The organism is Sphingomonas sp. ID1715, assembly GCF_013044515.1.
GTDB lineage: Bacteria > Pseudomonadota > Alphaproteobacteria > Sphingomonadales > Sphingomonadaceae > Sphingomonas_B.
On sequence record NZ_JABEPR010000003.1, the window covers coordinates 436,566 to 488,377 of the forward strand.

Genomic DNA, 51,812 nt, shown 5'->3' on the forward strand with positions numbered 1-51,812 from the left:
GGATGTCGGCGTGTTGGTCATGGTCTGCACCGTCACCGGCGCATCGCCGCCGACCGGCACGTTGCCGACCATGATCTGGCGCGAAGGACGGCGCGCGATATCGCGCCAGGGGCGAACGGACATGAAAACCTCGGCTCGGAGCTTTTGCCGCATATAGCCATTCCGTCACCGAACGGCGATAGGCGCCGCACGATTCCAGTGGAGGCCGATCGTGCCCAATGTCCTGATTACCGGTGCCGGTCGCGGCATCGGCCTCGAATTCGTCCGCCAATATGCCGCGGACGGCTGGGATGTGATCGCGTCCGCACGCCGGCCCCAGGAAGCGGATGCGCTGCTGGCGACCGGCGCGGAGGTCTTCGCGCTGGATGCGGCGGATCCCCAGAGCATTGCCGCGCTCGCCGAGCAGATCGGCTCGCGTGCCATCGATGTGCTGATCGCCAATGCGGGCATTTATCCGCAGGGGCTGGATGTGGAAGGCTGGCTGCAGGCCTTTGCCACCAACAGCATCGGACCCACGCTCCTGGCCAACGCGCTGCGGGCCAATGTGGCGGCGAGCAGCCAGCGCAAGATGGTGGCGATCAGCAGCCGCATGGGCAGCATCGCCGACAACAGCTCAGGGGGCGCGATCGCCTATCGTTCCTCCAAGGCCGCGCTGAACGCTGCCTGGCATTCGCTTGCGCTGGAGCTGCGGAAGGAAGGAATCTGCATGGCGGTGCTGCACCCCGGCTGGGTGCAGACCGATATGGGCGGCGCCGGTGCGATGATCGACGCGCAGACCAGCGTCAGCGGCCTGCGACAGGTGATCGCCGGCCTATCGATCGAGCAGACCGGCCGCTTCTTCAATTATGACGGGCAGGAGCTGCCCTGGTGAAGACCGTCGCGGACTGGACGCTGGTCGTGCATGGCGGCGCCGGCATCATCGAGCAGGGCAACCTCAACCCCGAAGAGGAGCGGAGCATCCGCGAAGCCCTCTCCCGGGCGCTCGAGGCGGGAGCGGCAATCCTGCGCGAAGGCGGCGCGGCGCTCGACGCGGCCGAAGCGGCGGTCCGGGTGCTGGAGGACGATCCGAACTTCAACGCCGGCCGCGGATCGGTGTTCACCTATGACGGCGCGATCGAGATGGATGCGGCGGTGATGGACGGCCGCACCCGCGATGCCGGCGCCGTGACTGGCGTGACGCGCACGCGCAATCCGGTGACGCTTGCCCGCCGCGTGATGGAGGACAGCCCGCATGTGCTGCTCAGCCGCGACGGTGCCGATACCTTTTCCCGCGAGCAAGGGCTGGAGCAGGCAGATGCCGACTGGTTCGCGATCGCCGAGCGGCGCCGGCAGCTCGACGAGCTGAAGGCACAAGGCGACGCCTATTTCGACGCCAGGATGAAATACGGCACGGTCGGTGCGGTGGCGCGCGACAGGTTCGGGCATCTCGCTGCCGCCACTTCGACCGGCGGCATCACCGGCAAGCGCTGGGGACGGATCGGCGACTCGCCGCTGATCGGCGCCGGCACCTATGCCGATGACCGCGCCGGCGCGGTGTCGGCGACCGGTTCCGGCGAATATTTCATCCGCGCCGTGGTCGCGCACGAAATCTGCGCGCGGGCGCGCATCGCTGACGAAGGCGTGCTCTCTGCCTCTCGCGCGGTGATGAAGGACGTCGGTGCGCTGGGCGGTACCGGCGGCGTCATCGTCGTCGGACCCGACGGGACCGGCGGCTGGGCATTCAACTCGGCCGGCATGTACCGGGGCAAGGTCAGCAGCGAATCCGATCCGGTGGTGGCCATATACGGCGACGAGTGATGCGATACGTGCTTGCGCTCATGCTCGCGCTTGCCCCGACGAGCGCTCGAGCCTGGTGGGACTATGGCCACAAGACCGTAGCCGCGATCGCCTGGGCCGAGGTGAAGCCCGCCACGCGGGCCAAGCTCCGCACCTTGCTCGCGCGGTCGGCGCTCTTGGAGACACCGATGTGCCCCGCCCGGACGCTGGAGGAGGCGAGCGTCTGGGCTGATTGCGTTAAACCAGGCGAGCGGTTCAGCTACGCCTTCCCGTGGCACTTCCAGAATATCGACATCTGCAGGCCGTTCGAGCTGAAAGCAGCCTGTCTTTATGGCAACTGCGTCTCGGCCCAAGTGTCGCGCAACGCCAAGCTGCTTGCCGACAAATCACTGCCGGTGCGGGAGCGGGTGCAGGCCATGGCCTTCCTCGTTCACTTTGTCGGCGACTTGCACCAGCCGCTGCACGCGGCGGATCGCGGGGATCAAGGCGGTAGTCGCACGGACGCCACCTATGGCATCGTGCCGATCAAGAACCTCCATTTGGTCTGGGACGGCTATCTCGCCGAACGCGCCATCTCCACGCCAGCGGCCGAGGCAAAGGGGCTGCTCAGTGAAGCGCGGCCCATGGACCGGGCACGACTGGCGTCGGGGACGGTGGAGGACTGGTCGCGAGAGAGCTGGGACGCGGCTCGCCGGATCGCCTATGGTGTCGGCGCGGGCGACCCCTGCGCCGAGCGCGGCGGCCGGGTCGTTCTGGACGACGATCAGATCCGTGCTGCCATTCCCGAGGTGCGCGCGATGATCCTCCGGGCCGGGCTGCGCCTCGCCCATATGCTGGACGTGGCGTTCAGCTAGAGCGTTTGCGCATCAGGCCTTCCTGCGTCACGCTGGCGACCAAGCGCCCGTCGCGCGTGTAGATGCTGCCGCGATTGAAGCCGCGCCCGCGTCCACTCCAAGGCGCGTCCATCGCGTAGAGCAGCCATTCATCGACGCGGACTTCGTCGTGAAGCCAGATGGCGTGATCCAGGCTCGCGGTCTGGATGCCGGGCTGATTCCAGCTGAGGCCGTGCGGGCGCATGGTGGTACCGAGCAGATACATGTCGCTGGCCCACGCCAGCATCGCACGATGCATCTCCGGCCCGCCGCTCACCGGCGCCACGGCCTTGAACCAGACATTCTGGACCGGCTCCTGCGGCTGGTCCTCCAGCGGCGACCAGGGCGAGGCGTGGCGCGTTTCGAAGGGGCGGGGCCGGACGAAGAACTCGCGCAGCCGCTCGGGCACGCGCTCCGCGACCTTCAGCCGCTCTTCGGCTTCGGAGGGAAGCTCTTCGGGCGGGGCCACATCGGGCATCGCGAACTGATGCGCCAGGCCGGGCTCCAGCTTCTGGAAGGACGCGGCCATGTTGAGGATCGGCTCACCCTTCTGAAATGCGACGATCCGCCGCGTCGAGAAGCTGCCGCCGTCGTGGTCGCGATTGACGCGGTAGATGATCGGCACCTCTTCATCGCCCGGACGCATGAAATAGGCGTGGAGCGAATGCGGCACGCGCTCGGCGTCGGTAGACCTTACTGCGGCCATCAACGCCTGCGCGATCACCTGACCGCCGAAGACACGACCCCGTCCCTCCGGCTGGCGCGCCCCGCGAAACAGGTCGCGGTCGAGCTCCTCAACCGTCAACAGCCGCTCGAGCTGTTCGATCATGCCGGCGGGCTCGGTTGCGCGCTGTTCGTCCATTGTGTTCCAATCTGGTTTGGGCTGAGCTTGTCCAAGCCCTCCCTTGCCCTTGCAGGGCCCTAGAAAGAAAGGGAGGCCTTCGACAAGCTCAGGCCAAACCGGCCTGTGGCTCAGTATCCGGAAAGTTTGGCGAGCTGATCCGCGGCCCAGTTGGTGTCGCCGAACATCTCGCCCAGGACGCGGCCGCGCTTCATGTAGAAGCCAATGTCGTATTCGTCGGTCATGCCGATGCCGCCATGCATCTGCACGCCTTCCTGTACGGCGACCGTGGTCGCAAGGCCGGTCATTGCCTTGGCGACGAGCGCGGCACGCTCGGCGTTGGCGTCGCCGGCATCGAGCGCTTGTTGCGCCTTGAGCACGGCCGCGCGCGCGACCTCCATCTCGGAATAGAGGTGCGCTGCGCGATGCTGCAGCGCCTGGAAGCTACCGATCGGTACGCCGAATTGCTTGCGCTCGCGGAGGTAGCCGAGCGTCATGTCCATCGCGCCGCCGCCGACGCCGAGCATCTCGGCCGAGGCCGCGGCCCGGGTGCCGGAGAGGATGCGCGAGAGGCCGGTCCAGCCCTCATCGACTTCGCCGATCACGGCATCGGCATCGACCTCCACGCCGTCGAACGACAATCGTGCGGCGATGCTCGCGTCGGCGAGGCGCTCGGGGCTGGCGGACAGGTTGGCCGCGCCCTTCTCGACCGCGAACAGGGTGATGCCCTTGTCCTCGCCGGCGCTGCCGGCGGTCCGCGCCGCGACGACGATCAGGTCCGCGACATGACCGTGAGCGACGAAGCTTTTCGTACCCGTCAGCTTGAAGCCGTTGCCGGAGCGCTCCGCCTTGAGCGCGATCTGTGAGGGCCGATGCTTGGCGCCTTCGTCGATCGCCAGCGCGACTACGGCTTCGCCTGACGCGATGCGCGGAAACCAGCTTCCCCGCAGAGCCTCGCCGCCGGTCGACAATGCGGAGACGCTCGCCACCGACGTCGAGAGGAAAGGCGAAGGCGTCAGGTTGCGCCCAATCTCTTCCAGCACCACGCCCGCTTCGACATGGCCAAGGCCCAGGCCGCCCTCGGTCTCGGGGATCAGGATGGAGGTGAAGCCCATCTCCGCGAACTGCTTCCACAGGCCGCGCGAGAAGCCGGTGGCGTCGTTGGCGTCGCGCAGCGAGCGCATGTGGGAAACGGGCGCGGTCTCGGACACGAACTGCCGCGCGCTGTCACGGAGCATCGCTTGTTCGTCGGTGAGGAAGAGAGGCATTCAAAAGTCCTTCGTGTTTGCCGGCGAAGGCCGGCATCCAGGAGTCGACGGTCAGGAGCTTGCGACTCCTGGGCCCCGGCCTTCGCCGGGGAACATTGGGCTATGCGCCGGGCAGATCCAGAATGCGCTTGGCGATGATGTTGAGCTGGATCTCGCTGGTGCCGCCCTCGATTGAGTTGGCCTTGGTGCGGAGCCAGGCCCGCGCCTTGGCGCCGCCGCCGGAAGGCGCGCTCTCCCACTCCAGGGCGTCCGAGCCGCCGGCCGCCATTACCAATTCGTACCGCGCCTTGTTCAGCTCGGTGCCGTAATATTTCATCATCGACGGCTGAGCGGGATGGGCACGGCCGTTCTTCAGTTCGTCCATGAACTTCTCGGACATGGCGCGGAACGCCCGCTCGCGCACCTCGAACAGGGCGATCTGCGCGCGGAGCAGCGGGTCGGCGAGGCGCCCCTCGGCATCGGTGCCGACCGCGCGCTTGGCGTCTTCGGCGAGCGCCGCGGGTCCACCCGAGCCGAGTCCGCCACCGCCCAGCCCCATGCCGGAGATCATCTCGCGCTCATGGCCCAGCAGATATTTGGCGACGTCCCAGCCCCGGTTCAGCTCGCCGACCAGCTGATCCTTCGGCACCTTCACATTATCGAAAAAGGTCTCGCAGAAGGGTGAATAGCCCGAGATCAGCAGGATCGGCTTGGTCGAGACGCCCTCGCTCTCCATGTCGAAGAGCAGGAAGCTGATGCCGTTGTGCTTCGATTCCCTGCTCGTCCGCACGAGGCAGAAAATCCAGTCGGCCTTGTCGGCATAGGAGGTCCAGACCTTCTGGCCGTTGACGAGGAAGTGATCGCCCTTGTCCTCGGCCGAGGTCTGCAACCCGGCAAGGTCCGAGCCCGCGTTCGGCTCCGAATAGCCCTGGCACCAGCGAATCTCGCCGCGGGCGATGGGGGGCAGGAAGCGCAGCTTCTGCTCCTCGGTGCCATATTTCAGCATGGCGGGCCCGAGCATCGAGATGCCGAAGCTATTGAGCGGATTGCGGCAGCCCAGACGCGCCATTTCCTGCTTCAGAACCTTCGTTTCTTCAGGCGAAAGCCCGCCGCCGCCATAGGCCTTCGGCCAGTCCGGCACCGTCCAGCCACGCGCCGCCATGGCGTCGAGCCACTTTTTCTGGTCGGGCGATAGCTGCGCCTTGCGGCCGCCCCAGACGATGTCCTGCTCGCCGCGCACCGGCTCGCGCATCGACGGCGGGCAGTTGGCCTCCAGCCATTCGCGCACATCGGCGCGGAAACTGTCCATCATGTCTTCAGCTCCTCATCAACTGATGCGCGGCCCGGGCGATCGCGATCGCCTGATGGTCGCGGTACAGATCGCAGGTCACCTGCAGCCCGATCGGCAGGCCGTCCGCTCCGATGCCGATCGGCACGCTCGTCGCCGGCAGGTTCGGGAAGGTGGCAAGCCCGGCATAGGCGAATTGCGGGGCGAAATCCGTCTCCACCCCGTCGACGATCAGCTTGCGCGTGCTTGTGGGCGTGTCGTCGTGCGGAAAGGCGGTGGTGCCGAACACGGGCGCGATCACCGCGTCATATTCGCGGAACAGCCGCTGCCACGCGCGGATGCACCGCGTCTGCTCGTCCTGCAAGTCGAACCAGCCGGTCAGCGACAAGGGCTCACCGCCGGGCGACGGCGCGCCGCGCGACAGGGCGGTCAGCAGCATCTTCATATAATGGCGATGCTGGGCGGCGAGATCGGGGAGCAAGTCGGGCGCGCGCTCCACTTCGGCGCCGGCGCGTTCGAACGCCTGTCCGACCGCTTCCACCGCGCGCTTCATTTCCGCCGAAGCAGGCGCGAGCGGATGTTCGGGAAGCAACAGGATGCTGAGATCGCCGACTTCGAACGCTTCCGAACGGGGCAGCGCGAAGTCGCTCAACACGTCCAGCAGCGCGGCAAGATCGTCGGGGTCGCGCGCCATCGGACCCATGACGCCAAGCGCCACGCGCGCGCTGTCGGTGCCGGGGAAACTATGGCCTTCGGGCGAGATCACGCCGTGCGTGCTCTTGTGCCCCCAGACGCCGCAGAAGGCCGCCGGCGTGCGGATCGAGCCGCCGATGTCGGAACCGATCTCCGCCGCGACGAAGCCAGCGGCGAGCGCTGCCGCCGCACCGCCGGACGAGCCGCCGCACACGCGCTCGGGGTCGAGCGGATTGCGGGTGCGGCCATAGACCGGATTGTTGCTCTGCAGGTCGGCGAGTGCGACCGGCACATTGGTCTTGCCCAGGATTACCGCCCCCGCCGCCTTCAGCCGCTGGACGGCGACGGCATCGGCGTGGGCGATGTGGTTCGCATGCTCGGCAAAGCCCCAGGTGGTGGGGAGCCCCGCGACGTCATAGCTTTCCTTGACCGTCATCGGCAGGCCGAGCAGCGGCGCCGGATCGCCATCCGCCAGCCGCTGGTCGGCAGCGCGCGCCTGTTCGCGCGCACGCTCGAAGTCGCGCACCACGACGGCGTTGATCGCAGCATCGCCGGCCTCGATGCGGTCAATCGCGGCTTCGGTCTCGGCCAGCGCAGTGGTGGCGCCGGAACGGATTGCGCTTACGGTCTGGAGGGCGGTCAGCATTTCGTTCCCCTGCGAAAGCAGGGGTCCACCCCTGGGCTCCTGCTTTCGCAGGAGAACTGGTGAGCAGTGCCCGTCACCGCCGGCTCTCGGTGATCGCGGAATAGATCATCGTCTTGAGCTCGCGCCGCACCGGGTAGGTGTTGCTTGGGCTCAGCTGGGTCATGAAGATGAAGATCAGCCGCTCGACCGGATCGATGTGGAAGGCGGTCGAGAACATGCCGCCCCAATAATATTCGCCGACCGATCCGTGGACGAGCGTCGGCGCCAGGTTGATCGTCACCGCGAAGCCGAGGCCGAAGCCCACGCCCGCATTGGTCGCTTCGCTGAACAGCGAACGCGACATGCTGGCAAGGTCGCTGCCGCCGGGCAGGTGGTTGATCGTCATCAATTCGATCGTCTTCGGGCTCAGCAGCCGCGTGCCGTGCAACTCGCCCTTGTTGAGCAACATCGCGCAGAAACGATGATAATCGGCGGCGGTCGAGACCAGCCCGCCGCCACCCGAGAATTGCGTCGGCTTGCGCGACCAGGCGCTCTCGGCGCCCTTGTCGTACATCACGGCGCCCTTTTCCGGGTGCATGGTGTAGCAGTCGGCGAGGCGGTGCACCTTGTCGGCGGGCACCTGGAAGAATGTGTCTTCCATGCCGAGCGGGGCAAAGATCCGATCGCGGAAAACCCGGTCGAGCGGCTTGCCTTCGATCCGCTGGATGATCAGGCCGAGAATGTCGGTCGCGACCGAATAATTCCACGCCTCGCCGGGCGAGAATTCGAGCGGGATGGCGGCGAGCGTGCGAACGACGCTGTCGAGATCGTGCTCGCCATACCAATTCTCGATCTTCGTCTCGCGATAGGCGGCGTCGATGTTGCCGCGATTCTGAAAGCTGTAGGTCAGGCCGGCGGTATGGCGCAGCAGGTCGACCATCCGCATCGGCGCGGCGGTCGGCCTGGTGACGAACGGCGCCGACCCGCCGCCGCCGTCATAGACGCCCAAGCCCTTCCACTCCGGGATGATGCGGTGCACCGGGTCGTCGAGCGCGACCTTGCCTTCTTCGACCAGCATCATGAAGGCGACGCTGGTCACCGGCTTAGTCATGGAGGCGATGCGGAACAGCGTGTCTGCGCCGACCGGCTGGCTCTCTCGCATCGATCCGGCGGACGAGAAATGCACCGGCTGGCCATCGCGGCTGACCAGCAGCTGCGTGCCCTTGAACCGCCCGCTCTGCACATAGCGCTGATCGAGGAAGCCATCGATCGCCGCGAGCCGTCCAGCGTCCATGCCGAAAGTGGCGGGATCGGCAATCTGCATGGCGGTCGCTCTCCTGTTTTCGCGGGGCGGCTTATCGCCTTGAGTGTGGCCTCGATCAACAATATCCCGCGGAAAAGCGCGGTTTTTCGATGATCGCGATGCGGGAGAGACTGAATGGCATTGGCGGACGCTACGGCATGGCCGCATCTGTCGCTGGAGGAATGCGAGGCGCTGTTGTGCGCGCCCGGCCAGCGATTCGAAATGGACACGATTGCGATCCGCGGGGTGCCGACTCGGGTGTGGAAGAACGCGCCGCCGAACCTGCGGGCGCTGGTCGAGCTGAGCCGCACCCATGGCGAGCGCCTCGCCTGTGTCCTCGAAGAGGAGCGGGTGAGCTTCGAGGCGCAATATCGTGCCATCGTGGCCTTGGCCGAGGCACTGCGGGAGCGCGGGGTCGGCAAGGGGGACCGCGTCGCGACGGTGATGCGCAACCTGCCCGAGTGGACCGTCGGCTTCTTCGCGATCACCAGCCTTGGCGCGATCGCCGTGCCCCTGAACGCCTGGTGGACCGGCCAGGAGCTGGAATATGGCCTGAGGGACTCGGGCGCGAAGCTGCTCATTGCGGACGCGCAGCGCTGGGACCGGATCGCGCCGTTCCGCGACGCCCTGCCGGACCTGGAGCATGTCATCGTCACCCGCGGCGACGGGCCGGAGACGCTGGAGAGCATCATCGGTCGGCCCAACGCCTGGGCTGCGCTGCCGGGGCGGGGCCTGCCCGATGTCGCGGTTGCAGCGGACGATGACGCGACCATCTTCTACACCAGTGGGACCACCGGGGCGCCGAAGGGGGCGCTCGGCACCCACCGCAATCTCGTGACCAACATCCTGTCGGGCGGCTATAACTCCACACGCGCCTTTCTCCGCCGCGGCGAGACGCCGCCGGAGCCGGAGCCCAAGGTTTTCCTGACCGTCATCCCGCTGTTCCACGTCACGGCCTGTTCGGCGACGCTGATGGGCGCGATGGCGGCGGGCCACACCCTCTGCTTCATGCGCAAATGGGATGCTGTCGAGGCGATGCGGATCATCGAGCGCGAGCGGGTAAACGTGACCGGCGGGGTGCCGACGATCGCCTGGCAGCTGCTCGAACATCCCGATCGCGCGAACTACGACCTGTCGAGCCTGGAAAGCATCGCCTATGGCGGCGCTCCCTCCGCGCCCGAACTGGTGCGGCGCATTCATGAGGAGTTCGGCGCGCTGCCCGGCAATGGTTGGGGCATGACCGAAACGATGGCGACGGTGACCGGGCACGGCGCCGAGGATTATCTTCACCGCCCGGACAGCGCCGGGCCGCCGGTTCCGGTCGCGGACTTGGAGATCAGGGCAGAGGACGGCGTGACCGTGCTTCCGCCGAACACGGTGGGCGAACTCTGGGCGCGTGGGCCGATGATCGTGCGCGGATACTGGAACAAGGCGGAGGCGACTGCCCAGACCTTCATCGACGGCTGGGTGCGCACCGGGGACCTAGCGCGGCTGGACGACGAAGGATTCCTGTTCATCGTCGACCGCGCCAAGGACATCATCATCCGCGGCGGCGAGAACATCTATTCGATCGAAGTTGAGAACGCGCTGTACGAGCATCCGGCGGTGACGGATGCCGCCCTGATCGGCATCCCGCACAAGACATTGGGCGAAGAGCCGGCAGCGGTGGTGCATCTGGCGCCGGGCGAACAGGCGTCGGAGCAGGACCTGCAGGACTGGGTCCGCGCGCGGCTCGCGCCGTTCAAGGTGCCGGTGCGGATCGTGTTCGTGGAGGAGACGCTGCCGCGCAACGCGAACGGGAAGATATTGAAGCGTGAGCTGAAGGCACTGTTCGCCTAAACCTCGGTCATCCCGAACTTGTTTCGGGACAAGGGTCGAGCCGCGAGTGGCCTGATGCAGCCCCCGAACCACCAGCCGCCGAATGCCTTGTCCCGAAACAAGTTCGGGATGACGATGGAGCTACTCCGCCGCCTTCGGCCTAATCCGGCTGACCAGCCCGGGCGCCCAGCGCATGATGAAGGCAAGGCGCTTAGCGGTCTTGCCGACGACCACGTGCCGCTTCCGGCCGTGAACCGCTTCCCACACCGCCTCGGCCACCTTTTCGACGGGCGTGAACTCCAGGCCCATCTCGACGACCCGCTCGCGCATGCTCTGGTTGGAGTCGGCGGTAGCGCCGCTCAGCAGCGGCGTGTCGATGAAGCTCGGCATGATCGAGCGAACCTTGACGCCGTGCGCCTCCTGCCACTCGGCGTCGAGCGAGTCGGTCAGCGCGCGCACGCCGAATTTGGTGACGCAATAGATCGACATGCCGGTGCCGGCATAAAGGCCGGCGGCCGAACAGGTGTTGACCAGCGCAGAGCCGGGCGTCGCCTTCAGGTGCGGCAGTCCGGCCTCGGCACCGTGGATCACGCCGCGCAGGTTGATGTCGAGCACACGGTCGGTCTCGTCCTCGCTCATCGCCTCGAACGCGCCGCCCTGCGCCACGCCCGCATTGTTGAACAGCACGTCCAGCCGGCCACCGCTCGCGGTCACGAACCGCTGCAAGGCGTCACGCCACTGCGTGCGGTCGCGCACGTCCATGCGGGCGGTGAAGGGGTCACCGCCGATCAGCCGCGCCGTCTCTGCCATCCCCGCTTCGCTGACGTCGCCCAAGCCGACGAACCAGCCGCGGCTGGCGAAGAGCTGCGCTGTGGCCCGGCCAATGCCGGATCCCCCGCCGGTGATGAAGATCGCCTTGCGCATGCCGCCCCTCCCGCTACTGTCACCAATGTAAGGAAAAGACCGCGGGCGGCAAGCTACTCGGCGGCCTGCGCCGCCTCCGGATCCTTCCAGACCAGCACCGGCTTGCGCGCGGCGAGCGTCTCGTCGAGGCGGCGGCGGGGTGCGAAATGCGGCGCGGCCTTGAGCGCCGGATCACCGGCCTTGGCCCGCTCCGCCACCGAGCGCAGCGCGCCGATGAACTGATCGAGCGCAGCCTTGCTCTCCGTCTCCGTCGGCTCGACGAGCATGGCGCCGTGGACGACCAGCGGGAAATACATGGTCATCGGGTGGTAGCCTTCGTCGATCAGCCCCTTGGCGATGTCGAGCGTGGTGAAGCCGTCGGCCAGTCCGTCGTCGGAGAAGAGCGCCTCGTGCATGCAGGGGCCGCTGTCGCCGAACGGTGCGTCGAGCACATCCTCGAGACTCCTGAGGATGTAGTTGGCGTTGAGAACGGCATCCTCGCTCACTTGGCGGAGACCGTCCGCGCCATGGCTGAGCATATAGGCAGCGGCGCGGGTGAACATGCCCATCTGGCCGTGAAACGCGACCATGCGGCCGAAGCTATGGGCGTGATGCTCGCCCGCCGTTTCCTCCTCGACCAGGTGGAAATGGTCGCCCTGCTTTTCGACGAACGGCAGGGGTGCGAAGGGCGCGAGCGCTTCGGAAAACACCACGGGACCCGAGCCCGGACCGCCGCCGCCGTGCGGCGTCGAGAAGGTCTTGTGCAGGTTGATGTGCATGGCATCGACGCCGAGGTCGCCAGGGCGTACGCGGCCGACAATCGCGTTGAAGTTCGCGCCGTCGCAATAGACGAAGCCGCCGGCGGCATGGACCGCGTCGGCGATACGCTTCAGGTCGGGCTCGAACAGGCCGCAGGTGTTCGGATTGGTGATCATGACACCCGCGACATCAGGACCCAGCCGCGCCACCAGCGCGTCGAAGTCGACGCGGCCGGCGGGCGTCGCAGGGATGTTCTCGACCGCATAGCCGGCAAAGGCCGCGGTGGCCGGGTTGGTCCCATGCGCCGACTCCGGCACCAGGATGACGGAGCGGGCATCGCCACGTGCCTCCAGCGCCGAGCGGATCGCGAGCAGGCCGCACAGTTCGCCATGGGCACCAGCCTTGGGGCTCATCGCGACGGCAGGCATGCCGGTCAGCTTGCACAGCCAGTCGGCGACCAGATGGATGAGCGCATAGGCGCCCTGCACCGTTTCCTGCGGCTGCAGCGGGTGGATGTCGGCAAAGCCCGGCAGCCGCGCCATCTTCTCGTTCAACCGCGGATTGTGCTTCATGGTGCACGATCCGAGCGGGAAGAGGCCAAGGTCGATCGCGTAATTCTGGCGGCTGAGGCGGGTATAGTGGCGCACCGCTTCCGGCTCGGACAGGCCGGGGAGGCCGATGGGGCGGGTGCGGAGCAAAGCTCCTCCCCGGAACGGGGAGGGGGACCGCGACGCGTCAGCGTCGTGGTGGAGGGGCCGCAGCGCAGCGAGGACTGCCGAACCCTCCGCTTCGCTCCGGGCCCCTCCACCATGCTGCGCATGGTCCCCCTCCCCGTTCCGGGGAGGAGCTGGGGGGAGGTCAACACCCGTCGTCTCCTCATCGCCGATCTCGAAGATCAACGGTTCCTCGAGCATCAGCGCGCGGTTGCCGGTGAAGGTCTGCGCGACCGTCTCCGTCTCGCCTTCGGGGCGGGAGACGCGGCCCTGTCGGTTCATGCTCATGCCAGTTCCTCCTCGAGGGCGGCGGCCAGGGCCTCGACATCCTCAGTCGTGGTGGTTTCGGTGACGGCGACGACCAGCCCGTTCTGGAGCGCGTCGACACCCGGATAGAGGCGGCCGAGCGAGACGCCGGCGAGAATGTCACGCTCGGCCAGGCGGCGAACCAGCGGGCGGGCCTCCTTCGACAGCTTGAGCGTGAACTCGTTGAAGAAGGCGCTGTTGACCAGTTCCACACCCGGCACCTTGGCCAGCCGTTCGGCAGCAGTCGCCGCGCCGGCATGGTTCACTTCCGCCAGGCCGCGCAGCCCTTTCTCGCCCAGCAGAGTCATGTGGATCGAGAAGGCGAGGGCGCATAGCCCCGAGTTGGTGCAGATGTTGGAGGTCGCCTTCTCGCGGCGGATATGCTGCTCGCGGGTCGAGAGCGTCAGCACGAAGCCGCGCTTGCCCTCGGCATCGACCGTCTCGCCACAGAGCCGGCCCGGCATCTGGCGGACGAACTTCTCCTTGCAGGCGAACAGGCCGACATAAGGCCCGCCGAACTGCAGCCCGACGCCCAGCGCTTGGCCTTCGCCGACGACGATGTCCGCGCCCATCTCGCCCGGGCTCTTGAGCAGGCCGAGCGCGACCGGTTCGGTGACCACCGCCACCAGCAGCGCACCCTTCTCATGCGCACGGGAGGCAAGCTGCGACAGGTCGGCGACCCGGCCGAGAATGTCCGGATACTGGACGACGACGCAGGACGTGTCGCCGTCAATGGCCTCGATCAGCGCGTCGATGTCGGTGGCTTCCTCCAGCTTCGGCAGGGCGGTGCGGAGATCGTCGCCGGTGAAGCGCGCCATCGTCTTGGCAACGGAGACATAATGCGGATGGAGACCGCCCGAGATCAACGCCTTGCCGCGGCGGGTGATCCGGCGGGCCATGGTGATCGCTTCCCAGCAGGCGGTCGAGCCGTCGTACATCGATGCGTTTGCCACGTCGCAGCCGAGCAGGCGGGCGACCTGGGTCTGGAACTCGAACAGCATCTGCAGCGTGCCCTGCGCGATTTCCGGCTGATAGGGCGTGTAGGCGGTCAGGAACTCACCGCGCTGGATCAGGTGATCGACGCTCGCCGGGATATGGTGGCGGTAGCTGCCGCAGCCGAGGAAAAAGGGCACGTCGCCAGCCACCATGTTGCGTCGGGCGAGGGCGGACAGCTGGCGCTCGACCGACAGCTCGGACGCATGGTTCGGCAGCTCGGCGATGGGCGCGGACAGCCGCGCCTCGGCAGGCACGTCGACGAACAGGTCGTCGATGCTGTCGGCGCCGACCTTGTGCAGCATGGCGCTGCGATCGGCTGGGGTGAGGGGAAGGTAGCGCATCAATCAGGCTTTCTCATCGTAAATCGGAGACGGACATAGTCGGCGATCCAGTTCCCATCGGGCTGGCGCAGCAGGGGTTCGGCGCGAGCCTCAGCCTCGGCGACGACAGCGTCGATCTCGGCCTCGGGAACGCGAGCGGCGTCGAGGAAGCCGGCGCGGAAGGTGCGGTACCAGGCTGCGGCACCCACCGGCAGCGGCGTTGGCCGATCGATCAGCCAGGCTTCGACATCCGCAAAGCCCGCGCCTCCATAAACGGCGCGAAACTCATCGGGTGAGGCATACCATTGCGGGTCTTCCGCCGGCACGGGATAGCCGTGTTCGGTCAGAACTTCGCGCAGCGCACCGCGCAGCTTGGCGATGTTGCCGGCGCCGCCCTGCTCGCCGACGAAGCGGCCGCCGGGCTTGAGGGCCCGGAACACGCCGCGCGCGACAGCGGGCGGATCGAGCATCCAGTGGAGCGCGGCGTTGGAAAAGACCGCGTCGAACTCGCCGTCAAAAGCGAGCGCCTGGCCGTCCATCACTCGCGCGTCCAGCCCCCGCGCCTTCGCCGCCGCCACCATCTCGGACGAGGCGTCGACGCCGACCACTTCCGCGCCTGCCGCGACCAGTGCCTCCGTCAGCACACCATCACCGCAGCCGAGATCGAGGATGCGCTCGCCGGCTTTGGGCGCGAGCAACTCCACCACCGCCTTGCCGAGCTCGGGCACGAAAGCGGCGTTCTTCGCGTAATCGGTCGGGGACCAGCGGGAGGTCGGATTGAGCAATAGACTAACCCCTTCACCGCTCGCTTCGAGCGAAGTCGAGAAGCCTGTCCTGAGCTTGGACGAAGGGCGTATCTCGACTGCGCTTGATACGAACGGACTTAAAGAGAGCTGACGAACTCCTTGTACGCGCCCTCGTCCATCAGCCCGTCGAGCTGGGACGGGTCGCTCAGCCGGAGCTTGAAGAACCAGCCTTCACCTTCCGGCGCGGTGTTGACGAGATCGGGGGTGTCGGCGAGCGCGGCATTGCCCTCCGTGACTTCACCCGAGACCGGCGCATACACGTCGGACGCGGCCTTGACCGATTCCACGACCGCCGCTTCGCCACCCTGGCTCAGCTGGCGCCCGGCTTCCGGCACTTCGACGAACACGACGTCGCCAAGCTGGCTCTGCGCATAGTCGGTGATGCCGACGGTGGCGGTGTCGCCGTCAACGTCGATCCACTCATGCTCCTTGGTGAAATAGCGCGGCATCATCAGGCTCCCTTGCGGTGATAGCGGTGGGGGACGAACGGCATGGGCGTGACTACGCCCTCGAAGATCTTGGCGCGCTGGTTGAGGCGCACGCGGGTGCCTGCATCGGCGGATGACAGCGGCACATAGGCCATGGCGATCGGCCGCTCGAGGCTCGGCGAAAACCCGCCCGAGGTAACGCTGCCGACGTCGTTGCCGTCATCGTCGACGACGGTCGCGCCCTCGCGGACCGGCTGCCGCCCTTCGACGAACAGGCCGACGCGCTTCACCACGGCGCCCTGCTCACGCTCCAGCAGGATGCGCTCGGCGCCGGGGAAATTGCGCTCCTCGCGCCGCCGCTTGGACAGCGCGAAGCCGAGATCGGCCATTACGGGCGTGGTCGCTTCGTCGAGGTCGTGGCCGTAGAGCGGCAGGCCGGCTTCCAGGCGCAGCGAGTCGCGCGCGCCGAGGCCGATCGGCTTGATCTCCGGTTGCTCGCACAGCAGCGTGGCGACCCGCTCCGCTTCGGAAGCCGGGAGGCTGATCTCCACGCCATCCTCGCCGGTATAGCCGGAGCGGCTGATGCCGATCTGCACGCCGTTCCAGTCGAAGCCGGTGCCTTCCATAAAATAGAGGTTCGCCGCCTGTGGCCAGATGCGGGCGACGGCTTCCACGGCCTTCGGCCCCTGCACCGCCAGCAGCGCCTGGTCTTCCAAGTGGTTGAGCACGATCTCGTCGGGCAGATGCTCGCGCAGATGGGCGATATCGTCCCATTTGGTCGCGCCGTTGACGACCATGTAATAGGCGCCGCCGCCGAGGCTCGTCACCATCAGGTCGTCGAGAATACCGCCGCCCTCGTTCAGTAGGAGCGAGTAGCGGATCTTGCCCTCACCAAGCCCCTTGATGTCGCCGGGAAGAAGGGCCTCCAGTGCAGCCGCGGCGTCGGGACCGCTGATCAGCAGCTGCCCCATATGGCTGACGTCGAACAGGCCCGCGGACGAGCGCGTCCAGAGATGCTCGGCGATAATGCCTTCATACTGAATCGGCATGTGATAGCCGGCGAAGGGCACCATGCGGGCTCCGCGGACGCGATGCCACGCATCGAGCGGCAGGGTCTGGGTGTGTTGGTCTTCCGCTTCGTCGCTCAACTCGGCCTCCGTGACTGCGCAGCACCGCCCGGCAGCGCCGGACGCATGAGCTGCCCCCTCTGTCACGGAACCTGAGAGCTTTCGCCGTTCTTTCGAACAGCTTACCCCTTCGGTGGCCCGGGCTGACGCACGGACGCTTTCCAGAGTGTCGCTGTCAGCGCACGCGGTCCTTTGACCTGAGAGATTCCGGGGCGGTTGCTCCTTCGGCGTCCTGGTCGAAACCAGAAACTCTCCCGCGCGCGCCCGGCAGTTGCCCGCCGGCGACGTCAGCGGCTGTGGCGGGCCTCGCCCTCTGAGTCAACGCCGACGCCGTGCCGATAGACCAAAGTCGCGCCTTTCCATCCGGAATAGCCGAGCAACAGCACGGCGAGCGCGGACAGGATCAGCCCGGTGGGCGAAATCGCGCCGGGGCCGCCGGTAAAGCGCCAGGACCAGTTCACGATCTCGACCAGCACCACCAGCAGATTGGCGATCAGGTGATGATGGGCCGCCCGCAAGGCGCGGACCCGCGCATCGCCGAAATAATCGATCAGGCCGAAGATCGCAGCGATCCCGGCGGTGAGGATGCCGAGCCCGAGCGTCAGCAGGCCGACGGTCGCCCAGAACAGTTCGCCCGTGGTCGCGAACAGGATGTCGCAGAACAGGGTGGCGATGAACAGCGTGACCGGGAACATCACCGTCATCGGGTGGATCGGGTGTCCGGCAATGCGGGCGGTGCTGCGCGGGTGATCCTGGGTCATGTCAGCGCAACGCCGCGCCGAGCGGGCCGTTCCGCCCCTTGCGTCAGCCTGTGTTCAACCCATCTCCGCCACGGCCAGGATGATGGATAGACGGACTTTTCTCGAAGGCGCGGCCGCTGCTGCCACGGTTGGCGTCGCGAGCGAAGCGGTGGCGCTGAGCTTCACGTCGACGCGCGTGTCGGTGCAGGTCCGCGGCGAGGGACAGGATGTGATCCTGATCCCAGGCCTGACAAATGGACGCAGCGTGTGGGACGGCACGGTGCGCGCGGTGCCCGGCTATCGCTATCATCTGGTGCAAGTGGCGGGCTTCGCGGGCGATCCGGCGGGCGGCAATGCGTCGGGACGAGTGGTGTCGGCGGTCGCGGAAGAGATTGCGCGCTACATCGCCGAAGCAAAGCTCAAGAGCCCGGCGCTGATCGGCCACTCGATGGGCGGCATCGTCGCGGTGATGGTCGCGGCGCGCTATCCGGCCCGCGCAGGCAAGGTGATGGCGGTCGACATCTTGCCGTCGCCCGCAAGCGGCTTCGGCTTTGCCGGCGCGCAGATCGCCCCGCTCGCCGATGCTCTGTTCGGCTCCCTGATGAGCACGCCGGGCGGACGTCGCACGCTGGACAATCTGATCGGCACGTTCGGCGGATCGGGCATCGCCAACAGCCGGAGCGACTCGGGCGTGGTCGCCCGCGCGACGCACGAGCTGGCCACCACCGACCTCACGCCCGAACTGTCGAAGATCAAGGCGCCGCTGACCGTCGTCTATGCCGTCCCCTCGAGCGCGCAGGACGCGCCGGCGGTGGATCGGCTCTACCGGACCAGCTATGCGCCGGCCAAGGATGCGCGACTGCGCCGCGTCCCCGGCGCCACTCACATGGTCATGTATTCGCAGCCCCAGCGCTTCTACGCGGAGGTGCGGGAGTTCCTGCGCAGCTAGGGCGCCAGCACGGTATCTCGCGCTTCCGGCAGCAGGTCCGGATAGTCGAGCGTATAGTGCAGGCCCCGGCTTTCCTTCCGCGACAAGGCGGAGCGAACGATCAGGTCGGCGACCTCGACGAGGTTGCGAAGTTCGACCAGGTCCGGCGTCACGCGGAAATGGCCGTAATAATCGGCCACTTCCTGACGCAGCAGGCGGATGCGGTGCTGGGCACGCTCCAACCGCTTGTTGGTGCGGACAATGCCGACATAGTCCCACATGAAGCGGCGGATCTCGCGCCAATTGTGTTGAACGATGACTTCCTCGTCCGAATCGGTGACGCGGCTTTCGTCCCAGGGGCGGATCGCCGGCGGCTCCGGAAAGCTGTCGAAGTTGGCGGCGATGTGCCTGGCCGCCGCTTCGCCGAACACGAAACATTCGAGCAGTGAATTGGAGGCGAGGCGATTAGCGCCGTGCAGGCCAGACTCCGACACTTCGCCGGCGGCATAGAGGCCAGGTAGGTCGGTGCAGCCGTGCAGGTCGATGATGACGCCGCCGCAGGTGTAATGCTGGGCCGGCACGACCGGGATCGGCTGTCTGGTGATGTCGATGCCGAGTGTCAGCAGCTTGGCATAAATGGTCGGGAAATGATGCTTCACGAAGTCGGGCGGCTGGTGGCTGATGTCGAGATGGACATAGTCGAGGCCCAGCCGCTTGATCTCATGGTCGATCGCGCGCGCGACCACGTCGCGCGGCGCTAGTTCCGCGCGTTCGTCGAAGTCCGGCATGAAGCGGTGCCCCCCATTGGGAACTCCGCTCGGCAGCTTCAGCATACCGCCCTCGCCGCGCACCGCTTCGGTGATCAGGAAGTTCTTGACCTCAAGGTTGTATAGGCAGGTCGGGTGGAACTGCATGAACTCCATGTTGGAGACGCGGCAGCCGGCCCGCCACGCCATGGCGATGCCGTCCCCCGTCGCGCCGCGCGGTGCGGTCGAATAGAGGTAGGTGCGGCCCGCCCCACCGGTGGCAAGGATCGTCGCGCGGCCGGTGAACAGCTCGACGCCCCCGGACTTGCGATTGATCGCGTACACGCCCCACACGCGGCCATCGCCCGAATATCTGACGCCATGGCGGCCGGTGACGAGGTCGATTGCGACACGGTCGGGCACCAGCGTGATGTTCGGATGCGCCTGTGCCGCTCGTTCTAACGCCTGCTGCACCGCCCAGCCGGTCGCGTCGTCGACATGGACGATGCGCCGGTGGCTGTGCCCGCCCTCGCGGGTGAGATGCCAGCCCGGCCCTTCCTCGTTGAAAGGCACGCCAAGCTCGGCCAGGCGCGCAATCGCCGCCGGGGCATTTTCGACCACGAACTCGACGGTCTCGCGGTCGTTCAGCCCGGCGCCGGCGATCATCGTGTCTTCAATGTGCTGCTCGAACGTGTCGCCTTCGTCCAGCACTGCCGCGATGCCGCCCTGCGCCCAGGCCGTTGACCCTTCGGACAGGCCGCCCTTGGCGAGCACGACTACCTTGAACCGATCGGCCAGGTTCAACGCGGCGGTCAGCCCCGCCGCGCCCGAGCCAAGGACCACGACGTCAAAGGATTGCGCTCCGCTCATTCCCGCTCAGGCCGCCCTGGTCAGGCTCAGGAATACGTCTTCCAGATCGGCTTCTTTGGTCGATACGTCGACGATGCCGAGACCCGCGCCGCTGACTGCCGCCAGCACCTCGCCGGCATTCACCTTCGTCTTCGAATAGGTGATCTCCAGCACCCGCTCCCCGCGCAGCACGATCTTTTCGAAGCACGGGGCTTCGGGCGGGGCGGTGAGGTCGCGATCGACCGTGACCTCCACCAGCTTTTCCTGCGCCTTGTTGACCAGCTCGCGCGTGGGTTCGTTCGCGATCAGCCGGCCATGGTTGATGATCGCGATGCGATCGCACAGCTCTTCGGCTTCTTCGAGATAATGGGTGGTCAGCACGACGGTCACCCCTTGCGTGTTCAGTTCGCGCACATAGGCCCAGAGCTGCTGACGTAGCTCGATATCGACGCCGGCGGTCGGTTCGTCGAGGACCAGCACCGGCGGCGAATGGACCATCGCCTTGGCGACGAGCAGCCGCCTTTTCATGCCACCTGACAGGGTGCGGGAATAGGCGTTGGCCTTGTCCTCCAGATGCACGGCGCGAAGCAGCTCCATCGACCGCCTCTGGTCCTTCGGCACGCCGTACAATCCGGCGAACAGCTCTAGCGTCTCAAACGGCGTAAAGAAGGGATCGAAGACGATTTCCTGCGGCACGATGCCGATCGACGCCTTGGCGTTGCGCGGATGCTCGTCGATGTCGAAGCCCCAGATCGAGGCGGTGCCGCTGGTCTTCATCACCATGCCGGACAGGATGTTGATCAGCGTCGACTTGCCGGCGCCGTTCGGGCCGAGCAGGCCGAAGATCTGGCCGCGCGGCACGTCGAAGCTGACGCCATCGAGCGCGCGCTTGCCGCCCTTATAAGTCTTGGCGAGATCGCGGATCGAGATGGCGGCTTCGGTCATGCGACGGGGTTAGCCGGGAAGGGCTGGAAAGGGCAACGCGCCATTGCTAACAGCCGCGGCCATGATCCCGCCGCCCGAGACTTTCCGCGTCAACGCCCGCCGCGTCGCTTGCGACGGTTCCGGGCACGGCATCGATTCGGCGCTGGGCCACCCGCGCGTGTTCATCGAGATCGACGACAAGGGCTATGGCGAATGCGGCTACTGCGACCGCCGCTTCGTGATCGCCGGCGGGCCCGCGGATGATGAGGCGCTCACAAACTACTAACCGGATCGGATGCCGGCCCCTATATCGGGGGCATGACTCTCCCCACCGACCCGCGCGCCTGGCTCTATCGGGCCGATCTCGATCCTGACACCGCGCTGAAGCTGACCGCCGCCGCGCTGAAAAGCTGCGACGATGGCGAGCTGTATCTCCAGTATCAGACCTCCGAGAGTTTTGGCTTCGATGACGGCCGGCTGAAGACGGCGGACTATAACACCACGGCTGGCTTCGGCCTGCGCGGCGTCTCGGGCGAGATGACCGCCTTTGCCCATGCTAACGAGCTTTCGGCGGCGGCGATCAAGCGTGCGGCGGAAACGATGCAGCTGCTCGATCCGGCCAAGGGCCAGCCCGCGCCGCCGCCGCAGCGAAGCAATCGCCACCTCTACACGGCCGACGATCCGCTCACCCTGGTGCCCTTCGCCGAGAAGGTTGCGCTCTGCCAGAAGATCGATGCTGCGGCGCGGGCGCGCGATCCGCGCGTCAGCCAGGTGTCGGTGGGTCTGTCCGGATCATGGAGCGTGATCGAGATCGTGCGGCCGGACGGCTATGTCGCGCAGGACATTCGGCCGCTCGTCCGCCTCAACATCTCGATCGTCGTCGAGCAGAATGGGCGGCGCGAGACGGGATCCTATGGCATGGGCGGCCGCTATCTCTACGGCCGGCTGTTCGAGGAAGCGGCGTGGCAGCGCGGCATCGGCATCGCGCTCGACCAGGCGCTGGTGAACCTCGAGTCGGTCGCCGCTCCGGCGGGTGAGATGACCGTCGTGTGCGGCCCCGGCTGGCCCGGCGTGCTGCTGCACGAGGCGATCGGCCACGGCTTGGAGGGCGACTTCAACCGCAAGGGCACTTCGGCCTTTTCGGGTCGCATCGGCGAGCGGGTAGCGGCGCCCGGCGTCACGGTGGTGGACGACGGCGCGATCGAGGACAGGCGCGGATCGCTGTCGATCGACGACGAAGGCACGCCGACGCGCGAAACGGTGCTGATCGAGGATGGGATCCTCAAGGGCTATATGCAGGACCGGCTGAACGCGCGGCTGATGGGCGTGGAGCCGACCGGCAATGGCCGCCGCCAATCCTATGCGCACGCACCGATGCCGCGCATGACCAACACCTTCATGAAAGGCGGCAATGACGATCCGGCGGAGATGATCGCACGCGCCGGCTCGGGCATCTACGCCAAGAGCTTCGGCGGCGGGCAGGTCGATATCGTGTCGGGCAAATTCGTGTTCAGCTGCACCGAAGCGTACCGGATCGAGAACGGCAAGATCGGCGCTCCGATCAAGGGCGCTACTCTGATCGGCGACGGGCCGACCGTGCTGACCAAGGTCCGCGCGATCGGCAACGACTTCGCGCTCGACGAGGGTGTCGGCATGTGCGGCAAGGGCGGGCAGAGCGTGCCGGCGGGCGTCGGCCAGCCGAGCCTGATGATCGAGGGGCTGACGGTCGGCGGAACCGCGACCTAGGGCTTCAATCCCGGGTTGAGCGCCTGCACTTCGGTCAGGAAGCTTTTCGGCTTGCCCATGAAGCGCGTGTTCGGGTTGGTCTTGAGCCCCAGGACCTGCAGCGCGTCGCGAACGAAGCTCACGCAATTGGCCTTGTACAGGTCGTAGCTCGGCTGCTTGCGGCTACCCCAGTCCGCGACCACGTTCATCAGCTTGCGATATTGCTCATCGGACAGTCGCACGGTGAAATGCAGTCGGCTCCTGCCGATATAGTCAGGCTTCATCTCGACGATCTTGCCCGCGACCGGGCTCATCAGGATGGCGGGCGTGACCGTCTTGGCGGTGAAGCCGTAATTCTTCTTCGGTACGCCCGGCCCCTCAACTTCGAAGAAGCCGTGCGGGAACACCGAACCGAAATCCCGCGAATAGAAGCGGGCGAGCACGTCAGCTTGGGCGGCTGAGAAGGGAAGGAGCGCCAGCAGCAGCGCAAAAAGCAATCGAATCATCGGATTGGCTTAGTCGAGTTGCCGCTCCATCCAAGCAGGCTTGTTCGGCAGCGGCGCTCGCCGCTACATCCGGATCATGAGCGATGGCCTTTTCATCGGCGCCGGCCCGGGCGGCGCTTCGCCCCAAAACCTCAATCTCAAGCGCGCCAACCGCCACGGCCTGATCGCCGGCGCGACCGGCACCGGCAAGACGGTGACGCTGCAGGGGCTGGTGGAGGGCTTCAGCCGCGCTGGCGTGCCAAGCTTCGTCGCGGACGTGAAGGGCGATCTGGGCGGCCTTGCCATGGCCGGATCGCCGACCGCCAGGACGCACGAGATCTTCGCGGTCCGCGCCGCCGAAATCGGCATGGGCGACTGGGCCTATGGCGACAATCCCGTGCAGCTCTGGGATTTGTTTGGCGAACAGGGCCACCCGATCCGCACCACCGTGTCTGAAATGGGGCCGCTGCTGCTCGCCCGGTTGATGGGCCTGAACGAAGTGCAGGAAGGCGTGCTGACCATCGCCTTCACCGTGGCCGACAAGGATGGCTTGCTGCTGCTGGACCTCGACGACCTGCAGGCCATGCTGTCGCACTGCGCCGAGCGTGCCGATGAACTCACCACCACCTACGGCAATGTCTCCAAGCAGAGCATCGGTGCGATCCAGCGCGCGCTGCTCCAGCTGCGATCCCAGGGCGGCGAGCATTTCTTCGGTGAGCCGGCGCTCGAGATCGCTGACCTGATCATGACGGACGATCAGGGCAGGGGGATCGTCAACATCCTGGCCGCCGACAAATTGATGGCGAGCCCGAAGCTTTATGCCACCTTCCTGCTGTGGCTCCTGTCCGAGCTGTTCGAGCAACTGCCCGAGGTCGGCGATCCGGACAAGCCGAAGCTCGTCTTCTTCTTCGACGAGGCGCATCTCCTGTTCGATGAGGCGCCGGAAGCGCTGCTCGATAAGGTGGAGCAGGTGGTGCGGCTGATCCGCTCCAAGGGCGTCGGCGTCTATTTCATCACCCAGAACCCGGTGGACATCCCGGAGGGCGTGGCCGGCCAGCTCGGCAACCGGGTTCAGCACGCACTGCGCGCCTTCACGCCGAAGGACCAGAAGGGCATCCGCGCGGCGGCCGAGACGTTCCGGGCGAATCTGGGCGTCGATGTTGCAACTGCCATCACCGAGCTGAAGGTGGGCGAGGCGCTCGTCTCGCTGCTGCTGCCGGACGGGTCTCCGAGTCCCGTCGAGCGGACGCTGATCCGGCCGCCTTTCTCCCGGGTGGGCCCCCTCATGCCCGTCGAGCGGGGCGTGCTGCGCGAGACTGATGCGGTCGGCGGCAAATATGACGCGCTCGTCGACCGCGAGTCCGCGGAGGAGATCCTGGCCGCGAAGGCCGGCGAAGCAGCGGCTGCCGCGGCTGCAGCTAAGGCGGCGACGGAAGCGGAAAAGGCGGCGGCGCTTCAGGCCAAGGAAGAGGCACGGCTCGCCAAGGAAGCGGCGCGCGAGGCCGCCAAGCCGACGCTCACCGACAAGATCATCCAGACGGCCGCGCGCACCGCGACCTCGTCCGTGACCCGTCAGGTCGCGAACGAACTCGGTCGCGCCGTGTTCGGCGGATCGAGCCGGCGCGGGCGCAGCAGCAGCGGCGGGGGTCTGGTCGGAGGCTTGCTGCGCGGCGTGCTCGGGAATCTGCTGAAGTGATTTGGCACAACATCAAGACCTGGTTTGGGCTGAGCTTGTCGAAGCCCTCCCTTCTTCTCCTTGCCGAATCCAGAAAAGAAGGGAGGCCTTCGACAAGCTCAGGCCAAACCGTACTCTTTTTTCTCGCGTTCTGTTTCACTCAACCCGCCGCAGCCGCCGTCGCCCCCGGCACCTATGACGGCAGCCAGACCGAGCTCGCCACCCGCCTGGTGCTGCGCGCCGACGGGCGGTTCCAATATGGCCTGAGCTATGGCGCGCTCGACGAGCAGGCGCAGGGGCGGTGGGTCGAGAAGGACGGGCAGGTGCTGCTCACCACCGAACCCGCGCCCAAGCCGCCGCGGTTCGCGGTGGTGAGCGACACGCCCAAGGACGGGGACGGCATCGAAGTGGCGCTCGACGATCCCGAGCTGTTGCAGGGTTCGCCGCTGACGATGGTCGTCACCTTCGCCGGAGTCGCCGAACCCGCCTTCGTCGAGGTTGGGGAGGATGGTCGGCTGCCAGTTCCGCCAGGCAAGACGATCACGGCGCTCGTGCCCGACCTGCCGGTCTTCCCGATTCCGCTTGCGCCCTATGCGGTGAAGCCGGGCGGACGACGGATCGTCTTCAGGTTCGAACCGAACGACATCGGTATCGCTGCCTTCGCCGGCGAGCCGCTGACGATCGAGGGCGGCACGCTCGTCCTGCGCCGCTACGACCGCGAAATCCGCTTCGAGAAAGAGCAGAATTGACCGAAACCCGCGAACTGACCGTCCGCGCCATCCTGCTGGGCGGCGTCATCACCCTGCTGTTCACCGCCGCCAACGTTTATCTTGGGTTGCGCGTCGGGCTGACCTTCGCGACCTCCATCCCGGCCGCCGTGATCTCGATGGCGCTGCTCCGCGCGTTGGCTAACGGCACGATCCTCGAAAATAATATCGTGCAGACGGTCGCCTCCGCGGCGGGCACGCTGGCCGCGATCTGCTTCGTGCTGCCGGGCCTGGTCATGGTCGGAGCGTGGAACGATTTCCCGTTCTGGACGACGGCGCTGATCACCTTCCTCGGCGGCTTTCTGGGCGTGATGTTCTCGATTCCCCTGCGGCGCGCGCTCGTCGTTGACACGGCGCTGCCCTATCCGGAAGGCGTCGCCGCCGCCGAAGTGCTGAAGGTGGGGGAAAGCGGCAATCGTGCTGGCCTGCGCATCATCCTGACCGGATCGATCGCGTCGGCGGGGTTCGCCCTGCTCGCGGCGATGCGGGTCGCCGCAGCCGAGGCCGCGACCTTTTTCCGCGTCGGCAGCAGCGCAACCGGTATCTCGGCCGGCCTCTCCTTCGCGCTGCTCGGCGCCGGCCATCTGGTCGGGATTTCGGTCGGGCTGGCGATCGGCCTCGGCATCCTGATCGCCTGGGCCGGTGCGGTGCCGATCCTGACCAGCGGCGTCCCTGGGCCGGCCGAGGAAGTGGCGCTGCGCGTATGGAGCGAGCAGGTACGTTTTTTCGGCGCGGGCGTGATCGGCGTGGCGTCGATCTGGACCCTGCTCAGCATTCTCGGACCGATCGTCGGCGGCGTCCGTTCGGCGCTGGCAGCCTCGTCGGAGCGGAAGGCCGGCGGCGACACGCTGCCAATCGGGGAGCGCGACCTGCCGATCGGACTCGTCGGGATCGGAGCACTGATCGCGCTCGTCCTCATCGGCGTGCTGCTCGCCGCCAATCTCGGCGACATCGGCAACGAGGTGCTGCTGATCGGCGGCAGCCTCGTCTTCGTAGTGCTGGCCGGTGCGTTCATTGCCGCGGTGTGCGGTTACATGGCAGGCCTGATCGGCGCGTCGAACAGTCCGATCTCTGGCGTCGGTATCCTGTCGATCATCTCGGCGGCCTTGCTGATCGGGGCGGTGGCGGGCGGCGGCAGCGATAGCGGGCCGCTGGTCGTCTATGCGCTGACCGTCACCGCCGTGGTGTTCGGCATCGCCACCATCTCCAACGACAATCTCCAGGATCTGAAGACCGGCCAGCTGGTCGGCGCGACGCCATGGCGTCAGCAGGTGGCGCTGATCTTCGGCGTCTTCTTCGGATCGCTGGTGATCCCGCCCGTGCTGTCGCTGCTGAACCAGGCCTATGGTTTCGCGGGCGCGCCGGGGGCAGGGCCGAACGCCTTGCCCGCCCCGCAGGCTGCGCTGATCTCCGCGCTGGCCAAGGGCGTGCTCGGCGGCACGCTGGACTGGCGGATGATCGGCTATGGCGCGATTGCCGGAGTAGTCATTGTCGGGATCGACCGGCTGCTGCGCAGGGGAGCCGGCAAGGCCTGCCCGCCGCTCGCGGTCGGGCTGGGCATCTATTTGCCGATGCAGACCAGCCTGTTCGTGGTGGTCGGCGCCCTGGCCGGCTGGTTGTTCGATCGCCGTGCGCGCCGCAGCAGCGACCCGGAAGGGCATGAGCGGATGGGCGTGCTGCTCGCCACGGGGCTGATCGTCGGAGAGAGTCTGTTCGGCGTCGCACTGGCCGGGCTGGTGGTCGCCACCGGCAGCGACTCGCCGCTGCGGGTCACGCCGGACAGCTTCGCCTCGACTTCGCTGATCGTCGCGCCCTTGCTGTTCGCCGTCATCGCCGCCTGGCTCTACCGGCGCGCCGCCCGCGCTCAATAATCCTTCGAAACGCGCGCGTTCACGCTCTGCCGGCCGATGGTGGAGATCGTCGACAGCACCGACAGCCAGCGCGTGATCTGGAACTCGACGCGCGTCGCCGAATAGCCCTGGCCATCGGTGATCAGCTCCACGAACGCGCGGCGGGTGATGTATTTGCCGGCGGCGATGGCCGTGCCTTGGCCGATGGTCGGATCGGCGGCGATGATGCGCAGCCGATCGAGACCGACGGCGCGCCGCAGGGCGTTGATCGGGTCGAGATTGCCGCCCGACTGCAGGGCGGCGACCGCAGAAGCGAGCTGCAGTGCTTCGGGCGCCGACAGGTTGCTGATCGAGGTGCCGAACAACAGCCGTGACAGCAGTTCGTCCTCGGGTAGCGCCGGATTGCTCGCAAAGCTCACGTCCGGCTTCAGCCCGGTGCCGGTGACCCGGATGGTCGCCGACAGGCCTTGCAGATTGGCGGCCGCGGCGATGTCGATCACCGGGTCGGGCGGGTTGGCGCCGTTGAAACGGATGGCGCCGCGCTCCAGATCGAAACGACGCCCGGCAAACTCATAGCCGCCGCGCAGCAGCGTGGCGTTGCCGACCAGCACCGGCTCGCTCACGCTGCCGGTGATGGCCAGGATCGCGCGCCATTCGCTGTCGAGGCCCAGGCCGGTCACCATCAGCCGGTTGCGCGCGGTCGCCTTCAGGTCGAGCCTCCAGGGAGCGGGCGGGGCCGCGGGTGCCGAAAAGTCGAGCGGCCGGTTGCGCTCGGTCAGGTTGGCGAGCCGCGCCACCGTGGTCGCCGCGCGCGCGCGGCCGAGCCGGTAGCGGCTGCGGGCGAGCGTCACCTCGCCCGAGATCAGCCCGCCGCGCCCGTCCGACTGGATGCGCAGCGGGCCGGTGACGGTTGCGCCGATATCATCGCGGTCGATCAGCACCGCGTCCTGAGCGGTTACCGCCAGGTCCATGCCGATGCCGCGCGGACTGCCGAAATCGAACACGCCGCTGCCGACGACGGTGCCCTGGCCGGCATTGGCGGTCATCCGGTCGATCGAAAGCCGCGAGCCACCGAAGCGGCCGGTCGCGTCGACATTGGTCAGCACCGTGCCGGAGGTGGCGCTTTCCAGCCGTGCCTTGGTCGCCCGGATGGAGCCGCGGATCGCCGGGTCGGACAGGCGGCCGCCAATGTCCGCGGCGACGGCGATTGGACCGGAGAGATCGAACTGCTGGATGCCGGTCAGCCGCCACAGCGTGTCCGCCGGCCCGGAATAGCGGAGTTGCGCGAAGAGGGGCGCGGATTGCAGCCGATCGGCGAGGCTGCCGGCCGGTGCGAGTGGCCCAAGCCGAGCCTGTGCCCGACCGATGATCTTGCCATCGCTCGCCGCCACCGCGCGCATTGCTGCCTGGCTGCCGCTGAGCACGCCCTTCAGCCCAAGATCGATGGGTCGGGAGGTGAGGAACAGGCTGGAGCGAGTCAGCCGGCGCACGGTCAGGTCGATCGCTCCCGTCGGTGCAGCCCCGATCCGCGAGCGATATTGAATGCGCCCGCTGGCCGTTCCGCCCAGCCCCAGATTGGGGGTGACGATGTCGAATACCGTCATCGGTACGGTGGCCAGCGAGGCATCCACTTCGAGGGCGGTATCGCCGAACAGCCCGGCCAGTGAGAGCCGGCCGCCGCCATAGGCAAGCGCAGTCGGCGCCAGCCGCCAGCCGCCTTGCTCCGCGGTCAGCACGGCGGGGCTCTCGATGCGCACCGGCTTGCGGTCGATCGTCCCGCCGCCGGTGACCACGAGCCGTTGCGGCGCCACTTCGATCGCGGTCTGCAGGTCGAAGGCGCGGCCGCGCGATCCGGCAAAGGCCGCGCGCGCAGTGCCGCGGCCGCCTTTCAGATCGATGCTCGCGGCCAGCTGCGCGAGTGACAGGGCGCCGCCCCGCAATCCGCGGGCGGTGAGCGTTGCCCGCGTCACCAGGCCCGCAGGGTCGAGCAGGACTTCGCCGTCAAGCCCGCCCCGCACGATCGTGATCTCGGGCGAAGTCGCAAGGCGCGCGCCATTGGCATCGAAGCTCATGGCGATGCGCTGAATGTCGCCGGCGCGGTCGAAGCGGAGCAGGCCGCTCAGCCCTGTTCCGGCAACGTTGAGCCGGCCATCGAAGCCGCGCCCCTGCGACATCAGCTCTCCCGAAGCGCGCATGCCGGCGACGTCGAGCGCCGCTACGCCGATCCGCGCCGCGGCGCCCTTGGGCAGCAAAATGGCGCCGTTGCTCGTCCAGCCGCCGAGCGTCGACCCGCCATTGGCGCGATAGGCGAACCCGCTGGCGCTCGGATCGAGCCAGAGCCGCATGTCGCGAATGCCGAGCGCGTCGAGCGGACGCGGAAGGAAGATGGCCAGCTTCGGCCGCTCGATGCGTCCGTCGAGCGTCAGGTGCACCGGACCGTAAACGGCCTGCCGCCCGCCCCCGTCGAAATACATGGTGCCGTCGCGCCGCCGATAGCCGGTGCCGGAGAGCATCAACTTGGGTGCGACGATGCGCAGGTTGGTGAAGCGCACGATCCCGTCCCGCTCGCGCGTGAGGTTGGTCTCCAGATAGGGAAGCCCGCCGGCGAGGCTGGCGAGGAACGCGTTGTCGAAGCGTCGAACCCAGGCCTGGGCGCGTCCGGTCACGCGCGAGCCCAGGCGATTGACGCCGGGCACGACCGACAGCGTGCTCTTCACGTCGACGATGCCGAGGCCGGGTATGTAGTAGCGCGCCAGTTCGCCGGATAGGCGCACGTCATAGTCGCCGTTGCGCAGGTCGACGAACAGCGAGGCTCGGCTGGTCAGCTTATCCGAACGCACGCGCAGGTCGTCGCCGGTGATCGTCCTGGCAGTGACCTTCAGCTGCCCGTCCACGACGAGGTTGGCGAGGATGCCGCCCGCCACATCCCCCACGCCCGTCACCCGCCGCGCGGTGAAGCGCACCGGTACCGTGACGGGAGACCGCGACAGGTGCCCGGCACCGTCGATCTGGACCTGCTCGAAGCCGGTCTTGTCGAAAAAGACGATCGGACTGGCGATGCGATAGCGGAAGCGGGCGCTGGCATAGGGGCCGTCGAGCAGCGCGCGCAGCTGCACGTCGCGCCCGCGCATGTTGCGGAAGAGCAGCGGCGGCTGAAGGAGCGTCGCGCGTAAGACCATGGCGTCATACCGGCCGCGCCTGAGGTCCAGCGCGCCATTCGCCTGCACCGCGAGCGCCGCGGAGCGCAGCTTCAGGCCGGCGGAGAGCAACCCCTGGTCCAGCCGGCCGCGTCCGTCGACGGCGATGCGCCGACCCGCGAGGCGCTGGAGGCGTCCCCTTGTGACGCTTTCGAGCATCAGGCCGCCCAGCAGCCGGTACTCGCCCTCGCGCACGGCAAGCCTCAGGTCGACGGTGCGGATGCCGGCGGCGGCCACTTGCGCGCTGCCGTCCCAGACGGCGTAGTTGCCATTGCCCGCAATGCGCGCGGTGATCGGCTTGGCCGTCCCCATCATGCGCGCGAGCAAGCCGCCGGCCGGTGCCTCGATCTGGCTGCCGAGCGCGAAGCGCTTTCGCTTTGGTTCGGCATCCAGCACCAGGCGGAGCCGGTCGCCCGCGCTAGTTGCGAGCATGGCGCGGACCATGGCGCGACCGCGCCGCACCTCGGCCTGGCCGGCAAGCGTCCCGGCCCGCTCCGGTCCGGCGACCCCTTTTAGGATGCGCAGCCGTTCGATCCGGAGCTGGCCGATGCGAATGTCGAAGCTCGGCAGGGTGAAGGGGCGGCCGGTGGGGCGGAACTGCGGCAGCCTGTGCAGGGTCGCCTGGCGCGCGCTGAGTTCCTCGATATCGAGCCTGTTCACCGTCCAGCGCCACGGCGACCAGCTCAGCCGCGCGTCGGGCACCGACAGGAACACGCCGTTCGGATCATAGAGCCGCACATCCTTCAGCCGCGCGCGGCCGTAAATCGAGCCGTCGATCCGGCCGATGCGGATCTTGAGGCCGGTCCTAATCTGCAGCCGTTCGATGCGGTCGATCAGGAAGCGGTGGCCGGCATCGGTGTCGATGCCCCAGATCGCGGCGAGCAGCGCCAGCACCAGGGCAATCGGGATCAGCGCGGCGTAGCGCCAGCGGCTCCTTCGCCGGACGATCGCTTCCTCGCTCAAAAGGCCTGGCCCAGGGAGACGAACACGGTCACGCGGGAGTCGCCGCGCTGCGGATTGATCGGCGTGCCGACATCGACACGGATCGGCCCGAAATTGCTGTGGTAGCGCACGCCCAGGCCAGCTCCGTAGCGGAGACCGCCGAAGCTCGGCAGCGCGGAGCGGTAGATGTTGCCGCCGTCGAGGAACGGCACGATCCCGAACGCGCCGAAGCGGATTCGCGCCTCGGCGCCGAACTCGGCGAGGCTGCGCCCGCCGGTCGGATTATTGTCCTGGTCACGGGGGCCGATCGCCTGGAAGCCGAAGCCCCGCACCGAGCCACCGCCGCCAGCGAAGAAGCGGCGCGATGGCGCGATGCGGCTCGCGGGGGCGCCAGCGATCGATCCCAATCTGATCCGCCCCGCCAGCACCACCCGGTCGCTGACCGGTTGATAGCCGCTCGCATCGAGCTGCAGGCGCGCATAGCCGAAGGCGCCATTCTGCAGCGACAATTCTGGACTGAGCCGGCCGGAAAGGCGAAAGCCGCGCGTCGGATCGAGCAGATTGTCGGACCCGTCATAGGCAAGCATGCCGGGCAGGGCGCCGATCAGATAGGTGCGGCGCGTGGTGCTGGTGGTCGAGTTGATCGCCCCGCGCTCGTTCGACGCGATCAGGTTTACGGCCGCGCTCCACGTCCATTTCTTCTGGAAGACAATGTTCGTCTGCCGCTCGATGCCGGCGCCGAGCAGGAAGCTGCGCGCTTCGTAACCGGGCTGGTCGAGGTGGCTGAGCGCGATGTCCGCCGTCAGCACATGGTCGCGCTTGCGGAAATTGTTGCGGCGCAGGCTCGCGGCGGCGGTCTGCTCGCGCGTGCCGGCCACGGCGCGCAGCGTCAGCCCGCCCTCGGGCGAGAAGAAATTGCGGTGCTGCCAGCTGACTGCGGCGCGCGCACCTTCGCCTGTGCCATAGCCGAGCTCGCCAGCAATGGTGCGCGGCGGCGCCGGCTCGATGCGCACGGCGACGTCCACCGTGTCGGGTGTCGCTCCAGGCTGGGGCGACACGCTGACGGTGGAGACGAGGCCGGTGGCGATCAGCGCACGGCGCAGGTCTTCTATGTCGCTGGCTTCGAACGGCTGGCCGGGCTTGAAACGCGCGATCTCGCCAATGTGCCGGGCGCTGAACAGCGATCGTTCGGGCACGATGATGCGACCATATTTGCGGGCGCCGCCCGGATCGACGCTGAGCACCAAGGTCGCGGTGCGGCTTTCGCGATCGACGACGACCTGCGGGTCCGGCACCTGAGCGAAGGGGAAACCGCCCTGGCCGATTCGCTGCCTGAGTGCGGTGGTGCCCGCGTTCACTGCGGCGGCATCGACCGGATCGTCCTTGCGGATTCCGAACGCGTCGCGCAGCGCCTGCGCCTGATCGGGAGCGGTTTCGAGGCCGCGCACCTCGACTTCGGTGAAGCGATACTGCTCGCCCGGTTCCGCCGCGAGCGAGACGATCACCCGGCCCGCATCGGTCGCCACCCGCGGCTCGACCTCCGCGTCATAGAAGCCGCGCGCCCGGAGCAGTTCGGCCAGCAGCTCAGCGTCCTCACGCGCCCGCCGATCGATCTGAGCGACATTGGCCGGCGTCTTCTCGGAGGATTTCAGCGTCGAGAGGGCGTTGAACTGGCTCGACACCGCCTCGGTCTGCTCGACGTCAAGGCCCTCCAGCCGGACCTCGTAGCGCAGGGCCGTGCCTGCCTCCGTCGGCGTGCCGGTAACCGGGGCCTCGGCAGGGCCTTCGTCCGCCGGCAACTCCGGCCAGTCCACATCCAAACCGGGAAGCGGGTCGAGCGGCGAGTCTGGGTCGAGCGCCGGCTCAGCCTGCGACGCGGTCTGCGCGAGAGCCGGACAAGACCAGGAAAAGGCCGCAGCAAGATACGCCGCCACGGCCAGCGCCGCGCCGGAGCGCCGCGACGAGCAGCACGTCATGCGCTGTGGTGTATCGTGTCAGGCCGAGCGCCGCCAGAGCGATCAGTGGACGGTGCCGCGCACCTCGCACTCGCTGAGCAGCGCCACCAGCCGCTCGACCTGACGCCAGCGGCAGAAATGCAGGACATTGCCCAAGTCGCGGCTGCGGTCGGCGCGGGCGGCGGCTTCGCAGGCCGCATTGCCCCCGAACCGCGCCATCAAGTCGGTCGCCTCGGCCAGCATGGCCCGGTCGGCTACATAAGGGGATGGGGGGTGGCGCCGGCTCTCCATGGCGCTCCCACTAGCCGCGGAAACTTGCCGGGGCGCGGACGGAGAAGGTCAACGGCTTCTTGACCATGACGGCTGGCGCGGCGGTGCGGCGCATGCCATGCGCGCCACCATGACTGAACCTCGCAATCCGCGCTCGCTGGGCATCCTGTTCGCTATCCTGCCGCTGGCCGGAGCGATCGGCGTCGGGTTGCTTGGTCAGCCCGTGATCGGACTGCTCGGGGGCCTCGCTTTGGCCGCCCTTATCGTCACGGGGTTCTGGTTGATCGATCGCCGCCGCTGACTCAGCGCGCTGGAAGCTTCTGCTCCGCCGCATCGATCGCCAGCAGCAACTCTTCGAAGCAAGGCGTCTCGTCGACCCGAAAGGCACGGCGGAAGCCGCTCCCCAGCAGATCGAGATCCTGTTGCGTCAGCAGGCCGATCGCAATGATCGGCTCCTGGTTCTCGGTTTCGACGGACTTACCCATGATGCTAGTCGGTCTGAACGCATCATGGCGGCAAGCGTGCCCTAGCGATTTCAGAAACCGCGGAATTCTGCCCATTCGGCGAATGGCGCGCGCTCGCTGCGCAGCGCGTTGGCGGGCTCGGTCGTATCTTCATAGCCGATCGCCATGCCGCAAAAGAGCATGCGGTGCGCCGGCGTGCCGAGGAATGCCGTGACGGTTTGCGGGTAGATGGCCCAGCACTCTTGCGGGCAGGAAGCGAGGCCGTGTTCGACCAGCAGCAGCATCAGCGTCTGCAGGTACATGCCGAGGTCGGACCATTGCGGCGGGCCCATGTTGCGGTCGACCGTGCAGAAGAGCGCGACGGGCGCGCCGAAAAAGGCGAAGTTGCGCGCGAACCACATGCGCCGTGCCGCCTTATCCTCGCGCGGTATGCCGATATGACCGTACATCGCCTCGCCGATTGCGAAGCGACGCGCGCGATAGGGATCGTCAAGTTCGAGCGGATAGATGTCGTAGGCGGCTTCTTCCTTGTGGCCGGCCATCAGCTTGGCCGCGACATCGCGCTTGAAGCCTTCGAGAACGTCGCCGCCGACGACATCGATATGCCAAGGTTGGAGATTGCCGCCGGACGGCGCCCGCGCCGCCAATTCGACCAGCTTGCGGATCAGCGCTCCGTCGACCGGCCGATCCAGGAACCCGCGCACCGATCGGCGTGCCGCTACTGCTTCGCTGACCGTCATCTCACCCGCCGTTCACGTAAACGTCAAATCATCCTTGCCGGACCTGCAATGATAGGCAAGAGATGATCGCAACGGTTCCAAGGAGAGGGATGATGGCTGAAGCCTATATTGTTCAGGCGGTGCGCACGGCCGGCGGCAAGCGTGGTGGCAAGCTTGCCGGCTGGCATCCGGCCGACATGGCCGGCGAAGTGCTGAACGCGGTGGTCGACCGCAGCGGCATCGATCCGTCCTCGATCGAGGATGTGATCATGGGCTGCGTGAGCCAAGGCGGCGAGCAGAGCTTCCAGGTCGGCCGCAACGCAGTGCTCGCCTCGCGCCTGCCGGAGAGCGTGCCGGCGGTGACGATCGACCGCCAATGCGGGTCGTCGCAGCAGGCGATCCAGTTCGCGGCACAGGCGGTGCTGTCCGGCACCCAGGACGTGGTAATCGCGGCCGGCGTCGAATCGATGACGCGCGTGCCGATGGGATCGACGAGTGCGCTGTTCGCCCAGGCTGGGCTCGGCAAGGCAAAGAGCCCGCGTCAGGAGGCCCGCTATCCGGGCATCCAGTTCAGCCAATTCATGGGCGCCGAGATGATCGCGAAGAAGCATGGCTTTTCGAAAGAAGAGCTCGACCGCTATTCGCTGGAAAGCCATCGCCGCGCGGCTGCCGCCACCCAAGCGGGCGCCTTCGACGACGAGATCGTGCCGCTGGAGGTTGAGACGCCGGACGGAACCGAGCTTCACGGCACCGACGAAGGCATTCGGCACGATGCCACGCTGGAAGGCATCGCCTCGGTCAAGCTGCTGACGGAAGGCGGCGTCATCACGGCGGCGAATGCATCCCAGATCTGCGACGGCGCGTCGGCGGTGATGGTCGTGTCGGACCGTGCGCTGAAGGAACATGGCCTGACGCCGCTCGCCCGCATCCACAATGTGACGGTCACCGGCGGCGATCCGGTGATCATGCTCGAGGAGCCGCTGTTCGCGACGGATAAGGCGCTGAAGCGGGCCGGCATGTCGATCGACGAAATCGACCTGTATGAAGTCAACGAAGCCTTCGCGCCGGTGCCGCTCGCCTGGCTGAAGCATGTCGGCGCCGACCCGGCGAAGCTGAACGTGCATGGCGGCGCGATCGCACTCGGGCATCCGCTCGGCGCGTCGGGCACGAAGCTGATGGCGACGCTCGTTCACGCGCTGCGCCGTCATGGCAAGCGTTATGGCTTGCAGACCATGTGCGAAGGCGGCGGCATCGCCAATGTGACGATCGTCGAGCGGCTGTAATCTAACGGGAGGGTGGACTTTGAAGCTGGGTAACAATGTAGCAGCCGTCGTGACTGGTGGCGCATCGGGGCTTGGCGCCGCCACGGCGCGGGCGCTGGCGGCCAAGGGCGTGAAGGTCGCGATCTTCGACCTGCAGGCCGGCAAGGGTGAGGAAGTCGCTGCCGAGATCGGCGGCGTGTTCTGTGAAGTGAACGTCACGTCGGACGAGAGCGTGGATGCGGGTTTCGCCAAGGCGCGCGCGGCGCATGGTCAGGAGCGGATCCTGGTCAACTGCGCGGGCATCGGCAACGCGATCAAGACCGCCAGCCGCTCGAAGGAAGACGGCTCGATCAAGCATTTTCCGCTCGACGCGTTCAACTTCGTCATCCAGATCAACCTGGTCGGCACGTTCCGCTGCATTGCCAAGTCGGCGGCCGGCATGCTGACGCTGGACCCGCTGGAAGACGGCGAGCGCGGCGCGATCGTCAACACCGCGTCCGTGGCCGGTGAGGACGGACAGATCGGCCAGGCGGCCTATTCGGCGTCGAAAGGCGGCGTCATCGGCATGACTCTGCCGATCGCGCGCGACCTGATGAACGAGGGCATTCGAGTCAACACCATCCTGCCTGGCATCTTCAACACGCCGCTGATGAACGCCGCCCCGCAGCAGGTGAAGGACGCGCTGGCCGCCTCGGTGCCGTTCCCCAAGCGGCTCGGGAACCCGGAGGAATATGCCATGCTCGCCATGACGATGATCGAGTGCGGCTATTTCAACGGCGAGGATGTGCGACTGGACGGCGCGATCCGGATGGCGCCGCGCTGAAGTCAGCTTTCCGCTCGTCCTGAGCGGAGCGCACAGCGCGAAGTCGAAGGGCGCAGGCTCCGAGCTACCGCCCTTCGACTATGGCCTTCGGCCTCCGCTCAGGACGAGCGATCAGGGCTACGCCGCCTTCGCTTCCTTCGCCCGTTCGATCGCCTCGAGCACGATGCGGCGGGCATAGTCGGCACCTTCCCAATGGCCGACGCGCACCCACTTCTTGGCCTCCAGGTCCTTATAGTGGGTGAAGAAATGCTCGATCTGCTGCATCACGATCTCCGGCAGATCGGTGCGCTCCTCGACCGCCGTATAGTAGGGGAAAGTCTCGTCGACCGGGACGGTCAGCAATTTCTCGTCGCCGCCGGCTTCGTCCTCCAGCATCAGCACCGCGATCGGGCGCACGCGCACCACGCAGCCGGGAATGAACGGCGAGCGCGCCACGACGAGCGCGTCGAGCGGGTCGCCGTCGGGTGAGAGCGTGTGGGGAACGAAGCCGTAATTGGCCGGATAGCGCATCGGCGTGTGCAGGATTCGGTCGACGAACAGGGCGCCCGACTTCTTGTCGAACTCATATTTCACCGGTTCGCCGCCCACCGGCACTTCGATGATGACGTTCAGGTTGTGCGGCGGCTCCTCGCCGCACGGAATCAGGTCGATGTTCACTGAAAAACTCCATCGTCATCCCCGCGAAGGCGGGGACCCAGACGGCCTCCTGCCTGCACGGAGAAGAAAAAGCTGGGTTCCCGCTTTCGCGGGAATGACGAAATCAGAGACTCACCGGGCGGCGAGCAGCCTGTCGAGTGCACCCTCTCCGGTGCCGATCTTTTCGAGGCGCGGGTAGCGCAGTCCACCGCGATAGTCGATGCCGACCTCGCGAAAGCGGTCGTCGCCTTTCACGGTCAGGCGAATGGGTGCGCCGCGTTTGGCATCCGTGATCGCTCGGCCCAGCGCCTCGGCGTCGTAGGCTTGGCCGTTGACCGAGACGATCGCCTCGGTCGGCCGCAATCCGGCCTGGAAGGCGGGACCGTTCCAGACCACGTCCTTCACCTCACCCTGTTTCGACAGAGCGAGGCCGATCGAATAGGTGAAATCGTCGGTCTTCTGCTTGGCCAGCAGCCGCCGCTGCGATTCGGTCGGCTTTTCGCCCCAAGCGAGGCGATAGCCGGCCGCTTCGACCGTCCTCAGATTCATCGAGGGGTCGGTGCCGTCGAGGCGGGTGCGGAGAAAGCCTGCCCAGTCATAAGGCGCGACCCGGTTCAGCGCCGCGACCACATCTTCGAAGCGATAGGTGACCTCGTGATCCCAGGCGCCGGGCTCCACGCCGAAGAAGAGCCGCGCGAAATCGTCCATGCTCCTCTTGCCGCCGGTCAGCCGGCGGATGGTGGCGTCGGCCTCTACCCAGAACAGCTCGGAGTTGCGGTAATAGTCGGCGCCACGGAACCAGCTCGGCCAAGCGCCGCCGGGGCCGTGGCCGGTGACGATCGGCTGATTGGTCGTGTCCTGCACGCTGCGCCACCCAACGCCGGCATAGCCTTCAGCATAGCGCGCGACGACGATGGCCAGGAAATCGAGATAGGCCTGCTTCGACCAGAGGCCGGAGCGTGCCGCGAGCACGTCGCCCCAGAATTGCGTCTGGCCCTCATAGACCCAGAGCCGGCTGTTCTGCATCGGCTGGCGATAGTCCGGCGTCCACAGGTCGGCCGGGCGTCGGAACTTGCCGTTCCAGCTGTGCACATATTCGTGCGCGACGACATAGCGGTCGTAGAGATTGGCGTCCCAATCGGTCAGCAGATCGGCGTCGAGCGTATTCTCGGAGCTGCGATGATGCTCGAGACCATCGCCCGACTGATAGTCGGACAGGGCGACCAGGAAGTCGTAATGGTCGAAATGACGCGTGCCGAACAGCTTGTCGGCCTGCTCGATCAGCTTGCGGTGCGCGGCCTCCTGTGCCGGCGTGATCGCAAGCTGCCACGGCGCGTCGGCGACCAGGTTGAAGCTGACCTGCGGGTCCAGACGGACCTGCTTCACATGCGCGCCGGCATAGACGGGCGAATCGACGAGGATGTCGTAAGGCACCTGATCATAGGTGACGGTGCTGCCCTGTGCCTGCCCGCGCAGCGCCGTCCAGCCGGTCCAGCCCGCCGGATAGATCGCCGTCGCCCGGACGGGGATGTTGTGGACGTTATAGCCGGCCGGATAGAGCGACAGCGATTCCCATTGCAGGTTCGCCATGGTGGGGCCGAAGACGCGGCGATCCGATCCCTCCTTCTGCGGCGACAGATATTGGAACTCGGCGTCCACGGCCGTGACGCCGGCCGGGACATCGACATGAAAGGCGAACATGTTTACCGGGTCGCGGCGCCAGGCGAGCGGTCGGCCGCCCGCGCTGAGCTTCAGTCCCGCCAGATTCTCGATCTGCCCCGACGGCGCGTGATTGCCGGGCTTCCATTCGGGATAGAGCAGCACCAGCGGCCCGGGACCGGCCACCGGAATGGTCTGGCGCACTTGGAAAATGCCTTGGGTGACGCGGGCGAGATCGACTGTCAGCGTCATCGCGCCGGCAAAGGGTACGTCCCGGGCTGCGGGGATGGACTGGGCGAAACCGGGGGCGACGACGAGAAAGGCGAGCGGGAACAGCAGCTTCATGGCTCGCCCGCTAACCGCAATTCCTCGCACGCGCTAGGACCCCGAACCGAGCACATTGATGGTGAAGGCCAGCACGCCGATGTTGAACGCGAAGGCGGCGAGGCAATGGAGCGTCACCACTCGCCGCACCGCCCGGCTGGTGATTTCCGTGTCCGATGTCTGGAAGGTCATGCCGAGTGTGAAGGCGAAATAGACGAAGTCCGAATAGTCCGGATCGCTCCGGCCGGGAAAGGATATGCCCGCCCGGTCGCGATTGCCCGCGCCTTCGGGCAGGTAATAGATGTGCGCATAGTGGAGCGCGTAGACGGTGTTGGCGAACAGCCAGGCCAGCGCCAGTGTGCCGATCACCAGGATTTTGACCGGAGTCTCCATCCGGCCTCGCGCGGTTACCTCCGCCGTCACCGCGACGAGGATGGCGATCATCACCGCGCTCGACACGATCAGCAGCAACAGCCGGTTGGCGTCGTTCCGGCAGGCGAGGTTCCGCATCTCTGCCGCGTCATGCCGCCGCATCAGGGTGGAAACCGAGAGCAGGAAGACCAAGGCGGCAACGTCGAAGCCGATCATCGCCGCGCGGCTGAGGGGGAAGCGGTTGGCGGCGAGCCAGGTGGCCACGCCCAGGGTCACGAGGAAAGCCAGGAAGCGTTCTGGCGCGAGATAGGTGCCGACCGGCCGCATGCCGCGCCTTGCTAGCCGAGGAGCGGGTGCGCAGCCAGCCTCGGCGTGGCCGCTCGACTCGACGCACCTGACCACCAGTCGAACCTGCCGAGCTGCGGAGTTCATTTCGCGTTCACCCGCAGAACGGCCCTTTGCGCCTGGGGCGAGTGCCACCGCTCGGGGCGGGGAAAGATAAAGGAAGTCGTTATGAAGATTGCCATTCTGGCCGCGGCGGCGCTGTCGCTGTCGGCTGCTGCTCAGGCCCAGACCACAACGCCGCCGGTCGACCCGACCGCCGCGCCGACGCCCAGCGCGACACCGACACCGAGCGAAACGCCGGGCGCCACCGTGACCCGCGACACCACGACCACCGGTTCAGGCGAAACGACGACGACTCAGACCGTCGAAACGCCGAGCGACAACAGCACCACCGTCACCAAGACCGATGACGGTACGCAGGTGACGCACACCAAGAAGACCAAGAAGCGCAACAAGCCTGAATAAGCCGGGCTTCGGGAGGGCGCGCGATCCGGTGCGCCCTCCTTCCAACTTTCGCGCGACTTCTCTAGAAGCGCGCGCTTCATGGCAAAGATCGAAACTCCCCGGCCGATCCGCGGCACGCAGGACATGCTTGGCGAACAGGCGTTGCGCTTTCAGCACGTCGTCGACACGTTCGATCGGGTCCGCAAGCTCTACGCCTTTCAGCGCGTCGAAGTGCCGGTGTTCGAGGCGACCGCCGTGTTCGCCCGCTCGCTTGGCGAAACGACCGACGTGGTCTCGAAGGAGATGTACAGTTTCGAGGATCGCGGCGGGGATTCGCTGACGCTCCGGCCCGAATTCACTGCCGGCATCGCCCGTGCCTATCTCACCGAAGGTTGGCAGCAATATGCGCCGCTGAAGGTCGCGACCCACGGGCCGCTGTTCCGTTATGAGCGTCCGCAAAAGGGTCGCTTCCGCCAATTCCACCAGCTCGACGCCGAAGTGATCGGCGCCGCCGAGCCCGCCGCAGATGTCGAATTGCTGGTCATGGCCGACCAGCTGCTGCGCGAGCTGGGGGTGAGCGACGGTGTAACGCTGCAGCTCAACACGCTGGGCGACGCCGAGACGCGGCAGGCGTGGCGCGACGCCCTGGTCCGCCATTTCGAAGCGCATCGTGGCGAGCTGTCGGAAGAGAGCCTCGAGCGCCTGCAGCGCAACCCGATGCGCATCCTCGACAGCAAGGACCCGCGCGACCGCCCGATCGCCGACGCAGCGCCCTCGATCGACGACTATCTGACGAGCGAGGCCGGCGTGTTCTTCGAAGCCGTGACGAAGGGCCTCGAAGCCGCCGGCGTCGCCTGGACCCGCAACGCCCGCTTGGTCCGCGGCCTCGACTATTACCGCCACACCGCCTTTGAGTTCGTCACCGACCGCCTCGGCGCGCAAGGAACGGTGTTGGGCGGCGGGAGATATGACGGGCTGATCGAAACGCTCGGCGGCCCGTCGACGCCGGCCGTTGGATGGGCTGCGGGGATCGAGCGGCTGGCGATGTTGACTGAGCAGACAGAGTCACTGGCGCCGGAGATCGCGGTGATCCCGGATCAGCCCCAGAACGAGGTCGATGCAATCATTGCAGCAAAAATGCTTCGAGCGGCCGGTATCAGAGTCTACTTTCCCTATCGTGGCGCTGCGAAAAAGCGGGCGGAGCAGGCCAAGAAGGCAAATGCGCAAGGACTACTCTTCGTTCGGGATAAGGGGCATCCGCTGGGAAGACTCCATCTTTCCTTCTATGCGAGCGGCATCGACAATGCTGCGCAAAGCAACTGGGAGTCCCGCGTGACTTCTGCGCTTTCTGATTACTTCGGCGGGAAAATGTCGGGCGCCGGCTGGAACCATCCGTGACCACCATCTCCGCGGAACGGATCGCGCAGATCGAGGCGCGGCGGGATGAGTTGCAGGCGTTGATGGCGTCGGGCGAACTCGCCGCCGATCGCTTCGTGCAGGTGTCCAAGGAATATGCCGAGTTGGAGCCGGTCGCGGCAGCGGCGGGGGAGGTTCGGCGGCTGCGCGCGGAACTGAACGTGCTTGCCGACCTTGCCGAGAGGGAACCGGATGCGGAAATGCGCGCCATGGCCGCCGAAGAGGCGGACGCGGTGCGCGCGCAACTTCCGGGCGCGGAGCGCGAGCTTGCCGTTAAATTGCTCCCCCGCGATGCGGCCGACGAGCGCCCGGCGATGCTCGAAATCCGCGCCGGCACCGGCGGCGACGAGGCGGCGCTGTTCGCCGGCGACCTGTTCCGCATGTACCAGCGCTATGCCGAGGGACGCGGCTGGCGGGTCGAGCCGATCTCGGCCAGCGCGGCGGAGCTGGGCGGCTATAAGGAAGTGGTGGCGAGCGTCACCGGCCAAGGGGTGTTCGCGCGGCTGAAGTTCGAGAGCGGCGTGCACCGCGTGCAGCGCGTGCCCGCGACCGAGAGCGGCGGGCGCATCCACACCTCCGCGGCGACCGTTGCGGTGCTGCCCGAGGCTGAGGATGTCGATGTGCAAATCGACGAAGCCAAGGACCTGCGAATCGACGTCTATCGCTCGTCCGGGCCCGGCGGCCAGTCGGTCAACACCACCGACAGCGCCGTCCGGATCACTCACTTGCCCTCCGGCCTCGTCGTCATCCAGCAGGACGAGAAGTCGCAGCACAAGAACAAGGCCAAGGCGCTGAAGGTATTGCGCACGCGCCTCTACGAGCTGGAGCGCGAGCGCCTCGCCAGCGAACGCGCCGGCGCGCGCAAGTCGATGGTCGGTTCGGGCGACCGCTCCGAACGCATCCGCACCTATAACTTCCCGCAAGGCCGGGTGACCGATCACCGTATCAACCTCACCCTGCACCGCCTGCCCGAAATCCTCGAAGGCAATATGGACGAGCTGATCGACGCGCTCATCGCCGAGGACCAGGCGGAGAAGCTGGCGAACCTTAATGGCTAGGCCGTCGAAGGTCCGTTGTTTTCGAGCGCAGTCGAGAAACGGCTGATCGGTGCATCAAGGCTTCTCGACTTCGCTCGAAGCGAACGGAGTTCTTGGGGCGCTGACATCAGCAACCCGCCTTCTCGCTCCAATCTCCCCCACTCCCCGTCTCGACGCCGAGCTCCTCCTCGCTCACGCACTCGGTATCTCGCGAGAGGCGCTGCTGCTCGATCCAGCGCGCGCGGTGCCGCCCGCCTTCGAGACCCTGATCGCCCGCCGGCTCGCGCATGAACCGGTCGCGTATATCACCGGCACCAAGGCGTTCTGGACGCTGGACCTGCACGTCACGCCCGATGTGCTGATCCCCCGCCCGGATAGTGAGACGCTGATCGAGGCGGCGATCGCGCATTTTAGTGCATCCGCGCCCGCCAAAGTCCTTGATCTCGGCACTGGTTCGGGCGCACTGCTGCTAGCAAGTCTCGATCACTGGCCCGGCGCCTGGGGACTGGGTGTGGACCGCTCGGCGGCCGGACTGGCCGTGGCGCGCGGCAATGCGCAAAGGCTCCGTTTTGCCGAGCGCGCGTGCTTCGTGCAGGGCGATTGGGGGGCAGCCCTCGACGGCCGCTTCGACCTGATCCTCTGCAACCCGCCTTACGTGGAATGCGGCGCCTGGCTCCCTCGCGACGTGGCGGACCATGAACCGGCGGCCGCCCTGTTCGCGGGTCCGGAAGGTCTCGACGACTATCGGAAATTGGCGCCCCAGCTTGCCCGTCTGCTCTCGCCGGGTGGCCTTGCGGTGGTCGAGATCGGCGCCGACCAGCGCGAAAGCGTCACGTCCCTGATGCAGGTTGAAGACCTGGCCGTGCAGTGCCGCCAGGATCTGGCCGGACGCGACCGTTGCCTCGAACTGCGGCGGCACTGACACGGAAGCGCAAGATATCGGCGCTAATTTGCACTTGGATTTTGAGAAGTGACCCACTAGATAAGACATCAGAGGGGCAGGCAGTTTCCGCGACGGCAGCCGAACAGGCGCTACGAAGAACGCCTTGCCCATCCCGACAGCTAAGACGCGGTGAGACCCGGCCGCGCTGGCGATTGATGAGAGCGCGTGCACCCGCTGCTCTCTTCTTGGCCGCGCATGAAGCCAGCGGAGCCACGGGAACAGATTTTGGGTGAAGTAGAGGACATCCTTTGATCAACAATCGTCAGAACGGCCGCCGTCGCGGTCGTGGAGGCCAGCGGCCGCAGGGCAATCCGGGGCAGCCTGGCGGCGGCAGCCGCATCGACAATCGCGCCCGCGGCAACGCCCAGCAGCTGCACGAGAAATACAAGAACCTCGCCCGCGACGCGCAGATGGCGGGTGATCGCGTCACCACCGAATATTATCTCCAGTTCGCCGACCATTATTTCCGCGTGCTGAGCGAAAGCCGCGCCCGCTTCGAGGATCAGCGTCCGCAGAACCAGAATGCGGACGAGGACTATGACGGCGAGGACGGCGGCGACGAGTTCGACGTGCGCGACCAGAATCGTGGCCAGCGCAGTGATCGCGGCGAACGGTTCGAGCGCGGCGAACGCAATGATCGCGGCGACCGCGGCGACCGTGGCGATCGCAACGGCTTCCGTCGCGACGAGCCGCGCCGCGAACGCCAGCCCGAGCCGGTCGAAGCGTCGGAGCAGGAAGAGCGCCAGGCTGAAGCGCCGCAGCCGGACAATGGCGAACGCCGCGTCCGCCGCCCGCGTCGGGCGCGCGAAGAAAGTGCGCCGCAGGTCGAAGGCTTCGACGCCGATCGCCTGCCGCCGGCAATTGCCGTGGCGAGCGATGCCGCCGAGGAAGCCGCGCCGCCGCGCCGTCGTGGCCGCCGCCCGCGCGCCGAAGTCGCCAACGACACGGTCGAGGTTCCGCCCGCCGCCTGATCGGCCTGCTCCGGCGACGGAGCGGCTGTCCATGGCGAAGGCCGTTTGCAGCAGCTAGGAGCGCGGCATGGAGGAGGCACTTGCCCGCATCGCCGACGCGCTGGAACGCATGGCGCCTGCGCCCGGCGCCCACGCCGATGTGCGCGCCCATCCCGCCTATCTGTGGCGCGGCACCACGCTGCAGTCGGCGCGGCACTTTGCGCCGCTGCCGCTTGACCTGCTTACCGGCATCGATGCGCAAAAGGCTGCCTTGCTCGCCAATGCGCGGCGGCTGGCGGAGGGCGCTGCGGCGCACGATGTGCTGCTCTGGGGCGCCAAGGGCACCGGCAAATCCGCGCTGGTCAAGTCCGTGGTGGGCGCGCTGCAGCGGGAAGGGTTGGATCTCGCCCTGGTCGACGTGGCGGCCGACCATCTTGATACGCTGCCCGCCCTGTTCGACCTGCTCGGGGACGCCGGGCGCGGCTTCATCCTGTTCATCGACGATATCGGCTTTGAGGCAGGCGGCGCCGACACCCGAATCCTGCGGTCGCTACTGGAAGGCGGCGCGGAAGCGAGGCCGGGCAACGCCCGGCTGCACGTCACGTCGAATCGCCGCCACATCGTCGCGCGCGACATCGACGAGCAGTCCAGCGCCATCAACCCGCGCGACGTGGTCGACGACCGGCTCGCGCTCGCCGACCGCTTCGGCCTGTCGCTCGGCTTTCACGCGCTCGATCAGGAGACGTATCTCGCGATCGTCGCGCGCTATGCCGATGCCTATGCGCTGCCGTTCGACGCCGCCGACGCCCTGCTATGGGCGACCGCCCGCGGCGCCCGCTCGGGCCGGGTCGCCTGGCATTATGTGACCGAACTCGCCGGCCGGGCGGGACGAAGCCTTTAGGCCTTCACCTTCTCCTTCTGCGCTTCGAACGCGTCGCCCATTTCCTTGCGCTCCGCGGTGTCGAAGTCTTCCTTCACCTGGGCGAAGATCTCATCCTCTTCCTCCTCGATATGATGTTCGAGGATTTCCATCATGACCTTGGCCTCGGCGCTCCATTCGGGCGACATCGGGTCGGCGCCGGCCTTGAGCTTCTTCAGCAGCGTCTCGGCGAGCATGTGCTCAGTATAGCCTTCATGCCCTGATTCCTGTTCTTCTTCCTCGCCGGTCGCGATCAGGGCATCGTAGACCACCTTCTCCTCGGCCTTGGAATGGCGGGTCAGCAGCTCGGCGAATTCGGTGAACAGCCGCTTGCGCTCCTCGCCATCCTCGCTCTTGTTGACCGCGCGGATCAGCTTCTTGAGCTGCTGGTGATCGGTCTTCAGCGCCTTGGTGATTTCCATCTCGATCCTCCGTTGCGAAGGCAGAACGAGCGACATTGAGCGCGGTTGCCTGTCGTTCGTCGAACCGCGCTGGCGAGGCGGGGGCGGGCGGCTAGAAGCCGGCAAAACAGCTTGAGGGGATTATCATGGACCGTCGCGCCTTTCTGACCAGCTCCGCCCTGATCGCGGGAACCACGCTGCTGCCCAGCCGCTTGCTGGCCCAAGGCACAAGCGGTGACGCCGCCGCCAATGCGCTGTTCGAGCAGATCTTTCAGGAAGCCGTAGCGCGGTCGCCCGAACTGGCCACGTCCCTCGGTCTCGATCAGGGCCCGCTCGCCGCGCTGAAGAGCCAGTTGAGCCCGGCAACCGCCGAGGAGCGGCAGAAGGAGCTGGCGCTGACTCGCCAGGCGCTGGCGCGGCTGCGGGCGCTGAACGGCCTGTCGCCCGCCAATCAGCTGAACCGCGACGTCATCGTCTATCAGCTGGAGGGGCAGGAGGTCGGCCCGGCGCGGTTCGGCATCGACAGTGTCGTCCGGCCCTATCCGATCTTCCAGCAGGGCGGCTCTTACTTCTCGACGCCCGACTTCCTGAACTCGGCGCATACGATCAAGACCTCGGCCGATGCGGAGGCCTATCTCTCGCGGCTCGAAGCCTTTGCTCGCGTGCTGGACGAGGAGACGGAAGAACAGCGTGCCCAGGCGGCGCGCGGATTCCTGGCGCCGGGCTGGTCGCTCGACCTGACGCTCGGCCAGATGCGCAAGCTGCGCGGCACGGCGCCGGAGAGCTCGACGCTCGTCCAGTCGCTCGTCACGCGCGCAAAGGCGGCCAACGTCGCCGGCAATTGGGGGCCGCGCGCCAGCCGAATCGTCGCCGACAAGGTCTATCCCGCGCTTGACCGGCAGATCGCCGCCATTGAGGCGCTGCGGCCGACGACGCGGCCGGGCGACGGCGCGCAGCGGCTGCCGCAAGGCGATGCGATCTATGCGGCCGCGCTCCAGCAGATGACCACCACGACCATGTCGCCCGACGAAGTGCACCGGATGGGCCTGGCCCAGGTGGCGGAAATCAGCGCGCAGCTGGACAAGATCCTGCGCGCCGAAGGGCTGACGCAGGGTGAAGTCGGCGCGCGGCTCGCCCAGCTGAACGTCCGGCCCGACCAGCTTTACCCGAACTCGGCGGAAGGCCGGGCGGCGCTGATCGAGGGGCTGAACGACGATGTGCGGCGCATGAACGCCCAGCTGCCGCGCTTCTTTGCGACAGTGCCGAACCAGCCGCTCGAGATCCGCGCGGTGCCCGTCGAGATCCAGGACGGCGCGTCGAACGGCTATTATCGTCGCGCCTCGCTCGACGGCTCGCGGCCGGCCATCTACTTCGTCAACCTGAAGGATGTCGGCGACTGGCCGAAATACACGCTGCCTTCGCTCAGCTTCCACGAAGGCACGCCGGGCCATCACCTCCAGATCAGCATCGCGCAGACCTCGAAGGACATCCCAACGCTACGCAAGATCGGCGGTTTCTCGGCCTATTCGGAAGGCTGGGCGCTCTATGCCGAAAGCGTCGCCGACGAGGCGGGCGTCTATCGGACGCCGCTGGAGCGTGCGGGCTTCCTGCAATCCTATCTGTTCCGCGCGACGCGGCTCGTCGTCGATACCGGCCTGCATTCAAAGAATTGGAGCCGCGAAAAGGCGACCGACTATATGGTCGCGACCACCGGCTTCGCCCGCCCGCGCACCCAGCGCGAGGTCGAGCGCTATTGCACCCAGATCGGCCAGGCCTGCAGCTACAAGGTCGGCCATGGCGTCTGGTCGCGGCTGCGCGCCGAAGCGGAGAAGGCGCAGGGCGCGCGCTTCGACGTGAAGCAGTTCCACGAGGTGCTGAAGGACGGCGCGATGCCGCTGACTATCCTCGAGCGCCATGTGCGGGAGCGGATGAAGACCGCCTAACAGGTCAGGAGGCGAGCGCCTCCACCTGTTCGGCCAGTTCGAGCCAGCGCAGCTCGGCCGCGTCCTTCTCTTCGCGCGCCTGGTCGATTGCGGCCGTCAGCGCGGCGAAGCGCTTCGGGTCGCGAGTGTAGAGGTCGGGGTCGGCGAGCGCCGCTTCGTCGCGCGCGATCTGCGCTTCCAGCTCCTCGACTCGCTTCGGCAGCAGGTCATAGTCGCGCTGGTCCTTGAAGCTCAGCTTCTTGTTCCCCGGCGCAGGCCGGGGCCCAGGCTGCGGTGTCTTCTGGGCCCCGGCCTTCGCCGGGGAACGGGCAGGAGCCGAGGAGCGCTGCCGCACCCAATCTTCATAGCCGCCGGCGACCACGTCGACCTTGCCGGAACCGTCCAGACCCAAAGTCACCGTCACCGTGCGATCGAGGAAGTCGCGGTCGTGGCTGACGATCAGCACCGTGCCGTCATAGTCGGCGATGACTTCCTGCAGCAGGTCGAGCGTCTCGAGATCGAGATCGTTGGTCGGCTCGTCCAGCACCAGCAGGTTCGACCGGCGGGCGAATTCGCGCGCCAGCAGCAGCCGCGACCTCTCCCCACCCGACAGCGTGCCGACCCGCGCATCGGCGAGGCCCGGTTCGAACAGGAATTCCTTCAGATAGCCGTGAATGTGCTTTTTGGTGCCGAGCACTTCGATCCAGTCGCCGCCATCGGCGAGCACATCGCGTACGCGCTTGTCGGGCGCGAGCAGGCTGCGCTGCTGGTCGATGATCACGCCGTCCAGTGTCTTGGCGAGCGTCACTTCGCCTTCGTCTGGCTGCAGTTCGCCGGTCAACAGCTTCAGCAAGGTCGTCTTGCCGGCCCCATTCGCGCCGACGATGCCGATCCGGTCGCCGCGCTGGATACGCAGCGAAAAGTCCTTGATGATCGTGCGCTCGCCAAAGCGCTTGGTGACCTTGTCCGCCGTGATCACGGACTTGGTGCGGATATCGTCAGTGCCGATGGCGAGCTTGGCGGCGCCTTGTGGCCCCAGCATCGCCGCGCGCGCGGCACGCATCTCGTTGAGCTTCGCGAGCCGGCCCTGGTTGCGGCGGCGGCGGGCGGTGACGCCGCGCTGCAGCCAGTGCAGCTCCAGCTTCAGCTTGGCGTCGAGCTTCTCGGCCGCGCGCGCCTCTTCGGCATAGGCCTTTTCCTGCCACGCTTCGAAGCCGCCAAAGCCGACATCGGCGCGCCGCAGATTGCCGCGATCGAGCCACAGGGTCGACCGCGTCAGCCGCGTCAGGAAGGTGCGGTCGTGGCTGATGACCAGGAAAGCGCCCTTGAACCGGTTCAGCCACGCCTCGAGCCAGTCGATCGCGCCGAGGTCGAGATGGTTGGTCGGCTCGTCCAGCAGCAGCACGTCGGGATCGAGCGCGAGGGCGCGGGCGATCGCCGCGCGGCGCCGTTCGCCCCCCGAGGCAGTGGCGGCCGGTCGGGAGAGGTCGAGGCCGATCTGGTCGGCAATGGCTTCGACTTCGTGGAGCTGCGGAGCCATCGCGCCGCCGAGCGCATAGTCGCGAAGCGTCTGGAACGCCGAAACGTCCGGATCCTGTTCCAGCAGCACGACATTGGTGCCCGGTACGATCGTCCGCCGCCCTTCGTCCGCCTCGATGCGGCCCGCGAGCAGCTTCAGCAGCGTGGTCTTGCCGGCGCCGTTCCGCCCGATCAGCGCCAGCCGGTCGCGCTGTCCGACATAGAGGTCGAGATTGCGAAACAGCCAGCCGGAGCCCTGGACGAGACCGAGATTTTCAAAAGCGAGCACGGGTGCAGACATGGGCGCTGCCCCTATCAGCTTGGCTGAACGAGCGCCAACGGCCGCATTCATGGGCTATTCAAAGCCTTGTCACTAACCGCTATGCCCATGACCCGCATGACGCGTATCGTCTCTTTGGCGCTTGTTGCGCTCGCCCTGGCGGCCCCGGCTGCCGGGCAGCGGCGGGGTGACCAGTATCAGGCATTCGAAGCCCGGAAATCGGGCCGGGTGCTTTCGTTGCGTGACATCGAGGATCGGGTGCTGCCACGGATGCGCGGGAGCACCTATCTGGGTCCTGAATTCGATGGCGGCGTTTATCGCCTGAAGTTCATGCGTGCCGGCACGGTGATCTGGGTCGATATCGACGCCCGCACCGGCGCGGTGATCGGCCGGTCCGGCTTTTGAGGGGTAATCAATGCGCGTTTTGATCGTCGAAGACGAACCAAGCCTCGGGGCCCAGCTCCGCAAGACGCTGGAAGGCGCCGGCTATGCCGTCGACCTGGCCGATGACGGCGAGGACGGACATTTTCTGGGCCAGACCGAGACCTATGACGCGGTGGTGCTCGATCTCGGCCTGCCGACGATCGACGGACTGACCGTGCTCGACCGCTGGCGCAAGGAAGGCCGCGCCATGCCGGTCCTCGTGCTGACCGCGCGGGACAGCTGGTCGGACAAGGTTGCCGGGCTCGACGCCGGTGCCGACGATTACCTTGCCAAGCCGTTCCAGTCTGAAGAGCTGATCGCCAGGCTCCGCGCGCTGATCCGCCGCGCCTCCGGCAACAGCAGCTCGGAGCTGACCGCCGGTGACGTGCGCCTCGACACCCGTTCGGGCAAGGTCACGCTCGCCGGGGAGCCGGTAAAGCTGACCGCGCAGGAGTATAAGCTCTTGAGCTATCTGATGCACCACAAGGGCAAGGTGGTCAGCCGCACCGAGTTGATCGAACATATCTACGACCAGGATTTCGACCGCGATTCGAACACGATCGAAGTGTTCGTGACCCGCATCCGCAAAAAGCTGGGCCAGGACGTGATCACCACGATCCGCGGGCTCGGCTACAGCCTCGAAGACCCCAATGGCTAATCCGAGCTCCTCCCCGGAACGGGGAGGCGCAGCCGGTGGAGGGGCCGCAGCGAAGCGAGGAGGCCAACCCTCCGCTTCGCTCCGGGCCCCTCCACCATGCTCCGCATGGTCCCCCTCCCCTTACCGGGGAGGAGCAAGGTAAGCGAAAATCCACCGGTTCGCTGAGCCGCCGCATGATCCTGATCGCGGCGGCCTGGATCGGGCTGCTGCTGCTGGGCGGCGGTTTGGCGCTCGACCGGGTGCTGAGCAACGCGATCACGCGCAACTTCGACGACTCCCTCAATTATGTGCTGACGGCCATGGTCGCCTCGGCGGAGATCGGGCCGGCGGGCGAAGTGCTGCTCAACCGGCCGCTCGGCGACCAGCGCTTCCTGGAGCCGAACTCCGGCCTTTATTATCAGATCAGCGGCAAGGGCTTCGAGC

The 51,812-nt window shown here is 67.1% G+C and carries 48 protein-coding genes, 1 pseudogene and 2 riboswitches (1 of these 51 only partly in view); of the genes and pseudogenes, 23 read left to right on the forward strand and 26 right to left on the reverse strand.

Translation table 11 applies throughout. The features are described from left to right. Positions 1 to 123 carry the 5' end (the start) of a flavodoxin-dependent (E)-4-hydroxy-3-methylbut-2-enyl-diphosphate synthase gene (gene ispG, locus HJG53_RS11315; RefSeq protein WP_171130563.1) on the reverse strand. It extends 993 nt beyond the left edge of the window, so only the first 123 of its 1,116 coding nucleotides appear in the window; its start codon is at positions 121 to 123; its stop codon lies off the left edge, out of view. An 88-nt stretch (positions 124 to 211) separates the two neighbouring features. Between ispG and HJG53_RS11320 the strand changes: the two genes are divergently transcribed. Genes HJG53_RS11320 through HJG53_RS11330 form a run of 3 tightly spaced genes read left to right on the forward strand, consistent with a single transcriptional unit; the run spans position 212 to position 2,630 of the window. Next, positions 212 to 871 (forward strand): SDR family oxidoreductase, encoded by a 660-nt coding sequence (locus HJG53_RS11320; RefSeq protein WP_171130565.1) that lies wholly within the window; start codon positions 212 to 214, stop codon positions 869 to 871. Beyond that, positions 868 to 1,797: an isoaspartyl peptidase/L-asparaginase gene (locus HJG53_RS11325; protein ID WP_171130567.1), complete on the forward strand. Its 930-nt coding sequence runs from the start codon at positions 868 to 870 to the stop codon at positions 1,795 to 1,797. The genes HJG53_RS11320 and HJG53_RS11325 overlap by 4 nt, the downstream gene beginning before the upstream one ends. Further along, positions 1,797 to 2,630 (forward strand): S1/P1 nuclease, encoded by an 834-nt coding sequence (locus HJG53_RS11330; RefSeq protein WP_171130569.1) that lies wholly within the window; start codon positions 1,797 to 1,799, stop codon positions 2,628 to 2,630. Before HJG53_RS11325 ends, HJG53_RS11330 begins: the two co-directional genes overlap by 1 nt. Here HJG53_RS11330 and HJG53_RS11335 read toward each other — a convergent pair. The 5 genes from HJG53_RS11335 to HJG53_RS11355 all read right to left on the reverse strand — a co-directional run bounded on the left by HJG53_RS11335 (position 2,623) and on the right by HJG53_RS11355 (position 8,666). Next, positions 2,623 to 3,510, reverse strand: a complete 888-nt coding sequence (locus tag HJG53_RS11335; protein WP_171130571.1) for an acyl-CoA thioesterase II — start codon at positions 3,508 to 3,510, stop codon at positions 2,623 to 2,625. The genes HJG53_RS11330 and HJG53_RS11335 overlap by 8 nt on opposite strands. Before the next feature lie 110 nt (positions 3,511 to 3,620). Next, positions 3,621 to 4,757, reverse strand: coding sequence for an acyl-CoA dehydrogenase family protein (locus HJG53_RS11340; protein ID WP_171130572.1), 1,137 nt, complete (start codon positions 4,755 to 4,757; stop codon positions 3,621 to 3,623). 100 nt (positions 4,758 to 4,857) lie between these two features. Continuing rightward, a complete protein-coding gene (locus tag HJG53_RS11345) occupies positions 4,858 to 6,048 on the reverse strand; it encodes an acyl-CoA dehydrogenase family protein (RefSeq protein WP_171130574.1) in 1,191 nt (396 codons plus the stop codon). Positions 6,049 to 6,052: 4 nt separating this feature from the next. Then, positions 6,053 to 7,363 (reverse strand): amidase family protein, encoded by a 1,311-nt coding sequence (locus HJG53_RS11350; protein ID WP_171130576.1) that lies wholly within the window; start codon positions 7,361 to 7,363, stop codon positions 6,053 to 6,055. A gap of 73 nt (positions 7,364 to 7,436) precedes the next feature. Next, positions 7,437 to 8,666 (reverse strand): serine hydrolase, encoded by a 1,230-nt coding sequence (locus HJG53_RS11355; protein ID WP_171130578.1) that lies wholly within the window; start codon positions 8,664 to 8,666, stop codon positions 7,437 to 7,439. 114 nt (positions 8,667 to 8,780) lie between these two features. Here HJG53_RS11355 and HJG53_RS11360 point away from each other — a divergent pair, with 114 nt between their 5' ends. After that, positions 8,781 to 10,484 (forward strand): class I adenylate-forming enzyme family protein, encoded by a 1,704-nt coding sequence (locus HJG53_RS11360; RefSeq protein ID WP_171130579.1) that lies wholly within the window; start codon positions 8,781 to 8,783, stop codon positions 10,482 to 10,484. Positions 10,485 to 10,604: 120 nt separating this feature from the next. Here HJG53_RS11360 and HJG53_RS11365 read toward each other — a convergent pair whose 3' ends face one another. The 7 genes from HJG53_RS11365 to HJG53_RS11395 form a co-directional block, all read right to left on the reverse strand. Then, positions 10,605 to 11,387, reverse strand: a complete 783-nt coding sequence (locus HJG53_RS11365; RefSeq protein ID WP_171130581.1) for an SDR family oxidoreductase — start codon at positions 11,385 to 11,387, stop codon at positions 10,605 to 10,607. A gap of 53 nt (positions 11,388 to 11,440) precedes the next feature. Then, on the reverse strand, positions 11,441 to 13,126 hold the full coding sequence (gene gcvPB / locus HJG53_RS11370) for an aminomethyl-transferring glycine dehydrogenase subunit GcvPB (RefSeq protein WP_171130583.1): 1,686 nt from the start codon (positions 13,124 to 13,126) through the stop codon (positions 11,441 to 11,443). After that, a complete protein-coding gene (gene gcvPA / locus HJG53_RS11375) occupies positions 13,123 to 14,481 on the reverse strand; it encodes an aminomethyl-transferring glycine dehydrogenase subunit GcvPA (protein ID WP_171130585.1) in 1,359 nt (452 codons plus the stop codon). The genes gcvPB and gcvPA overlap by 4 nt, the downstream gene beginning before the upstream one ends. Then, the gene (locus HJG53_RS11380; RefSeq protein WP_171130587.1) at positions 14,481 to 15,245 is read right to left on the reverse strand and encodes a trans-aconitate 2-methyltransferase; all 765 of its coding nucleotides are present in this window, start codon (positions 15,243 to 15,245) and stop codon (positions 14,481 to 14,483) included. Before HJG53_RS11380 ends, gcvPA begins: the two co-directional genes overlap by 1 nt. A 98-nt stretch (positions 15,246 to 15,343) precedes the next feature. Then, positions 15,344 to 15,715, reverse strand: a complete 372-nt coding sequence (gene gcvH, locus HJG53_RS11385) for a glycine cleavage system protein GcvH (RefSeq protein ID WP_171130748.1) — start codon at positions 15,713 to 15,715, stop codon at positions 15,344 to 15,346. 2 nt (positions 15,716 to 15,717) lie between these two features. Further along, positions 15,718 to 16,842, reverse strand: coding sequence for a glycine cleavage system aminomethyltransferase GcvT (gcvT, locus tag HJG53_RS11390; protein WP_171130589.1), 1,125 nt, complete (start codon positions 16,840 to 16,842; stop codon positions 15,718 to 15,720). A gap of 49 nt (positions 16,843 to 16,891) precedes the next feature. Continuing rightward, a riboswitch (glycine riboswitch) is annotated at positions 16,892 to 16,996 on the reverse strand. Next, a riboswitch (glycine riboswitch) is annotated at positions 16,997 to 17,088 on the reverse strand. It lies immediately after the preceding riboswitch. Positions 17,089 to 17,108: 20 nt separating this feature from the next. Next, complete coding sequence (locus HJG53_RS11395; RefSeq protein WP_171130591.1) at positions 17,109 to 17,582, reverse strand: DUF2231 domain-containing protein; 474 nt, start codon at positions 17,580 to 17,582, stop codon at positions 17,109 to 17,111. Between the two features lie 82 nt (positions 17,583 to 17,664). On the opposite strand from HJG53_RS11395, the gene HJG53_RS11400 reads away from it, so the two are divergent. Next, positions 17,665 to 18,510, forward strand: coding sequence for an alpha/beta fold hydrolase (locus tag HJG53_RS11400; protein WP_171130593.1), 846 nt, complete (start codon positions 17,665 to 17,667; stop codon positions 18,508 to 18,510). Here HJG53_RS11400 and nadB read toward each other — a convergent pair. Further along, complete coding sequence (gene nadB, locus HJG53_RS11405) at positions 18,507 to 20,105, reverse strand: L-aspartate oxidase (protein WP_171130595.1); 1,599 nt, start codon at positions 20,103 to 20,105, stop codon at positions 18,507 to 18,509. The two genes, HJG53_RS11400 and nadB, sit on opposite strands and share 4 nt — an antisense overlap. A 6-nt stretch (positions 20,106 to 20,111) precedes the next feature. Beyond that, positions 20,112 to 21,029: an ABC transporter ATP-binding protein gene (locus HJG53_RS11410; protein WP_171130598.1), complete on the reverse strand. Its 918-nt coding sequence runs from the start codon at positions 21,027 to 21,029 to the stop codon at positions 20,112 to 20,114. A gap of 61 nt (positions 21,030 to 21,090) precedes the next feature. On the opposite strand from HJG53_RS11410, the gene HJG53_RS11415 reads away from it, so the two are divergent. Both HJG53_RS11415 and tldD read left to right on the forward strand, forming a co-directional pair. After that, a complete protein-coding gene (locus HJG53_RS11415; protein WP_171130600.1) occupies positions 21,091 to 21,294 on the forward strand; it encodes a zinc-finger domain-containing protein in 204 nt (67 codons plus the stop codon). A gap of 32 nt (positions 21,295 to 21,326) precedes the next feature. Continuing rightward, positions 21,327 to 22,754 (forward strand): metalloprotease TldD, encoded by a 1,428-nt coding sequence (gene tldD / locus HJG53_RS11420; RefSeq protein ID WP_171130602.1) that lies wholly within the window; start codon positions 21,327 to 21,329, stop codon positions 22,752 to 22,754. Here tldD and HJG53_RS11425 read toward each other — a convergent pair. After that, positions 22,751 to 23,239 (reverse strand): hypothetical protein, encoded by a 489-nt coding sequence (locus HJG53_RS11425; RefSeq protein WP_171130604.1) that lies wholly within the window; start codon positions 23,237 to 23,239, stop codon positions 22,751 to 22,753. The two genes, tldD and HJG53_RS11425, sit on opposite strands and share 4 nt — an antisense overlap. A 76-nt stretch (positions 23,240 to 23,315) precedes the next feature. On the opposite strand from HJG53_RS11425, the gene HJG53_RS11430 reads away from it, so the two are divergent. From HJG53_RS11430 to HJG53_RS11440, 3 genes are all read left to right on the forward strand, one after another. Continuing rightward, complete coding sequence (locus HJG53_RS11430) at positions 23,316 to 24,914, forward strand: helicase HerA-like domain-containing protein (RefSeq protein WP_171130606.1); 1,599 nt, start codon at positions 23,316 to 23,318, stop codon at positions 24,912 to 24,914. A gap of 209 nt (positions 24,915 to 25,123) precedes the next feature. Then, positions 25,124 to 25,642: a hypothetical protein gene (locus HJG53_RS11435; RefSeq protein WP_217352764.1), complete on the forward strand. Its 519-nt coding sequence runs from the start codon at positions 25,124 to 25,126 to the stop codon at positions 25,640 to 25,642. Further along, the gene (locus HJG53_RS11440) at positions 25,639 to 27,531 is read left to right on the forward strand and encodes an OPT family oligopeptide transporter (protein ID WP_254447687.1); all 1,893 of its coding nucleotides are present in this window, start codon (positions 25,639 to 25,641) and stop codon (positions 27,529 to 27,531) included. The genes HJG53_RS11435 and HJG53_RS11440 overlap by 4 nt, the downstream gene beginning before the upstream one ends. Here the strand turns inward: HJG53_RS11440 and HJG53_RS11445 are convergent. From HJG53_RS11445 to HJG53_RS11455, 3 genes are read right to left on the reverse strand one after another with little or no spacing between them, the layout of a single operon-like run. Next, positions 27,525 to 31,670, reverse strand: coding sequence for a translocation/assembly module TamB (locus HJG53_RS11445; RefSeq protein ID WP_171130611.1), 4,146 nt, complete (start codon positions 31,668 to 31,670; stop codon positions 27,525 to 27,527). The genes HJG53_RS11440 and HJG53_RS11445 overlap by 7 nt on opposite strands. After that, the gene (locus HJG53_RS11450; RefSeq protein WP_171130612.1) at positions 31,667 to 33,625 is read right to left on the reverse strand and encodes an autotransporter assembly complex family protein; all 1,959 of its coding nucleotides are present in this window, start codon (positions 33,623 to 33,625) and stop codon (positions 31,667 to 31,669) included. The genes HJG53_RS11445 and HJG53_RS11450 overlap by 4 nt, the downstream gene beginning before the upstream one ends. A 42-nt stretch (positions 33,626 to 33,667) precedes the next feature. Next, positions 33,668 to 33,895 (reverse strand): hypothetical protein, encoded by a 228-nt coding sequence (locus tag HJG53_RS11455; RefSeq protein ID WP_171130614.1) that lies wholly within the window; start codon positions 33,893 to 33,895, stop codon positions 33,668 to 33,670. A 97-nt stretch (positions 33,896 to 33,992) separates the two neighbouring features. On the opposite strand from HJG53_RS11455, the gene HJG53_RS11460 reads away from it, so the two are divergent. Then, positions 33,993 to 34,175 (forward strand): hypothetical protein, encoded by a 183-nt coding sequence (locus HJG53_RS11460; RefSeq protein ID WP_171129745.1) that lies wholly within the window; start codon positions 33,993 to 33,995, stop codon positions 34,173 to 34,175. Between the two features lies 1 nt (position 34,176). Here the strand turns inward: HJG53_RS11460 and HJG53_RS11465 are convergent, their stop codons facing one another. Continuing rightward, positions 34,177 to 34,359, reverse strand: a complete 183-nt coding sequence (locus HJG53_RS11465) for a hypothetical protein (RefSeq protein ID WP_171129747.1) — start codon at positions 34,357 to 34,359, stop codon at positions 34,177 to 34,179. 50 nt (positions 34,360 to 34,409) lie between these two features. Further along, entirely contained in the window at positions 34,410 to 35,078 is a 669-nt protein-coding gene (locus HJG53_RS11470) for a nitroreductase family protein (RefSeq protein WP_171130616.1), read from the reverse strand. 92 nt (positions 35,079 to 35,170) lie between these two features. Here HJG53_RS11470 and HJG53_RS11475 point away from each other — a divergent pair, with 92 nt between their 5' ends. Next, positions 35,171 to 36,340, forward strand: a complete 1,170-nt coding sequence (locus HJG53_RS11475; RefSeq protein WP_171130618.1) for an acetyl-CoA C-acetyltransferase — start codon at positions 35,171 to 35,173, stop codon at positions 36,338 to 36,340. Positions 36,341 to 36,359: 19 nt separating this feature from the next. Further along, entirely contained in the window at positions 36,360 to 37,142 is a 783-nt protein-coding gene (locus HJG53_RS11480) for an SDR family NAD(P)-dependent oxidoreductase (protein ID WP_171130619.1), read from the forward strand. Between the two features lie 117 nt (positions 37,143 to 37,259). Here the strand turns inward: HJG53_RS11480 and ppa are convergent, their stop codons facing one another. The 3 genes from ppa to HJG53_RS11495 form a co-directional block, all read right to left on the reverse strand. Then, positions 37,260 to 37,799 carry an inorganic diphosphatase gene (ppa, locus tag HJG53_RS11485; protein WP_171130621.1) on the reverse strand — a complete coding sequence of 180 codons (540 nt, stop codon included), beginning with the start codon at positions 37,797 to 37,799 and terminating at the stop codon, positions 37,260 to 37,262. A gap of 111 nt (positions 37,800 to 37,910) precedes the next feature. After that, positions 37,911 to 39,782, reverse strand: a complete 1,872-nt coding sequence (locus HJG53_RS11490; protein ID WP_171130623.1) for a M61 family metallopeptidase — start codon at positions 39,780 to 39,782, stop codon at positions 37,911 to 37,913. Positions 39,783 to 39,815: 33 nt separating this feature from the next. Beyond that, positions 39,816 to 40,460: a DUF1345 domain-containing protein gene (locus tag HJG53_RS11495; RefSeq protein WP_171130625.1), complete on the reverse strand. Its 645-nt coding sequence runs from the start codon at positions 40,458 to 40,460 to the stop codon at positions 39,816 to 39,818. Positions 40,461 to 40,646: 186 nt separating this feature from the next. On the opposite strand from HJG53_RS11495, the gene HJG53_RS11500 reads away from it, so the two are divergent. The 6 genes from HJG53_RS11500 (at position 40,647) to HJG53_RS11525 (ending at position 46,169) form a co-directional block, all read left to right on the forward strand. Then, positions 40,647 to 40,943 carry a hypothetical protein gene (locus tag HJG53_RS11500; protein ID WP_171130627.1) on the forward strand — a complete coding sequence of 99 codons (297 nt, stop codon included), beginning with the start codon at positions 40,647 to 40,649 and terminating at the stop codon, positions 40,941 to 40,943. Between the two features lie 78 nt (positions 40,944 to 41,021). Then, positions 41,022 to 42,320, forward strand: coding sequence for a histidine--tRNA ligase (hisS, locus tag HJG53_RS11505; protein ID WP_171130629.1), 1,299 nt, complete (start codon positions 41,022 to 41,024; stop codon positions 42,318 to 42,320). After that, positions 42,317 to 43,396 carry a peptide chain release factor 1 gene (gene prfA / locus HJG53_RS11510; RefSeq protein WP_171130631.1) on the forward strand — a complete coding sequence of 360 codons (1,080 nt, stop codon included), beginning with the start codon at positions 42,317 to 42,319 and terminating at the stop codon, positions 43,394 to 43,396. Before hisS ends, prfA begins: the two co-directional genes overlap by 4 nt. A 100-nt stretch (positions 43,397 to 43,496) precedes the next feature. Continuing rightward, positions 43,497 to 44,297 (forward strand): peptide chain release factor N(5)-glutamine methyltransferase, encoded by an 801-nt coding sequence (gene prmC, locus HJG53_RS11515; protein WP_217352806.1) that lies wholly within the window; start codon positions 43,497 to 43,499, stop codon positions 44,295 to 44,297. Positions 44,298 to 44,566: 269 nt separating this feature from the next. Continuing rightward, complete coding sequence (locus tag HJG53_RS11520; RefSeq protein ID WP_171130635.1) at positions 44,567 to 45,289, forward strand: DUF4167 domain-containing protein; 723 nt, start codon at positions 44,567 to 44,569, stop codon at positions 45,287 to 45,289. A 67-nt stretch (positions 45,290 to 45,356) separates the two neighbouring features. Beyond that, the gene (locus tag HJG53_RS11525) at positions 45,357 to 46,169 is read left to right on the forward strand and encodes an ATP-binding protein (RefSeq protein ID WP_171130637.1); all 813 of its coding nucleotides are present in this window, start codon (positions 45,357 to 45,359) and stop codon (positions 46,167 to 46,169) included. Here HJG53_RS11525 and HJG53_RS11530 read toward each other — a convergent pair. Beyond that, entirely contained in the window at positions 46,166 to 46,609 is a 444-nt protein-coding gene (locus HJG53_RS11530; RefSeq protein ID WP_171130638.1) for a hemerythrin domain-containing protein, read from the reverse strand. The two genes, HJG53_RS11525 and HJG53_RS11530, sit on opposite strands and share 4 nt — an antisense overlap. A 125-nt stretch (positions 46,610 to 46,734) precedes the next feature. Between HJG53_RS11530 and HJG53_RS11535 the strand changes: the two genes are divergently transcribed. Beyond that, a complete protein-coding gene (locus tag HJG53_RS11535; protein WP_171130640.1) occupies positions 46,735 to 48,531 on the forward strand; it encodes a DUF885 family protein in 1,797 nt (598 codons plus the stop codon). A 4-nt stretch (positions 48,532 to 48,535) separates the two neighbouring features. Here the strand turns inward: HJG53_RS11535 and HJG53_RS11540 are convergent, their stop codons facing one another. After that, positions 48,536 to 50,329, reverse strand: coding sequence for an ABC-F family ATP-binding cassette domain-containing protein (locus tag HJG53_RS11540; protein WP_171130642.1), 1,794 nt, complete (start codon positions 50,327 to 50,329; stop codon positions 48,536 to 48,538). A gap of 87 nt (positions 50,330 to 50,416) precedes the next feature. On the opposite strand from HJG53_RS11540, the gene HJG53_RS11545 reads away from it, so the two are divergent. The 3 genes and pseudogenes from HJG53_RS11545 to HJG53_RS11555 all read left to right on the forward strand — a co-directional run. Continuing rightward, positions 50,417 to 50,713 (forward strand): PepSY domain-containing protein, encoded by a 297-nt coding sequence (locus HJG53_RS11545; RefSeq protein WP_171130644.1) that lies wholly within the window; start codon positions 50,417 to 50,419, stop codon positions 50,711 to 50,713. A 10-nt stretch (positions 50,714 to 50,723) separates the two neighbouring features. Then, positions 50,724 to 51,389: a response regulator transcription factor gene (locus tag HJG53_RS11550; protein WP_171130646.1), complete on the forward strand. Its 666-nt coding sequence runs from the start codon at positions 50,724 to 50,726 to the stop codon at positions 51,387 to 51,389. Positions 51,390 to 51,562: 173 nt separating this feature from the next. Beyond that, positions 51,563 to 51,812: pseudogene (locus tag HJG53_RS11555) on the forward strand (sensor histidine kinase N-terminal domain-containing protein); the annotation flags it as partial.

Coding starts and splice junctions, on each gene's coding strand:
- HJG53_RS11545 (WP_171130644.1), top strand. CDS start 50,417: ATGACCCGCATGACGCGTATCGTCTCTTTGGCGCTTGTTGCGCTCGCC.
- tldD (WP_171130602.1), top strand. CDS start 21,327: ATGACTCTCCCCACCGACCCGCGCGCCTGGCTCTATCGGGCCGATCTC.
- HJG53_RS11330 (WP_171130569.1), top strand. CDS start 1,797: ATGCGATACGTGCTTGCGCTCATGCTCGCGCTTGCCCCGACGAGCGCT.
- HJG53_RS11465 (WP_171129747.1), bottom strand. CDS start 34,359: ATGGGTAAGTCCGTCGAAACCGAGAACCAGGAGCCGATCATTGCGATC.
- HJG53_RS11340 (WP_171130572.1), bottom strand. CDS start 4,757: ATGCCTCTCTTCCTCACCGACGAACAAGCGATGCTCCGTGACAGCGCG.
- HJG53_RS11460 (WP_171129745.1), top strand. CDS start 33,993: ATGCGCGCCACCATGACTGAACCTCGCAATCCGCGCTCGCTGGGCATC.
- HJG53_RS11350 (WP_171130576.1), bottom strand. CDS start 7,363: ATGCTGACCGCCCTCCAGACCGTAAGCGCAATCCGTTCCGGCGCCACC.
- HJG53_RS11400 (WP_171130593.1), top strand. CDS start 17,665: ATGGATAGACGGACTTTTCTCGAAGGCGCGGCCGCTGCTGCCACGGTT.
- HJG53_RS11430 (WP_171130606.1), top strand. CDS start 23,316: ATGAGCGATGGCCTTTTCATCGGCGCCGGCCCGGGCGGCGCTTCGCCC.
- HJG53_RS11395 (WP_171130591.1), bottom strand. CDS start 17,582: ATGACCCAGGATCACCCGCGCAGCACCGCCCGCATTGCCGGACACCCG.
- HJG53_RS11495 (WP_171130625.1), bottom strand. CDS start 40,460: ATGCGGCCGGTCGGCACCTATCTCGCGCCAGAACGCTTCCTGGCTTTC.
- HJG53_RS11425 (WP_171130604.1), bottom strand. CDS start 23,239: ATGATTCGATTGCTTTTTGCGCTGCTGCTGGCGCTCCTTCCCTTCTCA.
- HJG53_RS11355 (WP_171130578.1), bottom strand. CDS start 8,666: ATGCAGATTGCCGATCCCGCCACTTTCGGCATGGACGCTGGACGGCTC.
- HJG53_RS11550 (WP_171130646.1), top strand. CDS start 50,724: ATGCGCGTTTTGATCGTCGAAGACGAACCAAGCCTCGGGGCCCAGCTC.
- HJG53_RS11540 (WP_171130642.1), bottom strand. CDS start 50,329: ATGTCTGCACCCGTGCTCGCTTTTGAAAATCTCGGTCTCGTCCAGGGC.
- HJG53_RS11360 (WP_171130579.1), top strand. CDS start 8,781: ATGGCATTGGCGGACGCTACGGCATGGCCGCATCTGTCGCTGGAGGAA.
- HJG53_RS11410 (WP_171130598.1), bottom strand. CDS start 21,029: ATGACCGAAGCCGCCATCTCGATCCGCGATCTCGCCAAGACTTATAAG.
- HJG53_RS11535 (WP_171130640.1), top strand. CDS start 46,735: ATGGACCGTCGCGCCTTTCTGACCAGCTCCGCCCTGATCGCGGGAACC.
- HJG53_RS11335 (WP_171130571.1), bottom strand. CDS start 3,510: ATGGACGAACAGCGCGCAACCGAGCCCGCCGGCATGATCGAACAGCTC.
- HJG53_RS11500 (WP_171130627.1), top strand. CDS start 40,647: ATGAAGATTGCCATTCTGGCCGCGGCGGCGCTGTCGCTGTCGGCTGCT.
- gcvPB (WP_171130583.1), bottom strand. CDS start 13,126: ATGAGCATGAACCGACAGGGCCGCGTCTCCCGCCCCGAAGGCGAGACG.
- HJG53_RS11455 (WP_171130614.1), bottom strand. CDS start 33,895: ATGGAGAGCCGGCGCCACCCCCCATCCCCTTATGTAGCCGACCGGGCC.
- HJG53_RS11490 (WP_171130623.1), bottom strand. CDS start 39,782: ATGAAGCTGCTGTTCCCGCTCGCCTTTCTCGTCGTCGCCCCCGGTTTC.
- HJG53_RS11415 (WP_171130600.1), top strand. CDS start 21,091: ATGATCCCGCCGCCCGAGACTTTCCGCGTCAACGCCCGCCGCGTCGCT.
- hisS (WP_171130629.1), top strand. CDS start 41,022: ATGGCAAAGATCGAAACTCCCCGGCCGATCCGCGGCACGCAGGACATG.
- HJG53_RS11530 (WP_171130638.1), bottom strand. CDS start 46,609: ATGGAAATCACCAAGGCGCTGAAGACCGATCACCAGCAGCTCAAGAAG.
- gcvH (WP_171130748.1), bottom strand. CDS start 15,715: ATGCCGCGCTATTTCACCAAGGAGCATGAGTGGATCGACGTTGACGGC.
- HJG53_RS11525 (WP_171130637.1), top strand. CDS start 45,357: ATGGAGGAGGCACTTGCCCGCATCGCCGACGCGCTGGAACGCATGGCG.
- HJG53_RS11470 (WP_171130616.1), bottom strand. CDS start 35,078: ATGACGGTCAGCGAAGCAGTAGCGGCACGCCGATCGGTGCGCGGGTTC.
- HJG53_RS11365 (WP_171130581.1), bottom strand. CDS start 11,387: ATGCGCAAGGCGATCTTCATCACCGGCGGGGGATCCGGCATTGGCCGG.
- gcvPA (WP_171130585.1), bottom strand. CDS start 14,481: ATGCGCTACCTTCCCCTCACCCCAGCCGATCGCAGCGCCATGCTGCAC.
- HJG53_RS11345 (WP_171130574.1), bottom strand. CDS start 6,048: ATGATGGACAGTTTCCGCGCCGATGTGCGCGAATGGCTGGAGGCCAAC.
- HJG53_RS11475 (WP_171130618.1), top strand. CDS start 35,171: ATGGCTGAAGCCTATATTGTTCAGGCGGTGCGCACGGCCGGCGGCAAG.
- nadB (WP_171130595.1), bottom strand. CDS start 20,105: ATGAGCGGAGCGCAATCCTTTGACGTCGTGGTCCTTGGCTCGGGCGCG.
- HJG53_RS11450 (WP_171130612.1), bottom strand. CDS start 33,625: ATGACGTGCTGCTCGTCGCGGCGCTCCGGCGCGGCGCTGGCCGTGGCG.